Source organism: Micromonospora sp. NPDC050397 (assembly GCF_044901685.1).
Taxonomy (GTDB): Bacteria; Actinomycetota; Actinomycetes; order Mycobacteriales; family Micromonosporaceae; genus Micromonospora_G.
The window spans coordinates 615,518-671,915 of record NZ_JBJDPS010000001.1; the positions used below are offsets into that span (position 1 = coordinate 615,518).

General features: G+C 70.3%; 52 protein-coding genes (1 of these 52 only partly in view). 31 read left to right on the plus strand and 21 right to left on the minus strand.

Translation table 11 applies throughout. The features are described 5' to 3' along the window. Positions 1-8 precede the first annotated feature (8 nt). From ACI2K4_RS02375 to ACI2K4_RS02415, 9 genes are all read left to right on the plus strand, one after another. Positions 9-503 carry a GNAT family N-acetyltransferase gene (locus ACI2K4_RS02375; protein WP_404508100.1) on the plus strand — a complete coding sequence of 165 codons (495 nt, stop codon included), beginning with the start codon at positions 9-11 and terminating at the stop codon, positions 501-503. A 135-nt stretch (positions 504-638) separates the two neighbouring features. Next, positions 639-1,412: an SDR family NAD(P)-dependent oxidoreductase gene (locus ACI2K4_RS02380; protein ID WP_404508101.1), complete on the plus strand. Its 774-nt coding sequence runs from the start codon at positions 639-641 to the stop codon at positions 1,410-1,412. 318 nt (positions 1,413-1,730) lie between these two features. Beyond that, positions 1,731-3,788 (plus strand): type IIA DNA topoisomerase subunit B, encoded by a 2,058-nt coding sequence (locus tag ACI2K4_RS02385; protein WP_404508102.1) that lies wholly within the window; start codon positions 1,731-1,733, stop codon positions 3,786-3,788. A gap of 97 nt (positions 3,789-3,885) precedes the next feature. Continuing rightward, on the plus strand, positions 3,886-6,411 hold the full coding sequence (locus tag ACI2K4_RS02390) for a DNA topoisomerase (ATP-hydrolyzing) subunit A (protein ID WP_404508103.1): 2,526 nt from the start codon (positions 3,886-3,888) through the stop codon (positions 6,409-6,411). 829 nt (positions 6,412-7,240) lie between these two features. Then, a complete protein-coding gene (locus ACI2K4_RS02395; protein WP_404508104.1) occupies positions 7,241-8,545 on the plus strand; it encodes a sugar transferase in 1,305 nt (434 codons plus the stop codon). A gap of 306 nt (positions 8,546-8,851) precedes the next feature. Then, positions 8,852-9,865 carry an ABC transporter substrate-binding protein gene (locus ACI2K4_RS02400; protein WP_404508105.1) on the plus strand — a complete coding sequence of 338 codons (1,014 nt, stop codon included), beginning with the start codon at positions 8,852-8,854 and terminating at the stop codon, positions 9,863-9,865. A gap of 42 nt (positions 9,866-9,907) precedes the next feature. Next, positions 9,908-10,672 (plus strand): class I SAM-dependent methyltransferase, encoded by a 765-nt coding sequence (locus ACI2K4_RS02405; protein ID WP_404508107.1) that lies wholly within the window; start codon positions 9,908-9,910, stop codon positions 10,670-10,672. After that, positions 10,669-11,778 carry a FecCD family ABC transporter permease gene (locus tag ACI2K4_RS02410; protein ID WP_404508108.1) on the plus strand — a complete coding sequence of 370 codons (1,110 nt, stop codon included), beginning with the start codon at positions 10,669-10,671 and terminating at the stop codon, positions 11,776-11,778. Before ACI2K4_RS02405 ends, ACI2K4_RS02410 begins: the two co-directional genes overlap by 4 nt. Continuing rightward, positions 11,775-12,569 carry an ABC transporter ATP-binding protein gene (locus ACI2K4_RS02415; RefSeq protein WP_404508110.1) on the plus strand — a complete coding sequence of 265 codons (795 nt, stop codon included), beginning with the start codon at positions 11,775-11,777 and terminating at the stop codon, positions 12,567-12,569. Before ACI2K4_RS02410 ends, ACI2K4_RS02415 begins: the two co-directional genes overlap by 4 nt. Here the strand turns inward: ACI2K4_RS02415 and ACI2K4_RS02420 are convergent. Beyond that, positions 12,562-13,869: an asparaginase gene (locus ACI2K4_RS02420; protein ID WP_404508111.1), complete on the minus strand. Its 1,308-nt coding sequence runs from the start codon at positions 13,867-13,869 to the stop codon at positions 12,562-12,564. The two genes, ACI2K4_RS02415 and ACI2K4_RS02420, sit on opposite strands and share 8 nt — an antisense overlap. A 157-nt stretch (positions 13,870-14,026) precedes the next feature. Between ACI2K4_RS02420 and ACI2K4_RS02425 the strand changes: the two genes are divergently transcribed. Further along, positions 14,027-15,232: a hypothetical protein gene (locus ACI2K4_RS02425; protein WP_404508112.1), complete on the plus strand. Its 1,206-nt coding sequence runs from the start codon at positions 14,027-14,029 to the stop codon at positions 15,230-15,232. A gap of 79 nt (positions 15,233-15,311) precedes the next feature. Further along, a complete protein-coding gene (locus ACI2K4_RS02430; RefSeq protein ID WP_404508113.1) occupies positions 15,312-16,271 on the plus strand; it encodes a MerR family transcriptional regulator in 960 nt (319 codons plus the stop codon). A 27-nt stretch (positions 16,272-16,298) separates the two neighbouring features. On the opposite strand, the gene ACI2K4_RS02435 is transcribed toward ACI2K4_RS02430, so the two are convergent. From ACI2K4_RS02435 to ACI2K4_RS02445, 3 genes are read right to left on the minus strand one after another with little or no spacing between them, the layout of a single operon-like run. Then, entirely contained in the window at positions 16,299-16,586 is a 288-nt protein-coding gene (locus ACI2K4_RS02435) for a hypothetical protein (protein ID WP_404508115.1), read from the minus strand. 15 nt (positions 16,587-16,601) lie between these two features. Next, positions 16,602-16,856 (minus strand): hypothetical protein, encoded by a 255-nt coding sequence (locus ACI2K4_RS02440; RefSeq protein ID WP_404508116.1) that lies wholly within the window; start codon positions 16,854-16,856, stop codon positions 16,602-16,604. After that, positions 16,853-18,073, minus strand: coding sequence for a helix-turn-helix domain-containing protein (locus ACI2K4_RS02445; protein ID WP_404508118.1), 1,221 nt, complete (start codon positions 18,071-18,073; stop codon positions 16,853-16,855). Before ACI2K4_RS02445 ends, ACI2K4_RS02440 begins: the two co-directional genes overlap by 4 nt. A 361-nt stretch (positions 18,074-18,434) precedes the next feature. On the opposite strand from ACI2K4_RS02445, the gene ACI2K4_RS02450 reads away from it, so the two are divergent. The 3 genes from ACI2K4_RS02450 (at position 18,435) to ACI2K4_RS02460 (ending at position 20,358) form a co-directional block, all read left to right on the plus strand. After that, positions 18,435-19,499, plus strand: a complete 1,065-nt coding sequence (locus ACI2K4_RS02450) for a helix-turn-helix domain-containing protein (protein ID WP_404508120.1) — start codon at positions 18,435-18,437, stop codon at positions 19,497-19,499. A gap of 120 nt (positions 19,500-19,619) precedes the next feature. Further along, complete coding sequence (locus ACI2K4_RS02455) at positions 19,620-19,727, plus strand: hypothetical protein (protein WP_404509158.1); 108 nt, start codon at positions 19,620-19,622, stop codon at positions 19,725-19,727. Positions 19,728-20,004: 277 nt separating this feature from the next. Next, a complete protein-coding gene (locus tag ACI2K4_RS02460; protein WP_404508122.1) occupies positions 20,005-20,358 on the plus strand; it encodes a nuclear transport factor 2 family protein in 354 nt (117 codons plus the stop codon). 18 nt (positions 20,359-20,376) lie between these two features. Here ACI2K4_RS02460 and ACI2K4_RS02465 read toward each other — a convergent pair whose 3' ends face one another. Then, positions 20,377-21,429, minus strand: coding sequence for a LacI family DNA-binding transcriptional regulator (locus ACI2K4_RS02465; RefSeq protein WP_404508124.1), 1,053 nt, complete (start codon positions 21,427-21,429; stop codon positions 20,377-20,379). A 119-nt stretch (positions 21,430-21,548) separates the two neighbouring features. Here ACI2K4_RS02465 and ACI2K4_RS02470 point away from each other — a divergent pair, with 119 nt between their 5' ends. The 7 genes from ACI2K4_RS02470 to ACI2K4_RS02500 all read left to right on the plus strand — a co-directional run bounded on the left by ACI2K4_RS02470 (position 21,549) and on the right by ACI2K4_RS02500 (position 28,545). Beyond that, complete coding sequence (locus ACI2K4_RS02470) at positions 21,549-22,874, plus strand: ABC transporter substrate-binding protein (RefSeq protein WP_404508126.1); 1,326 nt, start codon at positions 21,549-21,551, stop codon at positions 22,872-22,874. Then, positions 22,871-23,764, plus strand: coding sequence for a carbohydrate ABC transporter permease (locus ACI2K4_RS02475; RefSeq protein WP_404508127.1), 894 nt, complete (start codon positions 22,871-22,873; stop codon positions 23,762-23,764). Before ACI2K4_RS02470 ends, ACI2K4_RS02475 begins: the two co-directional genes overlap by 4 nt. Continuing rightward, entirely contained in the window at positions 23,761-24,681 is a 921-nt protein-coding gene (locus tag ACI2K4_RS02480) for a carbohydrate ABC transporter permease (RefSeq protein ID WP_404508129.1), read from the plus strand. The genes ACI2K4_RS02475 and ACI2K4_RS02480 overlap by 4 nt, the downstream gene beginning before the upstream one ends. A 44-nt stretch (positions 24,682-24,725) precedes the next feature. Beyond that, positions 24,726-25,940, plus strand: coding sequence for a Gfo/Idh/MocA family protein (locus ACI2K4_RS02485; RefSeq protein WP_404508130.1), 1,215 nt, complete (start codon positions 24,726-24,728; stop codon positions 25,938-25,940). Continuing rightward, complete coding sequence (locus ACI2K4_RS02490) at positions 25,937-26,803, plus strand: sugar phosphate isomerase/epimerase family protein (protein ID WP_404508131.1); 867 nt, start codon at positions 25,937-25,939, stop codon at positions 26,801-26,803. The genes ACI2K4_RS02485 and ACI2K4_RS02490 overlap by 4 nt, the downstream gene beginning before the upstream one ends. A gap of 71 nt (positions 26,804-26,874) precedes the next feature. Further along, positions 26,875-27,873 carry a transporter gene (locus ACI2K4_RS02495; RefSeq protein WP_404508132.1) on the plus strand — a complete coding sequence of 333 codons (999 nt, stop codon included), beginning with the start codon at positions 26,875-26,877 and terminating at the stop codon, positions 27,871-27,873. Between the two features lie 159 nt (positions 27,874-28,032). Further along, positions 28,033-28,545, plus strand: coding sequence for a phenolic acid decarboxylase (locus ACI2K4_RS02500; RefSeq protein ID WP_404508134.1), 513 nt, complete (start codon positions 28,033-28,035; stop codon positions 28,543-28,545). Between the two features lie 99 nt (positions 28,546-28,644). Here the strand turns inward: ACI2K4_RS02500 and ACI2K4_RS02505 are convergent, their stop codons facing one another. Further along, complete coding sequence (locus tag ACI2K4_RS02505; protein WP_404508136.1) at positions 28,645-29,463, minus strand: enoyl-CoA hydratase/isomerase family protein; 819 nt, start codon at positions 29,461-29,463, stop codon at positions 28,645-28,647. A gap of 79 nt (positions 29,464-29,542) precedes the next feature. Here ACI2K4_RS02505 and ACI2K4_RS02510 point away from each other — a divergent pair, with 79 nt between their 5' ends. After that, complete coding sequence (locus tag ACI2K4_RS02510; RefSeq protein WP_404508137.1) at positions 29,543-30,118, plus strand: winged helix-turn-helix transcriptional regulator; 576 nt, start codon at positions 29,543-29,545, stop codon at positions 30,116-30,118. On the opposite strand, the gene ACI2K4_RS02515 is transcribed toward ACI2K4_RS02510, so the two are convergent. Then, on the minus strand, positions 30,115-31,701 hold the full coding sequence (locus ACI2K4_RS02515) for a glycosyltransferase 87 family protein (protein ID WP_404508138.1): 1,587 nt from the start codon (positions 31,699-31,701) through the stop codon (positions 30,115-30,117). The genes ACI2K4_RS02510 and ACI2K4_RS02515 overlap by 4 nt on opposite strands. A gap of 227 nt (positions 31,702-31,928) precedes the next feature. On the opposite strand from ACI2K4_RS02515, the gene ACI2K4_RS02520 reads away from it, so the two are divergent. After that, entirely contained in the window at positions 31,929-32,753 is an 825-nt protein-coding gene (locus ACI2K4_RS02520; protein WP_404508139.1) for an SAM-dependent methyltransferase, read from the plus strand. A 113-nt stretch (positions 32,754-32,866) separates the two neighbouring features. Here the strand turns inward: ACI2K4_RS02520 and ACI2K4_RS02525 are convergent, their stop codons facing one another. Further along, entirely contained in the window at positions 32,867-33,832 is a 966-nt protein-coding gene (locus ACI2K4_RS02525) for a helix-turn-helix domain-containing protein (RefSeq protein WP_404508140.1), read from the minus strand. A gap of 102 nt (positions 33,833-33,934) precedes the next feature. Next, complete coding sequence (locus ACI2K4_RS02530; protein WP_404508141.1) at positions 33,935-34,270, minus strand: hypothetical protein; 336 nt, start codon at positions 34,268-34,270, stop codon at positions 33,935-33,937. A gap of 128 nt (positions 34,271-34,398) precedes the next feature. Between ACI2K4_RS02530 and ACI2K4_RS02535 the strand changes: the two genes are divergently transcribed. Beyond that, complete coding sequence (locus tag ACI2K4_RS02535; protein ID WP_404508143.1) at positions 34,399-34,620, plus strand: DUF2188 domain-containing protein; 222 nt, start codon at positions 34,399-34,401, stop codon at positions 34,618-34,620. Positions 34,621-34,794: 174 nt separating this feature from the next. Here ACI2K4_RS02535 and ACI2K4_RS02540 read toward each other — a convergent pair whose 3' ends face one another. The 3 genes from ACI2K4_RS02540 to ACI2K4_RS02550 all read right to left on the minus strand — a co-directional run bounded on the left by ACI2K4_RS02540 (position 34,795) and on the right by ACI2K4_RS02550 (position 36,677). Continuing rightward, positions 34,795-35,574 (minus strand): RNA ligase family protein, encoded by a 780-nt coding sequence (locus ACI2K4_RS02540; protein WP_404508144.1) that lies wholly within the window; start codon positions 35,572-35,574, stop codon positions 34,795-34,797. 241 nt (positions 35,575-35,815) lie between these two features. After that, entirely contained in the window at positions 35,816-36,088 is a 273-nt protein-coding gene (locus ACI2K4_RS02545) for a DUF4235 domain-containing protein (protein WP_404508145.1), read from the minus strand. 88 nt (positions 36,089-36,176) lie between these two features. Continuing rightward, a complete protein-coding gene (locus ACI2K4_RS02550) occupies positions 36,177-36,677 on the minus strand; it encodes a hemerythrin domain-containing protein (protein ID WP_404508146.1) in 501 nt (166 codons plus the stop codon). A 225-nt stretch (positions 36,678-36,902) separates the two neighbouring features. Between ACI2K4_RS02550 and ACI2K4_RS02555 the strand changes: the two genes are divergently transcribed. Beyond that, complete coding sequence (locus ACI2K4_RS02555) at positions 36,903-37,760, plus strand: hypothetical protein (RefSeq protein ID WP_404508147.1); 858 nt, start codon at positions 36,903-36,905, stop codon at positions 37,758-37,760. Between the two features lie 55 nt (positions 37,761-37,815). On the opposite strand, the gene ACI2K4_RS02560 is transcribed toward ACI2K4_RS02555, so the two are convergent. Further along, positions 37,816-38,214 (minus strand): NUDIX domain-containing protein, encoded by a 399-nt coding sequence (locus tag ACI2K4_RS02560; protein WP_404508148.1) that lies wholly within the window; start codon positions 38,212-38,214, stop codon positions 37,816-37,818. Further along, positions 38,201-38,860: a TetR/AcrR family transcriptional regulator C-terminal domain-containing protein gene (locus ACI2K4_RS02565; protein ID WP_404508149.1), complete on the minus strand. Its 660-nt coding sequence runs from the start codon at positions 38,858-38,860 to the stop codon at positions 38,201-38,203. Before ACI2K4_RS02565 ends, ACI2K4_RS02560 begins: the two co-directional genes overlap by 14 nt. A gap of 69 nt (positions 38,861-38,929) precedes the next feature. Here ACI2K4_RS02565 and ACI2K4_RS02570 point away from each other — a divergent pair, with 69 nt between their 5' ends. The 4 genes from ACI2K4_RS02570 (at position 38,930) to aroQ (ending at position 43,820) form a co-directional block, all read left to right on the plus strand. Next, positions 38,930-40,165: a beta-ketoacyl-[acyl-carrier-protein] synthase family protein gene (locus ACI2K4_RS02570; protein WP_404508150.1), complete on the plus strand. Its 1,236-nt coding sequence runs from the start codon at positions 38,930-38,932 to the stop codon at positions 40,163-40,165. A 334-nt stretch (positions 40,166-40,499) separates the two neighbouring features. Further along, positions 40,500-41,195, plus strand: a complete 696-nt coding sequence (locus ACI2K4_RS02575; protein WP_404508151.1) for a TetR/AcrR family transcriptional regulator — start codon at positions 40,500-40,502, stop codon at positions 41,193-41,195. Positions 41,196-41,320: 125 nt separating this feature from the next. Beyond that, entirely contained in the window at positions 41,321-42,826 is a 1,506-nt protein-coding gene (locus ACI2K4_RS02580) for an MFS transporter (RefSeq protein WP_404508153.1), read from the plus strand. A 391-nt stretch (positions 42,827-43,217) separates the two neighbouring features. Beyond that, the gene (gene aroQ, locus ACI2K4_RS02585; protein ID WP_404508155.1) at positions 43,218-43,820 is read left to right on the plus strand and encodes a gamma subclass chorismate mutase AroQ; all 603 of its coding nucleotides are present in this window, start codon (positions 43,218-43,220) and stop codon (positions 43,818-43,820) included. Here aroQ and ACI2K4_RS02590 read toward each other — a convergent pair. The 5 genes from ACI2K4_RS02590 to ACI2K4_RS02610 all read right to left on the minus strand — a co-directional run bounded on the left by ACI2K4_RS02590 (position 43,817) and on the right by ACI2K4_RS02610 (position 51,313). Further along, the gene (locus tag ACI2K4_RS02590) at positions 43,817-44,671 is read right to left on the minus strand and encodes an ABC transporter permease (protein ID WP_404508156.1); all 855 of its coding nucleotides are present in this window, start codon (positions 44,669-44,671) and stop codon (positions 43,817-43,819) included. The two genes, aroQ and ACI2K4_RS02590, sit on opposite strands and share 4 nt — an antisense overlap. Positions 44,672-44,712: 41 nt before the next feature. Beyond that, positions 44,713-45,627 (minus strand): ABC transporter permease, encoded by a 915-nt coding sequence (locus ACI2K4_RS02595; RefSeq protein WP_404508158.1) that lies wholly within the window; start codon positions 45,625-45,627, stop codon positions 44,713-44,715. Continuing rightward, positions 45,624-46,769: an ABC transporter ATP-binding protein gene (locus ACI2K4_RS02600; protein WP_404508159.1), complete on the minus strand. Its 1,146-nt coding sequence runs from the start codon at positions 46,767-46,769 to the stop codon at positions 45,624-45,626. Before ACI2K4_RS02600 ends, ACI2K4_RS02595 begins: the two co-directional genes overlap by 4 nt. Continuing rightward, a complete protein-coding gene (locus ACI2K4_RS02605) occupies positions 46,766-47,974 on the minus strand; it encodes an ABC transporter substrate-binding protein (protein WP_404508160.1) in 1,209 nt (402 codons plus the stop codon). The genes ACI2K4_RS02600 and ACI2K4_RS02605 overlap by 4 nt, the downstream gene beginning before the upstream one ends. A 129-nt stretch (positions 47,975-48,103) precedes the next feature. Then, positions 48,104-51,313: a glycosyl hydrolase 115 family protein gene (locus ACI2K4_RS02610; protein ID WP_404508161.1), complete on the minus strand. Its 3,210-nt coding sequence runs from the start codon at positions 51,311-51,313 to the stop codon at positions 48,104-48,106. 376 nt (positions 51,314-51,689) lie between these two features. On the opposite strand from ACI2K4_RS02610, the gene ACI2K4_RS02615 reads away from it, so the two are divergent. Both ACI2K4_RS02615 and ACI2K4_RS02620 read left to right on the plus strand, forming a co-directional pair. Then, positions 51,690-52,055, plus strand: coding sequence for an ArsR/SmtB family transcription factor (locus tag ACI2K4_RS02615; RefSeq protein ID WP_404508162.1), 366 nt, complete (start codon positions 51,690-51,692; stop codon positions 52,053-52,055). Next, a complete protein-coding gene (locus ACI2K4_RS02620) occupies positions 52,052-53,734 on the plus strand; it encodes a SulP family inorganic anion transporter (RefSeq protein ID WP_404508163.1) in 1,683 nt (560 codons plus the stop codon). Before ACI2K4_RS02615 ends, ACI2K4_RS02620 begins: the two co-directional genes overlap by 4 nt. A 22-nt stretch (positions 53,735-53,756) precedes the next feature. On the opposite strand, the gene ACI2K4_RS02625 is transcribed toward ACI2K4_RS02620, so the two are convergent. After that, entirely contained in the window at positions 53,757-54,962 is a 1,206-nt protein-coding gene (locus ACI2K4_RS02625) for a cytochrome P450 (protein ID WP_404508165.1), read from the minus strand. A 105-nt stretch (positions 54,963-55,067) separates the two neighbouring features. Further along, positions 55,068-56,398, minus strand: the 3' portion of a protein-coding gene (ligA, locus tag ACI2K4_RS02630; protein WP_404508166.1) for an NAD-dependent DNA ligase LigA. It continues 847 nt past the right edge of the window; the window shows 1,331 of its 2,178 coding nt (coding positions 848-2,178); the start codon falls outside the window, past its right edge; the stop codon is at positions 55,068-55,070.

Here is a 56,398-nt window from a genome sequence, read left to right on the forward strand (position 1 = left end):
ATGACCCGGTGCCGCAGCGACCGACCGCCATCTCGATCAGCCCGGCCCGCCCCGACTCGGCGGCCGGTCGCGCGATCCTGCGCGCCTACTTCGACGACATCGTGGGCCGTTACCACGGCCGTCCGGCCACCGCCGACGAGATCGACCGAGTGCTGATCGACGAGCCCAGCGACGACCTGGTGCCGCCCGTCGGCCTGTTCTGGGTGGCCACCGACGGCGCGACGCCGGTCGGCTGCGCCGGCCTGCGTCTGCTGCCGGAGAACCTGGGTGAGGTCACCAGGGTCTTCGTCGCCCACGGTGCCCGCCGGCGAGGAGTCGGCTCACGGTTGCTGACCGGGTTGGAGGAGATTGCCCGGACCCGGGGGCTGTCCCGGCTCCGGCTCGACACGCGACACGATCTGGTCGAGGCACGCCGGCTCTACACCGGACACGGGTACGTCGAGGTCGAGCCCTTCAACGACAGTCCGTACGCCGCCCACTGGTTCGTGAAGCCGCTCGCCTGACGGGCACCTTCGTCATCCCCCGTTGTCGAGCACGTCCGCTGGCGAGCACGTCCGTTGTCGAGCACGCCCGCTGGCGAGCACGTCGGCTGGCGAGCGGCGGACCGGGATGTTCGGATGGTCGGGCGAGGAGGTGCCATGCGTCGGTCGTACGTGGTCACCGGTGGTGGTCGGGGTGTCGGTCGGGCCATCGTCGAACGTCTGCTCGGGGACGGTCACGCGGTGCTGGTGATCGAACTCGATCCGGCGGCCGTGGCCTGGACGGCGGAGCATCCGGCCGGTCCGCGACTCGTCACGGTGCTCGGCAGCGCCGCCGACGAGGAGGTGACCGAAGCGGCCGCACGACGAGCCTCGACGGCGGGAGCATTTGCCGGCTGGGTCAACAACGCCGCCGTGTTCCGGGACGCGGCACTGCACTCCGGGCCGGTCCGCGAGGTCGTCGACCTGATCAATCTCAATCTCGGACCCGTCGTGGTCGGTTGCGCGACCGCGATCCGCTCGTTTCTCGCGGCTGGTACGCCGGGGTCGATCGTCAACGTCTCCTCCCACCAGGCTCAACGCCCGGTACGCGGGGCACTGCCGTACGCCACCGCCAAGGCCGCGATCGAGGGCCTCACCCGCGCGGCGGCCGTCGACTACGGGCCGTACGGCATCCGGGTCAACGCCGTCGCGCTCGGCACCGTCACGACCGAGCGCTACCGGGCGTTCCTTGCCGGGCGGCCCCCCGAGGCAGCGGCCCGGGTGCACGAGGAGATGGCACGGCTGCATCCGCTGGGCCGGGTGGGTCGGCCGGACGAGGTGGCCGCCACCGTCGCCTACCTGCTCTCCGACGATGCCACCTTCGTCAACGGCGCGATCCTGCCGGTGGACGGCGGTCGATCGGTGATCGGACTGGACCCCGAGGCGACCTGACGGTGATCGGCAAGCCACGGTGCCCCCACCGCACCAGGTGGCCGATGGGCCGGACCGGGATCTTTACGGTGGCAAGATAGTGTCGCGGAATAGAACCTGGCAATGGCGAGTTTCACCGCTGGTGGTCGCGCCACGAGTCGTCTTGTCATACTCGCGCGGCATCATCCGGTGATGTCGGTCCCTGCTCCGCCGTCTCGACCCGGACAGTCCCGTCAGAGCGGACAGGGCAGTAGGTAGGCTCGCGGGCAGCGCCGGCCGGGCCGACGACGATCATGCCGTGCCACGGCGTGGAGAACGCACTTCTGGGAGTTCAGCTCGTTGACTGCACAGCCTGAGATTCTGTATGGGGCCGATGACCTCACCCACCTGGAAGGCCTCGATGCCGTCCGGAAGCGACCCGGCATGTACATCGGGTCGACCGACAGCCGTGGCGTGGGTCACCTGCTCAACGAGATCCTGGACAACTCCACGGACGAGGGCGTCGCGGGCCACGCCACCCGGGTCGAGGTGACCCTGCACGCCGACGGCTCGGTGCAGGTGGACGACGACGGGCGCGGCATCCCGACCGACGTGCACGCCCGGTCCGGGCTCTCCGGCGTCGAACTCGTGCTGACCCGGTTGCACGCCGGTGGCAAGTTCGGCGGCTCCGGCTACAAGACCTCCGGCGGCCTGCACGGCGTCGGTGCCTCGGCGGTCAACGCGCTTTCCCGCCGGTTCGACGTCACCGTGCAGCGCGGCGGCCAGATCCACCAGATGTCGTTCCAGCACGGCGTACCCGGGATCTTCGACGGGGCGGGGCCGGAGGCCACCTTCACCCGGCAGCCCGGCCTTCAGTCGGTCGGTCGGATGAAGCGGGGCGCCTCCACCGGCACCTCCATCCGGTACTGGTACGACTCCCGTTACTTCGAGACCGGCGCGAGGCTCGACGTCGACGCCGTCCGCAGCAAACTGCGCAACACCGCGTTCCTGGTCCCAGGCGTCACCTACGTGCTGCGGGACAACACCGCCGACGAGCCCACGCTGGAGACGTTCCATTTTCCCAGCGGTCTCACCGACATGGTGGACTTCCTCACCCCGGCCGGTGACAAGCCGGTCTCCGGCACGCTCCTGATCGACGGCGAGGGCACCTACCGGGAGAACGCGGCCGACGAGCACGGCGTCATGCAGAGCAACGTCGAACGTCGGGCCGAGGTCGAGGTCGCGCTCCAGTGGGGGACCGGCTACGAGCGGACGGTGGAGTGTTTCACCAACACCATTCGTAACGTGCACGGCGGCACCCACCGCAAGGGTTTCGAGCGCGGTGCCGTACGCGCGCTGACGGCCGCGATCCGCAACACCCGGGGCCTGCTCAAGCCGAAGGAGGACGCCCCGATCCTGGACGACGTCCTGGAAGGCATGACGGTCGTCGTGCACGTCCGCATCCCCGAGCCGCAGTTCACCTCGCAGACCAAGGACGAACTCTCCACCGCGCCGGTGACCAAAGTGGTCCAGAACGTGGTCGAGCAGCACCTCAAGACCTGGTTGGAGGACCGCCGGACCAAGGCCGAGGCGCGTACGGTCCTGCAGAAGATCGTCGACGCGGCCCGGGTCCGGCTGACCCAGAAACAGCAGAAGGACGCCGCCCGCCGCAAGACCGCCCTCGAGGGCGCCTCGATGCCGCCGAAGCTGGTCGACTGCCGTTCCACCGGGGTCGCCCGCAGTGAGCTGTTCATCGTCGAGGGGGACAGCGCGCTCGGCACCGCCCGGCTGGCCCGCTCCTCGGAGTACCAGGCGCTGCTGCCGATCCGGGGCAAGATCCTGAACGTGCAGAAGGCCAGCCTGCAACAGGTGCTGGACAACGCGGAGTGCTCGGCGATCGTGCAGGTGCTCGGTGCCGGCTCCGGGCGTACCTTCGACCTGGAAGCCCTCCGGTACGGCCGCATCATGATCATGGCCGACGCCGACGTGGACGGCTCGCACATCCGTACGCTGCTGATCACGCTCTTCGCGAAGTACATGCGCCCGGTGATCGAGGCGGGTCGGCTCTACGCCGCGGTGCCGCCGTTGCACAAGGTCAGCACCAAGGGCCGCAACCCGGAGACCGTCTACACCTACACCCAGACGGAGATGACCAGCACGGTCGCCCGACTGGAAAAGGCCGGCAAGCAGGTCGTCACCCCGATTCCCAGGTTCAAGGGACTCGGCGAGATGGACGCCGACGAGCTCTGGGACACGACGATGAACCCGGCCAGCCGGGCCGTGCGCCGGATCACCCTCGACGACGCCGCAGCCGCCGAGGACGTGCTGGAGCTGCTGATGGGGGAGAAGGTCGAGCCCCGCAAGAACTGGCTCATCGAGTCCGCCAGCCGGGTCGACCAGGAGACGATCGACACGTGAGCGCGGGAGCCGGTCGTCCTCGGCCGGCTCCTGACCCGGGTCGAAATCGTGACAGTGGCCGGTGGACCGGCCGACGGATGGAAGTGAGCAGGCAGTCATGGCACGCCGTACCGGCAAACCGCAGCGGGTCGACCTCTCCGCCTTCGACCAGGCGGGCGCGCGGGTGATGGACAACCCGCTCGCCACCGAGGTCGAGGACTCCTACCTGGAGTACGCGTTCTCGGTGATCCATTCCCGGGCGCTGCCGGACGCGCGCGACGGCCTCAAGCCGGTGCACCGCCGGATCCTCTTCTCCATGAGCGAGCAGGGCTACCGGCCGGACCGTGGCCACGTGAAGTCGGCCCGGGTCGTCGGTGACGTGATGGGTAAGTACCACCCGCACGGCGACACCGCGATCTACGACGCGATGGTCCGGCTGGCACAGCACTTCTCCCTCAACGCGCCCCTGATCGACGGCCACGGCAACTTCGGCTCACCGGACGACGGCCCGGCCGCCGCCCGCTACACCGAGGCACGGATGTCCCGCGAGGCGATGCTGCTGGTCGGAGAGCTGGGCGAGGGTACGGTCGACTTCCGCCCCAACTACGACGGGTCGCTGTCCGAGCCGAGCGTGCTGCCGGCGGCGTTCCCGAACCTGCTGGTCAACGGCACCTCCGGGATCGCGGTCGGGATGGCCACGAACATGATCCCGCACAACCTCGGCGAGGTGGTCGCGGCGGCCCGGTGGCTGATCCGGCACCCGGACGCCTCGCTGGACAAGCTGATGGAGTTCGTGCCCGGACCGGACCTGCCGACCGGAGGGCTGCTGCTCGGCCTGGACGAGGTGCGCAAGGCGTACGAGACCGGGCGCGGCGTGGTCCGGATGCGGGGACGGGTGACGATCGGCCCGCTGGAGGGCAGCCGGGGCCGGCAGGCCATCACGGTCACCGAACTGCCCTACGGGGTCGGGTCGGAGAAGGTGATCGAGGCGATCACGGACGAGGTCCGGGGCAAGGCGATCACCTCGGGCCCGCGCAAGGGGCAGCGGCAGCCGGCCCGGTTGCAGGGCATCGCCGACGTCAAGGACCTCACCGACCGGGAGAACGGCACCCGCCTGGTCATCGAGTGCAAGGTCGGGGTGAACCCACAGGCGCTGCTCGCCGACCTCTACCGGCTCACCCCGCTGGAGCAGTCGTTCGGGGTGAACAACCTGGTCCTGGTGGACGGGCAGCCGCAGACCCTCGGCCTCAAGGCGCTGCTGGAGGTCTTCCTCGCCCACCGCTACCAGGTGGTCACCCGCCGCACCACCTACCGGCGCCGCAAGCGGCAGGACCGGCTGCACCTGGTCGACGGACTGCTGATCGCGTTGCTCGACATCGACGAGGTGGTCCGGCTGATCCGGGGCAGCGACAACGCCCAGGCCGCCCGGGACGCGCTGATGGCGCGCTTCCAGCTCTCCGAGATCCAGGCCACCTACATCCTCGACACGCCGCTGCGGCGGCTGACCCGGTTCGACCGGATCGAGCTCGAAGCCGAGCGGGACCAGTTGCGCACCGAGATCGCCGAGCTGTCGGCGATCCTGGACGACGAGAGCGTCCTGCGCCGGGTGGTCTCGGACGAGCTGGCCGCGGTGGTCAAGGACTTCGCCACCGAGCGCCGCACGACGCTGGTCGACGGGGACCTCAAGGAGGTGCTCGCCGCGTCCGCGCCGGCCGGGCCGCTGGAGGTCGCCGACGACCCGTGCCAGGTGATCCTGTCGGCGACCGGCCTGGTCGCCCGGACCGCCGCCGAGTCCGAGGAGACCTCCGAGGGGCGTCGCCGCAACGGCCGTACAAAACACGACGCCGTACGGGCGGTTGTCCGTACCACCGCCCGTGGTCAGGTGCTCCTGGTCACGAGCGCGGGTCGGGCCTTCAAGGTCGACGTCCTGCCACTGCCGGTGCTGCCGGAGCAGGCCGGCACCGTGTCGGTCAGCGGCGGCATGTCCGTCTCGGAACTGGTGTCCCTGAACCCGGGGGAGACCGTGGTCGGCCTCTCCCCACTCGGCGAGCAGGGCGGTGCATCACCCGGTCTGGCACTGGGCACCCGTCAGGGAGTGGTGAAGGTCTGCGCGCCGGAATGGCCGGTACGCGCGGACGAGTTCGAGGTCATCGGCCTGCGCGAGGGTGACGCGGTGGTTGGCGCGACCTGGCTCACCGACGGCTCGGAGACGCTGGCGTTTGTCACCTCGGACGCCTCGCTGCTGCGCTTCGCCGCGTCGCTCGTACGCCCACAGGGGCTCAAGGGCGGCGGGATGGCCGGGGTGAACCTCGCCGCCGACGCGCAGGTCCTGTTCTTCGGCGCGATCCGCACCGACGACCCGGAGCAGGGTGAGCCGATGGTGGTGACCAGCACCGGCAGTGGCGTCAAGGTCACGCCGTTCGCGCTCTACCCGGCGAAGGGGCGGGCCACCGGCGGCGTCCGGGCCCAGCGCTTCCTGAAGGGCGAGACCCACCTCGTGGTGGCCTGGGTCGGGCCGCGCCCGGTCGGTATGGGCAAGCGGGGGGAGCCGCTCGCACTGCCAGAGCCCGACCAGCGCCGCGACGGATCCGGAGCCGCCGTCTTCGGTCCGGATCTGATTGGTCACCTGATCGAACGGGGATGACCGCGCGGGGATGACCATCCGAGGAGTGCGACCCGAGGAGTGCGACCGCCGGTCGCACTCCTCGATCCATGGTGGAAAACCGACGGATTCGGACCTTGACGGCATCGCCGGGCAGCCCTCGGTGTGCCGGTGTCGGTCGGCGGGACCCGGGCGACCGCGCCGGTCGATCGGCCGGCGACACGAGCACGTGCTTCCGGGATGGTCACCGAAGGGGTTACCTCGTCCGACGGCAATGTCGGCCTTATGGGTAAGTAAGGCAAAGAGGCTGATTATCGTCTGGTGCTAGCCGCCCCTCCCGGGGCGTGCTCGGCTATCCCGGTCGGCCTGGTTCGTCATGGCTTCGTACCCGAGCCGGCGGCCGGCCGAATCGTCGTATCGTCTGGTCAGATCACCTGATCCGACCATCTTGGACTCGGCCGGACGGGAACTGCTGTGGCACATTACGGGCATCTACTTCCGCGTCCGTACTTCTTCCACTACCGGACGACAAACTCTGCCGGATACCCCTCTGGTGAAACGGGTATGCCAGCCGTATCCTGCTCCCGGCGCGCTACGTGTTGCGCCAACGGGGAGGAAGAAAAAGATGTCGAGCTGGCCGGCAATGGGCCAGGATACGGTGGGGCCGCCCGTCGACGACGTGCCCGGCCAACCGATCCCAGCGCCTGGTTACCAGGCTTCCGCCGAAGACTTCGGTGACGAACAGAGAATTCCCGGGCCGCGTGCGTCGCACGAGCAGGAGACGCCGCCGGACCATCCAAATGCCTCGACGGCGGTGCTCCCCTATGTCAGTTCGCGCGCCTCGAAGAGTACCCGAGGGTTGCGGGCCTGGATGCTCACCGGACCGGCCGACCTGGCGGCCCTGCTCGCGCCACTGCTGCTGACCGACCGGTTCTGGCGCGGAACCCTTTGCATGGCCGCGTTGACCATCGTCGTCTTCGCGACCGGAGGGCTCTACCGGGCCCGTCGGCACGTGAGCATTCTCGACGAGTTGCCCAGCATCTGCGGGCGGCTGCTGGCCGCGGCGGGAATCGTCGCGGTTGTCGCCGCCTCCCGTCACGACTCGCTGGAGTACCTGGTTGATTTCATGCACGGCGTGGCCCTTTCCGCCGTGCTGGTCATCGTCGGTCGTGCGATCACCCGCAAACTCGCCATCGTCGCCCGGAAACGGCGCTGGGCCGAGCACAACGCCATCATCATCGGTGGTGGCCCGATCGCATTCGAACTGGCCAGGTTGTTGCGTCGTTACCCGCAGTACGGTCTGCGTTACGTGGGTTGTGTCGATGTCGAACTGCCCACCGATCCGAGTGCGCCACCTCTGATCGGCACGCTGAAGGATCTCGAGAAGCTGATCGACATGATCGAGACGGACGTGCTCATCATCGCCGACCCGGGCACTTCCGAGGCCAGTGTGATGGAGTTCCTGCGTCAGCCCGGGGCGGCAAGTTGTGACCTTTGGGCCGTCCCCCGGTTGTGGGGCTCCCGCTCGTACGCCGGACTGCCCGACCACATCGGCGCGATTCCGGTCGTGCAGATCCGGCACACCACGCTCTCCGGCCCACGGTGGGCGATCAAGCGGGCCTCGGATATCCTCTTCGCGTCCCTCGCGATCATCGTCCTGAGTCCGATCCTGCTGCTCTGCGCGACTGTCACCTTCCTCGACGGCGGTCGCGGGATCTTCTTCTACCAGGAGCGGATCGGTCGATACGGAAAGCCGTTCAAGGTAATCAAGTTTCGCTCCATGCGGCCGGTGAACGAGCAGGAATCACAGACCAACTGGTCGATCGCGGACGACCGCCGGGTCAGCCCGATCGGTCGTTTCATGCGCCGTACGTCACTGGACGAGTTGCCGCAGCTCTGGAACATCCTCCGGGGCGACATGACCGTCGTCGGCCCACGACCGGAGCGCCCGTTCTTCGTTGAGAAGTTCTCCGCCGAGCACCCCGATTACGCGATGCGCCACCGGGTTCCGGTGGGGTTGACCGGTCTTGCCCAGGTGAGCGGGTTGCGAGGTGACACTCCGATCTCCGACCGGGCGCGGTTCGACAACTACTACATCGAGAACTGGTCGCTCTGGCTGGACATCAAGGTGGTGTTGCGTACGGTCGCCGAGGTTTTCCGGGGTGGGGGTCGGTAGTTTCTCCGCTCGGGTTGGGGTTGGGTCCGTGGTCGGGGTTGGGGCGGCGGCTGTGGTCGGGGTTGGGGCGGCGGCTGTGGTCGGGGTTGGGGCGGCGGCTGTGGTCGGGGTTGGGCCCGCTCGGCGGGTGCAGTTGAAGCGGTTGTGTGTCGATGGTTGTGTGCAGAACGCCGGGTCGCGATGGTGGCCCGGCGTTCTGCGTTGGGGGGCGGGGTATCGGTGGGTCTGATCATTAGCGTGACGACATCTGTCTCTCCGTGATGGCCGGTCGGGCGAGGCCGCGCTGACCTGGTAATCTCCGGCTTCATGAAAACGACTTTCATTTCGTTTGTGGCGGCGCTGGCCCTCGCGGGGACCGTCGCCGGCTGTGGCGCCACGACCGGTGACCCGGTGGAGAAGGCCGCTACAGCGGGCGGCGGTTCGACCTCGCTGACCAGTTGCGGCCTGCCGCTGACCGTGCCGGCGCCGCCCAGTCGCGCGATCGCCCTGGAGCAGAACGCCACCGAGATCATGCTCAGCCTCGGGCTCGGTGACCGCATGATCGGCACCAGCTACCAGACCGACCCGGTGCTGCCCGAACTCCGGGCCGGGTACGAGAAGGTCCCGGTGCTGGCCAAGCTCTACCCGTCACGGGAGGCCGTCCGCGCCGCCAACCCGGACTTCGTCTACTCCACGTACTCGTCGGCGTACGCGCCGGACGCGGCCGGGGAGCGCAAGGAACTGGGCGGACTCGGCGTGCCCGCGTACCTTTCGGCGTTCGCCTGCGAGGACCCGGCCGTGGCCCGGGACGAGGTCACGTTCGACGGCATCTTCGCCGAGGTCAGGGACATCGCCACCATCTTCGGCGTGGCGGCCAAGGGCGACCAGGTCGTGGCGGCCCAGCAGGGCCGGCTCGAGGCGGCGAAGCAGACCGGCGCCGTCGCGCCCGACACGTCGCTGCTCTGGTACTACTCCGGCACCAGCACCCCGTACGTGGCCGGTCACGGTGGCCTGCCCGACGCCATCAGCGCGACTCTCGGGGTGAAGAACGCCTTCGCCGACGCCAAGCAGAAGTGGCCGGCCGGCAACTGGGAGGAGATCGCCCAGCGCAACCCGGACGTGATCGTGCTGGCCGACCTGACCCGTGGCGGCGACGGCGACAGTGCCCAGTCGAAAATCGACTTCCTGCGGGCCAACCCGGTCACCGCCAAGCTCGACGCGGTGGTCAACGGGCGCTTCATCACGGTCTCCGGCTCGTCGATGGACCCCTCCATCCGCAGTGTCAGCGCACTGGAGCAGGTCAGCGCGGGACTCCGCGCGACCCTCCCGGCCACCCGCTGAATCTCCACCCCTAAATCATCGCGACCCCTTCGGAGTAACCCCGTGTCCACCAGCATCAGCAACCATTCCGCCCGTCGACTGCTCCAGCTCTGGGACGAGCAGCAGGCCGCGTACGTCGCGGACCGCGAGCAGCGGTTCGCCGCCATGCTCGACGTCCTGTCACTGCTGTTCCCCGACGAGCTGACCGTGCTCGACCTGGCCTGCGGCCCCGGCGCGATCGCCGACCGGGTCCTCACCGCGCTTCCCCGAGCCCGGGTCGTCGCCGTCGACTACGACCCGATCCTGCTGCACGTCGCCCGGGGCGTGCTGGCCGACCACGGCGACCGCGCGGACGTACGTGAAGTCGACCTGGTGGCCCCGGACTGGCCCCGGGTCCTCGACGGGCAGCGGGTCGACGCCGTCCTCAGCTCCACCGCGCTGCACTGGCTGTCGCCGGAGCAACTGCTCCGGGTCTACCGGGCGACCGCTGAACTCCTGCCGCCCGGCGGCATCCTGCTCAACGCCGACCACCTGCGATTCGCGCCGTCGACCACGCTGCACACACTCGCCCAGCGGCACGAGACGCGGGTACGCGAGGCGGGCTTCGCCAACGGCGCGCTCACCTACCAGCAGTGGTACGACGAGGCGCTCACCGACCCGGAGATCGCCGCACTGGCGCCGGAGCGGGAACGGCGCTTCGCCGACCGGCCACCGCAGCCGCTCGCCCCGCTGGAGTTCCACCTGGCCGCGCTGCGTACCGCCGGGTTTTCCGAGGTCGGGACGGCCTGGCAGCTTCTCGACGACTACGTGGTGTTCGCCCGCCGATGAGCGTCCACCTGCACACCCCCGCCACGGGTGGGTCGGCCCCCGCCGCCGACCCACCCCGCGCGATCCGGGCGACCGCCGGGAAGGCCGGGGCCGGACGGCGGTTCGGCAGTACGGTGCTCGTCGGCGGGATGGTGCTGCTCGCCCTGAGCGTGGCGGCGGCGGTCACCATCGGCACCGCCGACCTCTCCGTCGCCGACGTCGGTCGGGCCGTGGCCGCCCACCTGGGCCTGCCGGCCCGGCCACTGCCCCGACTCGCCGACAGCATCGTCTGGGACCTGCGGATGCCCAGGGTGCTCCTCGCCGGCCTGGTCGGCAGCGGCCTGGCGCTCTGCGGCGCGGTGCTCCAGGCGCTGACCCGCAACCCGCTGGCCGACCCGTTCCTGCTCGGCATCTCCTCCGGCGCCAGCACCGGGGCGGTCGCGGTGCTCGTGCTCGGCCTCGGCGTCGGCTCGGTGTCGCTCTCCACCGGGGCCTTCCTGGGCAGCGCGGCCGCGTTCGGGGCGGTGCTGCTCTTCGCCGGCCGGCACTGGACCGAGTCGACCCGGATCGTGCTCTCCGGGGTGGCGGTCTCCCAGCTCTTCGGCGCGGTCACCAGTCTGATCGTGATCTCGGACGCCAGCGTGCAGAACACCCGAAGTGTCACCTTCTGGCTGCTCGGCTCGCTCACCGCCGCCTCCTGGTCGTCGGTCACCCTGGCCTCGGCGGTCGCCGCCGCCGGCTTCGCCGTCTGCTGGTGGTACGCGCCCGCGCTGGACGCCTTCGCCTTCGGCGTCGACACCGCCGAGTCGCTCGGGTTCGCCGCCGGTCGTACCCGACTCGTACTCTTCACCACGACCGCGTTGACCGCGGCGGTGCTGGTGGCCGCGAGCGGCGCGATCGGCTTCGTCGGGCTGACCATCCCGCACGCCGCCCGTCTCCTGGTCGGTACGCGGCACCGGGTGCTGCTGCCCACCTGCGTGGTCGCCGGGGCGGTCTTTCTGATCTGGGCCGACACCGCCGCCCGTACCGTGTTCACCCCGCAGGAACTGCCGGTCGGTGTGCTCACCGCGCTGATCGGTGTGCCGGTCTTCGCGGTCGTGATGCGGCGACGGAGCCGGACCCGATGAGGCTCGACGCGTACGACGTCGACTGGGGCGTCCGAGGCAGCCGGATCCTCACCGAGGTGGCGCTCACCGCCGACCCCGGCGCCACCGTCGGACTGCTCGGCCCGAACGGGTCCGGCAAGTCCAGCCTGCTCCGGCTCCTCGCCGGCCTGGGGCGACCCGACGCCGGCCGGGTGCTGCTCGACGGCGAGCCGCTGGCCGACCTGCCCCGCCGACGGCTGGCCCGGCGGATCGCCGTGGTGCACCAGCAGGTCAGCCCGGACGTGGACATGTCGACGCTGGACGTACTCCTGCTCGGCCGGATTCCGCACCGGCCCCGGCTGGCGGCGCTGCGCGCGACCGACCTCGACCTGGCCCGCCGGGCGCTGGCCGACGCGGGACTGGCCGGTTTCGAGACACGTCGCTGGTCGGCCCTGTCCGGCGGGGAGCGGCAGCGCATCGACATCGCCCGTGCCCTGCTCCAGGAACCCGACCTGCTGCTGCTCGACGAACCGACCAACCACCTCGACGTACGGCACCAGCTCGAACTGCTGGAGTTCCTGGCCGGGTCGGCGATAACGGTGGTGGTGACCCTGCACGACCTGGACCTGGCGGCGCAGTACTGCGACAAGATCGTGCTGCTGCACCAGGGGCGGGTCGTTGCCGCCGGCACCCCGGTCGAGGTGCTGACCCCCGAGCGGGTGCGCCAGGTCTACCAGGCCGACGCCGACATCACGGTGGAGGCCGACGGGCGGCCCCGGGTACGTTTCCGCCGTACCCGGACACCGCCCGCCGGTCCCCGGTCCGTTACCTGACCGGTGCGGTCTCCCACTCCGGGTTGCCGAGCGTGGTCACCCACTCCCGGACCTTCTCCACGTTTCTCGGCTGGAACGCGAGGCTGAGCAGGAGCAGCAGCCGGGCCTTCTGTGGCAGCAGGTCGTCACCGGCGATGACCGGGCCGGTGTTGCTGCCGTACACCGAACCGGAACCGGTCCGGGTGGTGCTGACGAAGACGACACCCTGCGCGGCGGCGGCGCCGCGGGCGCTGCCCTGCGCGGACGACAGACCGCCGGCACCGGTGCCGGCGGTCACGATGCCCTTCACCCCGGCGGCGGCGAACGCGGTGATCGCCTCCCCACCGGCCTGCTGGTAACTGGTCACCACCTCGACCCGGGGCAACGCCGTCGGCTCGACCCGGGACAGGTCGAACGGGGTGAGCCAGTCCCGGGCCCGGTCGCAGTCGTCCACCCGGGCCGGAGCCCGCCCGACCTTGATGTTCGGCCCGTCGACCCAGCCGAGTACGCCGAACTCCCGGCTCTGGAAGGTGTCCATCCGGCTCGAATTGGTCTTGGTCACGTCCCGGGCGGCGTGGAACTCGTCGCCGAGCAGCAGCACGGTGCCGTAGCAGAAGGTGGTCTGGCTGGCCGCGAGCACGATCGAGTTGTAGAGGTTCGCCGGCCCGTCCGCCCCGATCACCTGCGGCCCGTCCGGGGTGACCGCCGCCCACGGCCGCATCGCCCCGGTGATGACCACCGGCTTGCGGCTCTGCACGGTGAGGTCGAGCCAGTAGGCGAACTCCTCCATGGTGTCGGTGCCACTGGTGACCACCACCGCGTCCGCCGACTTCATCGCCGCCTCGACGGCCAGGGTGAGCGCGTGGAACTCGGCCATCGTGTAGCCGCCGGAGCCCTTGTTGCCGAACTGTACGGTGCTCACGTCGGCAACCTGCCCGATCTCGGGCTGAAGCTGGCCGACCATGCTGGCGATCGCGATCTGGCCGGAGCGGTAGTCGGTGAAGCTGCTGCGGGAGGTGGCGACGCCGGAGATGGTGCCACCGGTCCCGATCACGGTCACCCTCGGCTTGCGGGTCTTCGCCGTGCTGAGAGCCTCGGTGTAGGCGACACTGCGGATGCCGGCCGGGGCGGTGACCCCGGTGACCGTGCCGGACGGCGCACCCGCGTCCTCGGTACGGGTGGCATCGGCACCGACCGTGAGGGCGAGCACCAGGGCAGCACCGAGGGTGGCCCCGAGCAGCGGGGTCAGTACGGCACCGGGGCGCCACCGCACGGGTCGCGGTCGGGGCGTGGGTTCGGACGGGACGTTCGGGGCGGACATGTCTACCTCCGCGACTGGGACGGTTGAAGAGGAAACCGTATCGTCGGAGTTAGAATTTTCGATCTTGTTAAGCCTCGATTTCGCCTTGACCCGGGTCGACTTCGCCTCGACCCGGCCCGCCGGGCGGTTTCCCCGGCCGGGCTTCTACCATCGGCGGGTGCGCGTCAAGCCTGGAACGTTTCCGCTCGTCATCGCCGTGATCGCGGTACTGCTCGCCGGCTGTGGCGGCTCGCCCGACCCCGACGCGCCGGTCTCCCCGCCGGTTTCGCCGGGCGCCTCTTCGGCCGGAGCCGAGCCCGGCACGACCGACGGCCTCGGCGCCGCACCGTCGGCCAAGGCGTCACCTACGCCGAGTAAGCCGGCGGCGACACTGGCGCGGGCGGGCAACCCAAACGGCGGAGCGTCGGTCCCGGCCGAGGGACGCGCGGTCGACACCGGCCGACCGACCCGGGTCGTCGGCACCGGCACCCCGGCGAGCTGCACCGGCAAGGCCGTGGTGACGGCGGTCGCGGCCGGCGGGCTGATCACGTTCGACTGTGGACCGGATCCGGTGACGATCACCATGACCGAGACGGCGAAGGTCCGGAACGCCAACGGTCCACGGGTCGTGCTCGACGGCGGCGGCAAGGTCACGCTCAGCGGCGGCGGCAAGCGCCGCATCCTCTACATGAACACCTGTGACCAGGCCCAGGGCTGGACCACCTCGCACTGCGACAACCAGGACCACCCGCAGTTGACCCTACAGAACCTGACCTTCGCCGACGGCAACTCCACCGGCGAGAAGGCCGAGGGCGGTGGCGGCGGTGCGATCTTCGTGCGCGGCGGACAGTTCAAGGTGGTCAACTCACGCTTCGTCCGCAACCGGTGCGACCGTACCGGGCCGGACCTGGGCGGGGCCGCGATCCGGGTGCTGAGCCAGTACCAGGGCAAACCGGTGTACGTCGTGGACAGCACCTTCGGCGGTGCGGCCGGGCAGGGCGGCTCCTGCTCCAACGGTGGCGCGTTGAGCAGTATCGGGGTCTCCTGGGTGGTGCTGAACAGCGTGCTCAGCCACAACGAGGCAATCGGGCAGGGCGCGAACCCGGCCCGTGGCGGCACCCCGGGCGGCGGCAGCGGTGGTGCCATCTACTGCGACGGCAACAAGTTCACCGTACGGATCGCGGGCAGCATCATCGAGAACAACCACGCCAAGGAGGGTGGCGGGGCGGTCTTCTTCGTCAGCAACGACCGTACCGGCAGCATGCGGATCGAGAACTCGACCCTGCGACGCAACCCCAGCGACGGCTTCGAGACCCAGGGCCTGCCCGGAATCTTCTTCCTCGGCGTGAGTCGCCCGACGACGACCGGATCGAAGCTGAGCTGAGCCCGAGCAAGCGCCCCGTTACCTGCCGGGGCTGGGTGGGACTTGTGTCTCCGCCAGGGGGAGACGTCAGGGTGGGGGCATGGACGGCGACGGGCTCTACTCGATCGGTGACCTGGCCCGGCGTACCGGGCTGACGGTCAAGGCGATCCGGTTCTATGCCGATCGCGAGATCGTGCCGCCGACAGAGCGCGGCCCGAATGGCTACCGCCGCTACGACCACGATGCCGCCGTACGCCTGGACCTGGTCAGAACGCTGCGTGCCCTGGACATCGACCTCCCGACGATCCGCCGGGTGGTGGACCGCACGCTCACGCTCGCCGAGGTCGCTCGGGCGCACGCCGAGGCGTTGCAGGCGCAGATTCGGCTGCTGCGCCTGCGACGCGCGGTGCTGGTGGTGGCGGCCAGGCGCGGGTCCGACCCCGAGGAGATGGATCTCTTGCACAAGCTCGCCACGCTCTCCGAGAACGAACGTCGTCGTCTGATCGGCGACTTCCTCGACAGCGTCTTCACAATCCCGAAGGACGCGCCCGGTGGCCCGGCGGCGTCCCCCGACCTTGCCGGGATCGCCCGCTCGCTCACCCCCGAACTGCCCGACGATCCTGGCGTCGAACAGGTCGAGGCATGGGTCGAGTTGGCCGAGTTGTCCCAGGACCCGGACTTCCGTGCCCTGGTCCGGCGGATGGTCGAGCAGCACCGGGCCGACGCTGCCCGGCCGGCGTCAGCCGTGCCGCGCCGCGACCCGGTGGCGGCGGTCCGTGACCTGGTCGGCCCGGTCCTGACGGCCGGCATCGACCCGACCTCGCCCCGGGCCGCCCCGGTGGTCGCGGCCGTGATGACCGAGTACGCCCACACCTGCGACCGTTCCGACGACGCTGATCTGCGACGTCGGCTGCTGGTCCGACTGGAGACCGTGGCCGACCCCCGCTGGGAGCGGTACCTGAGGTTGTTGTCGCTGGTCAACGGCTGGTCGGCGCCGGAGCGGCTGCGACCCGCGCTCGACTGGTTCGTCACGGCCACCCGCGCCCGGCTGGCCTGTTGACATCGCCGGGCGGGCCGGCTTGTGACGTCAGATCGAACGCGGTCGGCGGCGTACCGGTCGGTCGTCGACCCAGCCGAGGAACCTGGTCTCGGCCTGTTCGCGGGTGAGTTCGGGCATGCTGGCCAGGGCCTTGTCCCGGAAGCCGGCCATGACCCAGGCCAGGCGGCGTCGGTCGGTCTGGTACCAGGTCCACATCCGACGTTTGAAGATCTGGCAGGGCCATTCCTCGCCGTCGTCGGTGCAGTGCCATTCGGCGCCGGGCCGGTGCGGCACGCCCTGCGGTGCGTCAGCGTCCTGCTCGTCGTGCTCTGTCACGCTGTTCGGCTCCGTTCAGACGAGGTAGACCTCGATGGGTGTGCCGCCGTGCGGGGTGATCGAAAATCGGTGACCCGGGGCGAGATCGAGCAGCATCGCGGAGACGAGGACGGCGCGGTTGAGGGTGTCGGTCTTGCTCATCCGTTGGGCGGCGGCGAGCCTGACCAGCGCTTCGTTGGCCGCCGGGGTGAGGTTGACGGTGACCTTGACCAGCGGCACCCGTTCCGGGTCGGTGGTCGGCGCCGGCTCGCCGTCCGGTGTTCCGCTCATACCCGGGCTCCCATCCGGTGGGCAAGGTCGGTCACCAGTGCGGGCGGGCTGCCCGGGGTACGGCGCAGGATTTCGGCCATCACGTCGCTCGCGATCGGTCGGGTGCGGATTTCGGCCGGGGCGATCTGGTCGGCTTCGACCAGGCATTGCCCGGCGTTGCTGAGGTTGCCTTCGATGACGTGACCCCGGGCGATGTCGAGCAGGTGCTGTGCCCTGCGTTCGGGCATCAGCGCATCGAATCGGCGCTGGTTGAGGCCTTCGTGGATTCTCACTGCCCGCCCGCCGTCGCCCAGTTCGACCGCTGCCGCGGCGGCGTGCAGTTGCAGGTTCGTCGGGCCGAAGCACGTACGCAAGCGGTTGTCGTCCTTGCCGGGGCTGTCGGCCGCGACTTTCGCCTCGCGCAGCAGTTCCCGCACGCTCGCGGGGTCGCCCAGGTGCGCCGCCGCCATCGCGGCCTGGAGCAGCAGTGATCCGTACACCGACACCCGGTCGGGGTCGGCCCAGGTGGCGCCGTCGGGGGAGAGGCGGTGGGCGGTGACGATGTTGGCCTCGAACGCCTGACGGACGTGACCAGCGGCAAGCAACGCGTTGGCGAACCGGGTGGTGCCGGTCCCGGCCCGCAGCGCGTCGCCGGTCCGGACCGCGATCGAGATCGCTCGTTCGGCGGTCAGCCTGGCCAGGTCGTACGCACCCAGCTTGCGTAGTACGGAGGAGGTGACCTGGTACACCTGCCCGAGCAGGCTCGCGGCCCGGTCACCGTTACTTCCGCTGTGGTAGGCGTCGGCGGCCTGGACCTGGCCGAGTAGTCCTGGTAGGTCGCGGACGAGGGTGTCGTACCGGGCGTGTTGGAGTGTCAGCCACGCGTGCGTGACGGCCTTGTCCAGGTCGGTGAGCGGCAGCGGTGGTGCCGGGTTGCCGAGGTACGCGGCCGGTGCGAAACGCGTCAGCGCGAGCCGGAGCCGGTCGAGGTCGACGTGGTCGGTGGTGACCACGGTCTGGGTGTTCTCGGCCTGTCCGATGAGCGTGTCGACGCTGATCTGGAGGACGCCGGCCATGTCGAGCAGGACGCTGAACTTGTCCAACCGCCGTTCACCACGCTCGACCTTGTCCACCCAGCTTTTCGACTTCCCGAGCCGGTCGGCGAACACCTGTTGGGACAACTTCCGCCGTCCCCGCCAGTACGCCACCCGCCGCCCGATCGGCAGTTCCTCACCCACCGGCTCAGCCCGCGGAGTCACGTCGTACGCGTCCGGACACCCCGACCGCGAAGAACTCCAACGGCAGAGGCTTACTCCCGGCATCGAACCGGCCCCGGTTCGGCTGCCGACGACGAGTGCCAGGAGCCGGAGGGAAGTCGGGCATTCTCTCGTGCGGGGACATAGCAGCAGGGCTGATGGACTGGTCGTCGCTGGGCACGGACATGCGGGCTGCCTCTCATCATTGGAAAGCACTGCCAGTCCCTGCCGGGCTCTCGGGCGAGGCGGTACAAGACGGCGGCGCTGCGTTCAGTTTCGTGATGACGGGACTACTCTCGGAAGGCGGACGATGCTTTCAGGACCTTTCAAGAAGGGGCACCCGGTGAGTGATCTAGGCGCCCAGCTACGGCAGGCTCGGACCGAGGCCGGCGTGACGCTGGCCTATGTCGCGGCCAGGTCGTGCTACTCGGCAACCCACCTCAGTAACGTCGAGACCGGGCGCCGGACCGCGACGGACGACGTCGTGCTCGCCTATGCGCGAGCGTTGGGAGGTGCGGACGTGAATCGTAGGCAACTGCTCGCCGCTGGCGTCGTCGGTCCCGTGGCGGCCTCGGAACTCATCCGGACCGGCTTCAGCGCAGCCCTGCACGGGCGGGGTGCTGAAGAGGACTGGCGCGAGCGGGTTGCCCAGTACGGCCGGGACTACATGGAAATCGGGGCGGACGCGCTCCAAGGCCGGCTCGCCGGTGACTTGGTGATCATGCAACAGCATCTCGACACGCCGCCCATGTGGGCGAGTGCGGCACGGGCACTCGCGGTCTACGGCAAGACCACTAAGGACCCGGGCGAGGCGATCAGTTGGTACGACCTTGCAGCGACGGCGGCCGACCGGTCTGGGGAACTCGATGTGCGCGTATGGGTCCGGGGTCGGGCCGCCATCGCTCTCGCGTACGAGGGTGCGGCCTTGAATGTCGCGAAGCGGTACTCGGACGAGGCCATCGCCCTGTCCGACCGGCCCTCGCTTGGACGCCTCAACGCGCTGATGGCGAGGGCTCACGTGGCCGCTGGGCGCGGGGACCTGACCGGCGCGGTCGCGTCGGACGAGGACGCCCGCCGGGTCTTCGACCGGGTCGCGTCCGACGAACTGGTCTCGGACTTCGCCGTCCCTGCGTGGCGGATGGCAACGTTCCGATCGATGCTCTACGCGCGGCTCGGGATCGTTGGGCCGGGCGGCGAAGCGCAGGAAGAGGCCGACCGGCTGCGCCCGGCATCGTTGACCCGGTTCGCGACCCACATCGAACTCCACCGGGGCCTCATGATGGCAAAGTCCGGAGACAGCGCCGGAGGGGTGGCCTACGCCCGGCGGGCCTGGACGGGATTGCCGGCCGACCGGCGATCACAGACACTCGGTCTTGTACTAAGAGAGGTCGAGCGGGCGGCCCGCTGACGTTAGCCTTTCTGTCTACTTTCCTGTGTAAATCCCGCGATGAGAGCCAGTCGAGAGGGCGTCATGATCCTTGTTGCCGTACAGCCTGGTCAGGAGGTCATGGCGACTCTCACCGAGGAGATGCGGAAGCGGGGGATCACCAACGCGGCGGTCGTTTCCCTGATCGGGGCGGTCGAAGGCTGCTGTATCTCCACCATGGCGGCCGATGACCATAGAAAGACATCCTGACGGAGTACGTCGAGCCGCTTGAGTTGTCGGGCACGGGTGAGGTCAGGGATGGGACCGTGCACCTGCACGTCGTACTCGGACGCGAGGGTGACATCGCAAAGACCGGGCACCTCCACTGGGCGAACGTCGAGCACTTCTTCGTGAACGCGTACGTGGTGCCGCTTGATCAGTGAGCCCTTTCCATCCTGGTGGTGCTGGTCGGGAGAGACTGACGTCGCCGTTCTGCCGCGAGCGAACCCCGCTTGTGTTGTCGCGACGTGCTGCGGAGGATCGGTGGATGGATCTCCTCACCGCGGAACGGCAACTCCAAGCCGCCCAGCGCGCCGCCGACGTCGAGTCCCTCGACGCGCTGCTGCACCCGCAGGTCGTGGGTGCCGGACCGGACGGCACGGTCTTTACGAAGGAAGACGACCTGGATAGCTACCGTTCCGGTGCACTGCGAATCACCAGCCTGGTGGAGGAGTCGCTCGACGTCCAGGAAGACGGTCAGACTGGGGTGACTCGCATGGTCGCTGCGGTGGATGCCGTTCAGGGCGGTGCCGCTGTGTCCGCGCGGTTGCGCTACACCCGACTTTGGGTGCGTGAGGACGGCAACTGGCGGGTGTTGGCCGCCACCTTCGTCCCGGTCTAGTGGGCCTCTTGAAAAGGTTCAATCGGCACCGTACTCCGGTTGAGGTGCTGCGCTGGTCGGTGCTGGGCCGGTTGACTCGCGTACGGTCAGGGTCGCGGGCAGGATGACCGCCGGTCGGGTCTGCTCCGTCGTCGGGTGTTCGAGGCGGGCGAGCAGCATCGACACCGCGACCTCGCCGGCCTGTTGGATCGGGGCGGCGAGGGTGGTCAGCGGCGGGTGGCTGAAGTCGGCGCCGAAGATGTCGTCGCAGCCGACCACGCTCAGGTCCTCCGGCACCCGCACGCCGCGTTGGCGTAGCCGGGGGAGCATGCCGATGGCGAACAGGTCGTTGAAGCAGACGCAGGCGGTGGCGCCGGAGGTGAGCACCGCGTCGGCCACCGCCGCGCCGGAGCCGCGTCCACGGGGGAACGGTCCGACCCGCCGGAAGCGCCGGCCGCGCCGCAGCCCGGCTGTGCACATCGCCCGCCACCGGGCGTGGTTGGACCAGGAGTTGTCCGGCCCGGCGACGTACACGATGTCGCGGTGGCCGAGGCCGACCAGGTGCTCCACGGCCAGCCCGATGCCGGTCGGGGTGTCGATCACGACGCTCTGCACCCCGCGTACGTTGCGGTTGACCGTGACCAGCGGGATCTGTCCGGCGAGGGTGGCCAGCTCCCGTTCCGGCAGTCGGGAGGCGGTCAGGATGGCGCCGTCGAGGGAACGGCGCATCTTGTGCAGCATCTCGGCCTCGTGCGCGCCGGAGTCCTCGGTGTCGATCAGGAGCTGCGCATAGCCGGCCGCCTTGAGTCGCTGCTGGGCACCCCGGATCAGGCCGAAGTAGAACGGGTTTGTCACGTCGGAGACCAGGACCGCGATGGTCCCGGTCCGACCGGAGATCAGCGCCCGCGCCTGGGAGTTCGGTACGTAGTTCAGCTCCCGCGCGGCGGCCTGGATGCGTGCCCTGGTGGCGGCGCTCACCCGACCGGGTTTGTTCAACGCACGGGAGACCGTCGACGGCACCACGCCGGTGACCCGGGCGATGTCGGTGATGGTGACCGGGCGGGTGCGACCGGCGCCGTCGGTGCTGGTCATCTCGACACGCAACCACGCTTTGGCAAACGTTGGCAAACGATTGCCGTCGATCGTCGTCGATTGTTACGGTCCCGTGAAATCCGAGGGTGATGCTCCCTCCCGCGAAGGAGTTGAGCTAGATGACGACGCGACGAACCCTGGCCGGTCTGGCCGGTCTGGTCCTGGTGGGTCTGAGCCTGACCGCCTGCGGCGACGACGCCGGTTCGGGTGGCGCCGGGACCAGCCTCCAGGTGCTGGTCCAGGCCAACTCGATCTATCCCGAGCAGCAGCGGCAGTGGTTCTCCGACGTCTCCGCCCGGTTCGCCGCCGAGACCGGGGTGACCGTACGGTTCGAGACGTTCGCGACCCCGAACGACGAGCTGACCAAGATCCAGACCTCGGTCCTCTCCGGTCAGGGGCCGGACGTCTACTCCCTCGGCACCACCTTCACCCCGACCGCGTACGCCACCGGCGCCTTTGTCGAACTCACCGCCGACGACTGGGCGAAGATCGGTGGACGGGAGAAGTTCCTCCCCGCCACGCTCGGCATCTCCGGACCGGAGGCGGGCAAGGAGGTCGGCGTACCGTTCGCCAGCCGGCCGTTTGTCATGGCGTACAACAAGGAGTTGCTGGCCTCGGCCGGGATCGACCGTCCGGCCGAGAGTTGGGACGGCCTGCGTGAGCAGGCCCGGCGGCTCACCACCGGCGGCCGGTACGGGCTCGCCGTCGCCTACGCCGACTCCTTCGACCCGTGGAAGTTCATCTGGGCGATGGCCGTGCAGGCGGGCAACCCGCTGGTCAGCGGCGCGACGCTGCGGCTGGACGACCCGACCACGCTCGCGGCCTACCGCACCTACCTGGGCTGGCTGGCGACCGACAAGGTGGTCGACCCGGCCGCCGTCGGTTGGAAGAACGCCCAGGCCATCGCGGCGTTCGCGGCCGGCAAGGCGGCCTTCCTGCCGATGGTCTCGGCCACCTCCAAGGTGACCCTGGACAAGTCGCCGGTCGCCGGCAAGTACGGCTACGCGATCATGCCGACCGTCCCGCCCGGCGCCTCCGCCCCGCCCGCCGACGGTCGCCCGGCGACGAGCATCCTCTCCGGCGACAACCTGGTGGTGGCGAAGTACAGCAAGAACAAGGATGCCGCGCTCAGGCTGGTCAAACTGCTCACCGACCCGGAGACGCAGGGCGCCTACTACCGGACCTTCGGCGAGCTGCCGACCAACGCCGAGGCCGCCGCCGCCCTGGCCAGCGACCCGGCCCTCGCCGCCGTGGTCGACTCCTCCTCGAAGTCGGTCGGCACACCGTTCACCGGGGCCTGGAGTCAGATCCAGCTCGCCCTGGTCAACGTGGTGGTCCAGTCCGTCCCGGCGCTGGCCGCCGGTCGGATCGACGAGGCGAAGCTGCGGTCGTTGCTCGCCGAGGCGCAGACCACCGGCCAGGCCGCGCTGGACAAGGCCAAGTGAGCGGTACGCGGCAGCGCCAGCGTCCGCTCTGGATGCTGATCCCCGGCGGGCTGCTGACCCTCGTGGTGATCGTCGTCCCGCTGCTCACCGCGCTCTACATCTCCCTGCTCGACCTGGACCAGTACTCGATCCGGCAGTGGGTCGGGGCGCCCTTCGTGGCGCTGGAGAACTACGTCGAGGCGGTACGCGCCTCGCACCTGCCGCACGCCGTCGCCGTCAGCCTCGGGTACGCGCTGCTCGCCACCGTGTTCACGCTGCCGCTGGGGGTCGCCGCCGCGCTCGCCACCCACGACCGGTTCCGGGGACGGGCGTTCGTACGCTCGATCTTCCTGGTGCCGTACGTGCTGCCGGCCTTTGTGGTCGGCACCGTCTGGCGGATCATCCTGCAACCCGACGGGGTGGCGGATTCGGTGCTCGGGCAGCTCGGGGTAGCGCCCGGACTCTGGCTCAACGGGCCGCGCAGCTTCTGGGCACTGGTCATCGTGCAGGTCTGGACCGCCTGGCCGCTGGTGTACCTGCTGGCGGTCTCGGGGCTGCACACCGTCGACCCGATGGTGCACGAGGCCGCCGCGCTCGACGGTGCCGGCTGGTGGGCCAAGCTGCGCCACGTGGTCGCGCCCTACCTGCGTGGCCCGGTCTCGCTGGCACTGGTCATCTCGTTCCTGCACCACGTCAACAACTTCACCCTCCCGTTCGTGCTGTTCGGGGTGCCGAGCCCGCGCGACGTGGAGGTGCTGCCGGTGCTGACGTACGTGGAGAGTTTCCAGAACTTCCGGTTCGGGCTGAGCGCCGCGATGGCGGTCTTCTCGCTGGTGCTGGTCGCCATCCCGATCGCGGTCTACCTGCGGGCGGTCCGACTCGACACCGGAGACGAGGGCCGTACGCCATGACCCGCCTGACCGAAGCCCCGACCCGCCGTTCGCGCATCACCACCACGGCCCGGTCCGGCCGGGCAGCGGAGATCAACCGGCTGCTGCCCACCCCGCTGCGGGCACTGGTCCTCGCGATCCTGCTGCTGGTGGTCGGCGCGCCGCTGCTCTACATGTTCCTCGCCTCGATCAACTCCGATCTCGCGGTGGCCGCCGGGGAGTTCCTGCCGCGCGACCCCGACCTCGGCAACTACAGCCGGATCTGGTCCACCACCGACCTCGGCCCCGGACTGCTCAACAGCGTGCTGGTGGCCGGCGTCGTCGCGGTGGTCTGCGCGCTGGTCTCGGTGGTCACCGCGTACGTCCTGGTCCGGGTCGCCTTCCGGGGCCGGGTCGCGATCCTGCGCGGGCTGCTGGCGTTGCAGACCATCCCCGGCACCCTGATGCTGCTGCCGGTCTTCGTGCTCTTCGCCAGTGCCTCGACGCTGCTCGGGGTGCCGGTCATCGGCACCAGGTGGGCCCTGTTCCTCACCTATCTGACCTTCGGCCTGCCCTTCTCCACCTGGGTCATGGTCACCTACCTGCGTGGCCTGCCCCGCGAGCTGGACGAGGCCGCCCGGGTCGACGGCGCGTCGTCCTGGCACGTGCTGACCCGGATCATCGTGCCGCTGAGCTGGCCCGGTCTCACCGTGTCGGCCATCTTCGCCTTCCTGCTCGGCTGGAACGACGTGCTCTTCGCCTCCGTACTGACCAACCCGGAGACCCGTACCGCGGCGGTGTCGTTGCAGATCTTCGGCGCCACCCAGGAGGGCGGCGCCATCCCGGTGTACGGCCAGCTCATGGCGGCGGCGCTGGTCTGCGCCGTACCGGTGGTCACGCTCTATCTCTTCTTCCAGCGTTACCTGGTCAGTGGCCTCACCACGGGCGGGGTCAAATGACCGGCGCCCCGATCCCCGCGTTCGACGATCGGAGAACGGACCGTATGAACTCCGGCAGCACCGACGCCCCCGCCCCGATCGAGGTCGCCATCGTCGGTGCCGGCATCATCGGCGCCAACCACGCCGAGGCCGTGCACCGCCATCCCCGACTGCGGGTCGCCGCGCTGGTCGACCCGGTCGAGGCGGCCACCGCCGACCTGGCCGACCGGATCGCCTCGGCCACCGGCACCCCGGCGCCGCACCGCTACCCGACGCTGGAATCCGCACTAGCCGACCACCCGGTCGGCCTGGTGGCCATCTGTACGCCGAGCGGGCTGCACGCCCCGCTCGCCGAACAGGCCCTGGCCGCCGGTGCCCACGTCGTCATCGAGAAACCGTTGGAGGTCAGCCTCCGCCGGGCCCGCAAACTCGCCGAACTCGCCGCCGGTGCGCGGGCGCGGGGACTGGTCGTCTCCGTGGTCAGTCAGCACCGCTTCGACCCGGCCAGCGTGGCCGTGGCGCAGGCCGTCGCCAACGGCCAACTCGGGCCGATCACCTCGGCGGTGGCGTCCGTCCCGTGGTGGCGCGAGCAGGACTACTACGACTCGGCCGGTTGGCGCGGCACCTGGGCGTACGACGGCGGCGGCGCGCTGATGAACCAGGGCGTGCACACCGTCGACCTGCTGCTCTGGCTGCTCGGTCGACCGGTGGAGGTCTCCGCCCAGACCGCGCGACTGGCCCATCACGGCATCGAGGTCGAGGACGTGGCGGTGGCGACCGTCCGGTTCCGGTCCGGCGCGCTGGCGGTGCTGCACGCGACGACGGCCGCGTACCCGGGTCTCGGGGTCCGGCTCCAGGTGCACGGCTCCCGGGGCAGCGCGGTCATCCACGACGACCAGCTCGAGTACTTCCACGTCGCGGACGACGCCGAGCCGGGCGGGGCGGTCCGTTCGGTCGCCGCCACCCGTACGCCGAACCAGGCCGCCGCGCGGGTGCCGGCGGCCGACCTGCGTGGGCACCCCAGGGCGGCGGAGGGCTTTGTCCTCGGCCACCTGCGCCAGTACGACGACGTGGTCGACGCGATCGAGCGGAAGCGGCCACCGGGCGTCCGGGTCGAGGACGGCCTGCTCGCGCTCGCCCTGGTCGAGGCGGTCTACCGGTCCGCCGCCCTGGCCCGACCGGTCTCCTTCGACGAGGTTCTGGGCGGCCGTTACGACGACGTGCCCGGCGCGGTGGGTCCGGTCGCGGCGGCGACCGGGGAACGGGAGTGGCCGGCATGAGGTTCTCGGTGTTCACCGCGTCCACCCCCGAGTGGAGCCCGGCCCAGGCGGCGAACGCGCTGGCGGCGCAGGGCTGGGACGGCATCGAATGGCGGGTCACCGACCAGGAGCCGGCGGCCGAGCCGGGGTTCTGGGCCGGCAACCGGGCGACCTGGCCGCTGCGTGGGCTGGAGGAGCGGTTGACCGAGATCGCCCGGATCACCCGGGCCGCCGGGCTGGCCTTCTCCGGTCTCGGCGGATACGTCCCCAGCCGGGACCGGCGCAACGTGGAGCGGCTGCTCAACGCCACCGCCGTGCTCGGCGCCGGCCGGGTCAGGGTGACGATGCCGCCGCTCGGTGGCGGCCGGTACCCGGAGCTGTTCGACGCCACCCGTCGTGACCTGGAGTGGGCCGCCGAGCGGGCCGCCACGTACGGGGTGAGCGTGCTGGTCGAACTGCACCACCGCACCATCGTGGCGTCGGCGTCGGCCGCGATCCGGCTGGTCGACGGGCTGGACCCGGACCGGGTCGGGGTGATCCACGACATCGGCAACCTGGTCATCGAGGGGTACGAGGACTACCTCGCGGCGTTCGAGATGCTCGGCCCGTACCTGGCCCACGTGCACGTGAAGAACGTGGCGTGGCGGCCGGTGGGCCGGCGCCCGGACGGTTCGACCGCCTGGGCCGAGCAGTGGTCGCCGCTGCCGGACGGGCAGGCGGACCTGGGCGCGTACTTCGACGCGCTGGCCGGGGTCGGTTACGACGGCTGGGTCACGGTCGAGGACTTCTCCACCGTGCAGCCGCTCGCCGAACGTACCCGGGACAACCTGGCGTACCTGCGCGGCCTGGTCGACCGGCGTCGCTCGGCCGGGCCGCCCGGGTAGCGTACCGTCGGCGCGCTTCCCCCGGGCCGGCTCACCGATGTCAATACGACCGGTCGTTTTATACTCGACCCGTGACAGTCGTGTCTGAAGCGAAGAGTCCCGCCCCGGTCGGCGGCCCTTCTCCCCGGCAGTTCCCCCTCAACCAGTTCGGCATCGCCTTCGGCCTCTCCGGGCTCGCCGGCACCTGGACCGCCGCGTCGACCGCGCTCGGCCTGGACCGGGCGGCGGCGAACCTGCTCTGGATCGTGGCGGCGCTCACCTGGGTGATCAGCATCGTCCACTACCTGATCGCGGCCCGCACCTTCCGGCGCGTGATCGACGACATGGCCCATCCGGTGCTGGGACCGTTCGCCGCCCTGGTGCCGACCACCGGCATGCTGCTCGGCGCCAGCCTCGACCACTCCGCGCCAACGGCCGCCCGTACGGTCGTGGTCGTCATGTTCGTCGGAGCCACCCTCGTCGCGGCCCTGTTCGTGACCGGACTGCTCACCCACACCCGGGACATCGACCGGCTGCACGCCGGATACCTGCTGCCGACCGTCGCGGCCGGGCTGATCGGCGCGCAGTCACTGGCCACCGTCGGCCTGCACCGGGCGGCCGTCGGGTCGTTCGCGGTCGGCATCCTGATGTGGCTGCTGATCGGCGCGGCGATCCTGGCCCGGCTGGCCTTCCGGCCGGCGCTGCCCGACGCGCTGGTGCCCACCCTGGCGATCCTCTCGGCCCCGCCGGCGGTGGCCGGCAACGCCTGGTTCGCGATCAACGGTGGTCGGGTCGACCTGTTCCAGGAGGCCCTGTTCGGCACCTTCGTGCTGCTCCTGCTGGTGCAGTTCGCGCTGGTCAGGACGTACGCCCGACTGCCGTTCACGCTCGGCTTCTGGGCGCTGACCTTCACCACCGCGGCCAGCGCGACCTACGGCATCCACTGGCTCGCCGAGACGGACGTCCCCGCGGCGGGTGGCTGGGAGGCCGTGGTCCTCGGCGCCGCCACGCTGCTCATCGGTTGGGTGGCCGCCCGTTCGATCATCTTCGTACGCGGCAACCGCCGGGCGGCCCGCCCGAGTCACGCCTAGCGCCGCCGCGACGGCGACCGGGTCGGAAGTCGTGGTGCCCGGCCGCCCGTGACGGCTCGGAGCTGCCCGCGAATTGACGTGACCCCGGTCACGTACAAATTGTGCCCGGCGATGTCACGCCTTGGAGATGAAGCGAGCTCCAAGAAAGGTGCAGAGCCCATGTCCTATGCCGACACTCCCGCCACCGGCCCGGTCCCCCCACAGGATCTCTCCGGAATTGTCGGACGGCGGCTGATCTACACGTACGCCAACGGCTGGCAGTACGAGATGTACGTGAAGAACGACCACACCATCGACTACCGCATCCATTCCGGTCCCGTCGGTGGCCGCTGGGTGAAGGGCCAGAACGTCGATCTGGTCATGTTGACGCCGGGCGTCTACAAGGTGTCCTGGAACGAACCCACCGGCACCTCCGTGGTGGTCAACATCATTCCCGAGCAGCGTGTCGTCCACGGGGTCATCTTCTTCCCGGACTGGGTGAAGAACAACGGCGCGCGCACGGTGGTGTTCCAGAACGACCACCTCGACGAGATGCGCGCCTACCGTGACGCCGGTCCCACGTACCCGATCCACGTGGTCGCGGAGTTCGCCACGATCACGTTCGTCGAACACGTCGGCGAGGACAACGAGCAGGTCATCTCCGTCGCGCCCGCGAAGCAGCCGGTGGAATGATCCGATCGCGACGACCGGTGCGACGCACTCCGTAGCGAATCGGACCGCTCACCGTTCCGGTGTGATCCGAACGATCACACCGGAACGGATGTCGCGGTCCTAGAACTCGACGGCACGGGTGCCGAGCCGCTCCTCCAGGTCGCCCGGCTGTTGCAGGCCGGCACCGAAGGCGCCCTTCGCCCAGTCCCGGTACCGTGGCCCGGCGAGCCGGGTGGCGAAGGCCGCGGACTGGGGTGGGAATTCGCTCTCGTCGGGCAGGGTGAGGGCGTCCACCCACCCCTTCAACTCGCCCAGCGTCGCGCGGTCGAGCTTGGCGACCCGGTTGGCGAACGCGGTGACGAAGGCGTCGAGTTCCGCGTCCGGGACCGCGCGGTTGACGTAGCCGTACCGCTCGGCGAGGTCGCCGTCGAAGTCCTCGGCCCCGGCGAGGATCTCCAGGGCCCGGCCTCGGCCGACCAGGCGGGGCAGGCGGGCCGGGGCGCCGCCGCCCGGCGGGACGCTGCCGGCGCCCATCTCGAACTGACCGATCAGGGTACGTTCCCGGCTGGCGAAACGGACGTCGGTGGCGAGCAGGAACTCACTGCCGGCCCCGCGTGCCCGGCCACGGATCTTGCTGACGCTGAGCACGGGCAGCCTGCTCAGGCGTACCAGGATGTCGACGAAGGGCTGCTGTCCGGTGACCGGCGCCGGTTGGTCGGCCAGGACCGACAGGTCGTCGGCGAGGTCCCAGTGGGCGATGAAGTAGTCGGGGTTCGCGCTCTCGAACACGATGACGGTCAGGTCGGGATCTTTCTCGGCGGCGTCGAGCAGCGCGCGCATCTCGATGATCATCTGCCCGCCGAAGACGTTGACGGGCGGGTTGTCGAACGAGACGCGCCAGAACGACGGCGACTCCTTGGTGATGTTGAGCTGGGTCATGGGGCGAGCATATACCCTGGGTTGCAAATCGGTAGTCAGATGGATAAGCTTCGTTTGGGCAGGTCAACGGGAGGTTCGAATGGCGGGCGGGATCGAGTTGTCGAGCGACGAGGCGGGACGGGCGCCCAGCGGTGCCCCGGTCAGCACTCCATCCGACGACGCCTTCTGCTCCATCGAGCGCACCGTCGGGATCGTCGGTGACCGCTGGGTCCTGCTCATCCTCCGGCAGGTGCTCGCCGGCGGCATGACCCGCTTCACCGACCTGGTCAAGAGCCTCGGTGTGGCACCCAACATCCTCACCAACCGGCTGGAGATGCTGACCAGGTCGGGCGTGCTCGAACGTCGCGAGTACCGGGAACCCGGATCCCGACCCCGGATGTCCTACCACCCCACCGCCGCCGGCCGGGAGCTCCTCGTCGTGCTCGCCGCGCTCGGCCAGTGGGGCGACGACCACATCCCGCCCGTCGGGGGAGTGGGCCAGACCCGCGAGACGACGCGCGACGGCGAACCGGTCCGGGTCGGCTTTGTCACCGACGCCGCACTGCTGCTGCCCGCCGAGGAGATCTCGTTCGTCTACACCGAGGTGGGCCGCGACCGCATCCGGGCGGCAGCGGCCGAGGCCGAGGGCCGACCCCAGGGCCAGGGCCGACCCTAGGGGTCGAGCTCGTCGGTGTAGCTCGCCACGATCCGCCCGTCGGAGGCGTACGCGACCAGCTCGCCGGCGGCCATGTTCGCGCTCCGGAACGAGAACGTACGCTGCGTCGGGTAGACCTCCAGCAGCGGAATGACCCGTGCGGCGCCACCGGGCGCGGACCGGTACTCCAACCGGGCCACGCTGCCGTCGACCACGCCGTTGACCCGTACCTTGGTCTTCTCCCGGACGACCCCGAACCGCACCGGTACGCCGGACGCCAGTCGGGCGCACTCCGCCTGCTCCCGGCAGAAGTAGAAGTAGCGCGGGTTGTCGACATCGGCCAGCCGGTACGCCTTGAACGTCGGGTCCGCACCGGCCGGCAGCGGCAACACCGCGAAGCAGGCCAGCGCGGCGGTGACCGTGGTGACCGCCCGCAGCCAGCCACGCCGGCCGTCGGCCCGCCGGGCGCTGCCCACCGCCGCCACGGCCAGCCCGCCGAGCCCGGCCAGGCAGACGGCGGTCACGCCGACGGCGCGGGCGTTCTCCAGCAGGAACTGCAGGCCGGGAAAGGTCGACACGTCGCTGAGCACCGCACCCAGGGAGACCGTCATGACGACCAGCAGCAGCACCCCGGCGATCCGGCGGTACAGCCCCCGCGTCGCCACCATCAGCATCGCCGCCAGCACGGTCCAGACCTGGTGGTGCGTCCAGGACACCGGCGACGCGACCACCGTGGCGCAGCCGACCAGCACCGCCGCGCGTACCGGCTCGTCGGCCGCCTGGACCTGACGGGCCCGCAGCAGCGCGACGCCACAGACCAGCGCGACCAGCCCGGCCCAGAGCGGCGGCAACGCCTCCGGGCCCACCCCGACCCGCATCAGCATGCCGTGCACCGACTGGTTGCCGAGCGAGGCGAGGTTGCCGATCCTGGACGTCTCCAGCATCGTCCCGGTCCAGTACGCCCAACTGTCGGCCGGCAGCACCAGCATCGCCACCACGGCACAGCCGACGAAGGCGGCAACCGCCCGACCGGCGTCCCGGTACCGCCCGGACAACAGGAAGAAGACCACGAAGAGCAGCGGGGTCAGCTTGATCGCGGCGGCCACGCCGACCAGCACGCCCCGGTACCGGGCCGGGGTCAAACCGCCCGCGTCGACCAGGGCGAGCAGCACGATGAAGACGCTGACCTGCCCGAAGCGGAGATTGCTCTGCACGGGCGCGGAGAGCAACACCGCACCCGCGACCGCCGCAGCGACAACACGCCGCTGACCGCGCCCACTCGCCATCCCCCGGGCCAGCACCACGGCGATGGCGGCGACCGCCGCACAGACCCCGACCAGCCAGATCACCCGCAGCACCGACTCCGGCACGGAGCCGATCGGGCGCAGCAGCAACGCGGCGAACGGGGGATAGGTGAACGGGCCGCCGTTCGCCGCCGCGTACTCGTACAGCGGGCGGCCGGCGTCGACGGTCTGCACGGCCCCGTAATAGATGTGCAGGTCGGAGAGGCGGTCCCAGACCGGTCGGCGCAGCACCAGCGCCGAAGAGACCACGGCGATCACGCCGAAGAGCAACCACAGCAGACCGGCCCGACGCGCCACCATCACCCCAACCTACCGTCGGCCGGCGCCCGACCCGAACGGATCGCGGTGTCGGTTTGCGGCGATCAGCCCGGGTACGGCATTGACGATCCGGTGACCACGCCCCCCGACCGGCCGGCTCCCCGCCCACCCGGTCGACCGCGTCCTCACCATCCACACAGGAGTCCGGTACGGCGCGCAATCGGTGTAGGGTCGCCCTGCACGAGTGACGACATCGTTTTACGGAGGCCTTGGTGGAACGTCGTGGCGAAGCTGCTCGCGCGGTCGATCTGCGGACCGACCGGGCGCACGGCGCACGGATCTACGACTACATCCTGGGCGGCAAGGACAACTTCGCCGCCGACCGCGAGGCCGGCGAGAACTCGTTGCGGATCTGGCCCGCGTTGCGGGTGCACATGGAGGCCAACCGCTCCTTCATGCACCGGGTGGCACGGTTCCTGGCCACCGACTGCGGCATCCGGCAGTTCCTCGACATCGGCACCGGACTGCCGACGTCGCCGAATCTCCACGAGATCGTGCAGTCGGTCGACTCGACCGCACGGGTGGTCTACACCGACAACGATCCGCTCGTGCTCGCGCACGCCCGTGCGCTGATGGTCGGGACCGCACAGGGACGCACGGCCTACGTGGCGGCGGACATGCGCGACCCCCAGACGATCATCTCCGCACCGGAGTTCGTCCGGACCCTCGAACTGGACCAGCCGGTCGGACTGCTGCTGATCGCGATCGTGCACTTCATCGAGGACGACGACGAGGCCCTGCGGGTCGTCCGGCAGGTGCTGGACGTGCTGCCCGCCGGAAGCTACCTGGCGATGTCCATCGCGACCGACGAATTCGACCCGATCCCGCTGGCCCAGGTCCAGCGGGAGTACAACAGGCTCGGCGAGACCCTCATCTTCCGCGACCGCGCGAGGGCGCTGAGGTTCTTCGACGGCCTGGAGATGGTCGAGCCAGGGCTGGTCCAGGTGCACAAGTGGCGCCCGGACGGGTCCGAGGCTCCGGGGGTCGCCGACAAGGACATCGCCATGTACGGGGCGGTCGCCCGCAAGCCCTGACTCTTCGTCGTCGGCGACGCCTGGCCCTTGGTCGTCGGCGGCCTGGCGACCTACCGGCCTGGCGGTTGCCGTTGCCGTTGCCGTTGCCGGGGGACAATCTCACCGGTCACCGGCTACCGCTCGTCCACCGGGTCCTGCCACCGGTCGCGCGGCGTCGGCCCGTCCACCTCCTCGTTCATGTCCCCGGTCGAGCCTTCGGTCGAGTCCCCGGTCACCACGGCCCCGGCGATGTCCCCGGAAGCGTCCTCGGAAGCGTCTTCGGTCGCGGCGAGGCTGGCGAGCAGGGCCAACGACTCGGCGCTGCGACTGCCGGGCTCTGCCTGGAAGACCACCAGCATCAGGTTGTCGCTTCCGGCGATGCTCAGCTTCTCGCCGTACAGTTCGAGCGGTCCGACCTGGGGATGGTCGAGCAGGCTCAGCCGCCCGCGCTTCGGCTGCACGTCGTGGCGCGCCCAGAGCTGCCGGAACCACTCGCTGCGTACGGAGAGTTCGCCGACGAGTTCGATCAACCGGGGATTGTCGACGTCGGGCCCGACCAGGCCGCGTAGCGTGGCGACCCCCTCCTCGGTCGCCTGTTCCCAGTCGCGCCGCAGTCGTCGGTCGGACGGGTCCAGAAACGCCGCCCGCAGCAGGTTGACCCCGGGGGAGTAGTTCGGCGACAGTGCCTGCGCCAACCTGTTCACCGCCAGGATGTCGGTGAACGCGTTCTGGACGTACGCCGGGGTGGTTGTCCAGCTCGCGATGAGCTGCAGGATGGTCGCCGGCACCCGGGCCGGCCTCGACGGCGTCCGGCGTCGCGACACCGGCCCGGCGAGCTGGTGCAGGTAGGCGGTGGCGTCGGCGTCGAGTCGCAGGGCCCGCCCGATCGCGTTCAGGACCTGGGCCGACGGGTGCAGGTCACGGCCCTGTTCCAGGCGCAGGTAATAGTCGCTGCTGATCCCCGCCAGCATCGCCAGCTCCTCGCGGCGCAGCCCCGGGACCCGGCGACGGCCCCCGCTCGGCAGCCCGACATCCTCCGGCTTGACCAGCTCGCGGCGGGCCCGCAGGTAGTCGCCCAGTCGGTTCCCGGAGCTCTCCATGGCTCCCACTGTAAGCAGGGAAAATGCCGCGAACCTGGTCTTGTCGCCCCCAGGATAAACGGTGCGTTGACCCCAATCCGACCGAGCCGTCCAGCGGCACCGTCAACCGGCGAACCTCTTTGCCATGTCCCGGAGCCGCCGTGCGGCCTCAGCCCCCTGGTCGGAACCGATCTGCGAGCCGGGCATCCGGGTGAGCTGCTCCACCCGGTCGGCGAAGCGCAGAAACTCCCGGTGGGCGTGTTCCCGGCAGGCGAGGCAGGTGACGCTCTCCGGGCGGGCGGAGGTCATCGCGTACGGCACCTCGAGGTCGCAGCCGGTCGTCACGACGCTCGGTGTGTCGGTCACCAGGCCCCAGGTCGACGCCATCATGTCGCGGACGGCGGCTCTGGCCCGCACCACGGTGCGTTCGACGTGAATGTGTGGGTCAATCTCGCTCATCTGCGTCCGTTCCTCCGTCCCGTGGTGCCGGAATCAGGCCGGGGCGTCCCGGCTGCCTGTTTGAGTCAAGCACACCGGGGTACGGAAGAAGGGATCGATGATCTCGAAATCCCTGGTGAGGAGACGCGATGAGCCGCAGTGAGTTCCACGTCGTACCGGACGGCGGTCGTTGGAAGGTGGAGCGGGGGTCGAGTGCGTTCGGCACGTACGGCACCAAGCAGGAAGCCGTCGACAAGGGCCGTGAGGCCGCCCGCGCGAACCAGCCGAGCCAGTTGGTGCTGCACACCGCCGACGGGCAGATCGAGACCGAGTACACCTACCAGGACGATCCCTACCCGCCCAAGGGCTGATCGTGGTGGCCGGCGGCGGTCGGACCCGCCGTACCCGGGCACGCCCGGACGTACGACAGGGACCGACCGCCGCCGGCCTCGACCCTCCTGCTGAGCGCGCGTGGGTCAGCGTCTGCCGCCCTCCTGCTGAACGTGCCTCGGTCAGCGTCTGCCGCCTGCCTGAGCGTGCCTCGGTCAGCGTCCGCCGGATCGGCGCCGCAGAGTGCGCTCGTAGTCCTGGAACCGGGCCTTCGCGATCACCGACCGGGACCCGGACCGCAGCACGATGCCCTCCGGGCGACCCGGCGTGCCGTCCAGCGCCACGGTGGTGCGGGGCAGGCGGTCGACCAGGAACTGGTGGGTCTTGTCGATGTCCGTCGGCAGTTCGGCCGCGTCCAGCACGTCGAGCCGGGGTACGGTGGCCAGGCCGTTGCCGGCCGCCACCCGGAGCAGTTCGTCCTCGTCGAGGAATCGCTGGCCGCCGTGGTCGCGCCAGGACGAGACCCGCTCCGTCGGCCAGTCGAGCATCGTGGCGTAGTCGTCGATGACGCAGATGTCGAACACGCGATGACCGACCCGCCTGCTGCCGGTGTAGTGCTTCGACGCGGCGGTGACCTTTCCGCCGTACACCTCGAAGTAGTAGGTGACGATGCCGGTGCCGTACGGTGCCATCGCGCTGGCCACGTCGAGCAGGGCGTCCACGATCCCGAGGGCCGGGTTACCGATCAGATCACCTTCGGCGTACAGCAGCTCCTCGCGGCTGCCGATCAGGTACGTGCGGTCCGGCAGCACCACGATCCGCGAGTTCGTCCCGTCGACCTTCTCGGTCAGGTGGACCCGGCCGACGAATTCGACCACCTTGTCGGTCAGACCGCCGTTGCCCGGGTCGAGTGCGTGATAGGTCGGGATCGACGGGTACTTCGTCAGCGAGTTGAGGGCACGCAGGTTCGCGGTACGGACGTCGAAGTCGGTCATGGCCGCGGTCCCTTCCGTCGAGCAGGCAGCATCCGTGGTCGGCCTACCGTCCTCCACGACCGGTCACCGCACAACTCGATTTCGCCCCCCCGCCCCACGGACCCCCCGAAACCCTCCCGCCCCCGCACCCCCCCGCACCCCCCCGCGCGCCCCCGCACCCCGCGCTCCGCCACGCCTCCCGGACGTTAGGAAGGGCCCCTTCCTATACAAAAAGCGATAACAAGGGGCCCTTCCTTTCACGTCAGGTGGGCCAGGTGCCGGTGACGCGCCGTACGCCTACCGCGCCGCCCCGGTCGACGGCGGCCTTCACCACGGCGAAGATGGCTCCCTGGATCGCGGCGGCGGCCAGGATCTCGCCCCAGCCACGGTCCTCGTCGGTCGCGTTCGGCGCGTCGTCGTCACCGGCGGCCGTCTTCCACACCTGTTTGAAGACCATTCCGGCGATCGCGCCGGCCGCGACGCCGAGCAGGATGCCGACCGGTTTGTACGCCACCTTGTTGATGCCCTTGCCCATGCTCGTCGCCTCCGTGGTTCCGGCACCGGCGCTCGTTCGGCGGCGCCGGTGGTACCTGCCCACCAGTTTCCTGAATTGTCGCCGCCGATCAGGCTGTCACCGCGTCCGCCGCCTTCTTCAACGCCTTCGGGTCGGTCGGCTTCCGTGGCGCCTTCTCGCGTAGCTCGATCATGCGCTCGCCGATCTCCTGCAACTTTTTCCGACCGAGCCCGTCACGTACCTTCGGGAACCATTCTTCTTCCTCTTCCTCGATGTGGTGCGTCACGTTCTCGATCAGCACCGTCGTCTTGGCGTCGAACCGCTCGTCTTCCGGTTTCATGGCGGCCAACTCCAGGCAGAGCATGTCGGCGACGTGGTGTTCCTCGTACGATTCGAGCACGTCGTCCTCAAGGTCCGGCAGCAGCTCACGGGTCTCCGGATACATGCACTCGTTCTCGATGTACGTGTGCACGGTCAGCGCCTCGAGAATGCGCTCGACGATCGCGCCCTTCTTCTTCGTCGCGTTCTCCCCGGCCTGCTCGAACTCCCTGAAAAGGGCGCGGATCTCCTTGTGGTCCTGCTTCAGGATGACAATGGCGTCGGTCGACATGAGACTTCCCTCCGGCTCGGTGTCGTTCCTGCTACCCCCCGCCCTACCTGGGGAAACCACCGGTCCGGCGGTGTATCGGGGCCGGGTTGTCGCCCGGCGGGTGCGCCGGCCGGTGCGGGGCCGGAGCCGGGACGGCCGGAATCCGGGTGAGGAGTGTCGGTGGGGTGGGTTAGAGTTCGCCCCCTGTCTACGTCACCACCCACTCATACCGGGGGAAGTTTTCTCGTGGCACGTTGGAAGAACAGCGCCGTCCTGACCGTCTCCGCGTTCGCGGTGCTCGGCCTCGCGGCGTGCGGCTCGAAGGACGCCGGGTCCACCACCGAGGAGAAGCCGAGCGCGCTGGCGCTGATGGCGAGCGACGCCAAGGGGTCGATCCAGAAGGCGTCCGCCGCCCTCGGTGGGGCCACCACCACCGTCAGCTTCACGATGACGGGCAAGGCCGAGGGCGAGGCGGTCAAGGGCACCGGCGTCGCGGCGCTGGGCACCGAGCGCAAGGCGGAGATGACCCTGGAGGACCCGAAGGAGGGTCCGACCACCGCTCGCATCATCGGCACCGCGATGTACATCTCCGTCTCGCCGTCGGAGCAGGCGGAGTTCGACGGCAAGAAGTGGCTCAAGATGGACCTCGCGATGGCTGGCGAGGCGGGCAACGAGGCGATGTCCAGCATGCTGGACGAGATCGACCCGGCCCAGACGTTGAAGCGGATGCTGGCCGCCGAAAGCATCACGGTGGTTGGTGAGGAGGCCGTGGCCGGCGTGCAGACCGTTCACTACGCGGCCACCATCCCGGTCGCCGCCTACCTGGGCGCCGTCTCCGACGCCAAGGCCCGCGAGGCGCTCGAGAAGGAGTTCACCAAGCTGGGCGTCAAGGAGGTCAAGGCAGACCTCTGGGCGGACGAGCAGTACCAGCTCCGTCGTTTCCGTGGCTACCTGAACGACGCGAACGACGTCACCGTCGACTACACCGACTACGGCAAGCCGGTCACCATCGAGCTGCCGCCGGCAGCCGAGACGGCCGACTTCGTCGACATGCTCAAGGAGCTCGGGGACGCCCTCAAGGACCTGGAGAATCTCGAGGGCTGACGGTAACCCGCACCACGCGTACGGCCCCGGGGCTCGCCCCGGGGCCGTACGCGTCTCAGCGGAGCTGGCCGTCCTGGTGGAGCCGGTCGAAGATGATCTGGTCGACCGGGGACACCCGGTGCCGGTCGGCATAGCCGAGCCAGGTGACCTCGGCGATCTCGGCGCTGGCGGTGAGCGTCCCCTGGTAGTCGGCGGCGTAGCAGGTCATCCGGACGGTCGTGCCCTTGTGACGACCGTGGGCCTGTGCCTCGAAGGTGCCGGCCGGGGTGACGCTCTCCGGCCGGATCGCCACGGCGAGTTCCTCGTCGATCTCGCGTACCAGGGTGGCCAGGTCGTCCTCGCCGGGCTCGCGCTTGCCACCAGGCAGGTAGTAGACGTCCTTGCCGTGACTGCGGGTGCTCAGGATGGCACCGTTCTCGATCCGGATCCAGGCGATCTTGTCAATGACGGTCACGGTCGGCATCGTAGGGGGTGTCGCGGCGCCGGATGGTGAGCACCCCGGCGAGGTCGATGTCGCTGGACCGGCCGCCGAACCCGGACTCCGAGATCAGTCGCGCACCGAGCACCGCGCTCCAGAACGTACGCGTCTCGACGTCGGCCGGTCGGTCGATCACCCAGCCGTGGCGTTCCAGGATCGCGGTGAGATAGCGCCGGGCCTGGTGGAACAGGCGGGTGAGGTGCTGTTCGGCCAGCGGGCGGAGTTCGGGTCGCTGCCGGGTGACGGACATCGCCTGGACCGCGATCGGCACCGCCGGAAGTGCCAGCGCGGTGCGCGCCATCGCCGCCCGGAACCCCTCCGGCGTGCGTTGCCGGCGTCCCACCGGCTCCAGTCGCTCGGCGTCGCGCAGCAGCAGCAAAAAGGCCGCGTTCACGAACAGCGCGTCCTTGGAGCCGAAGTAGTAGGTGATCTGGTTCGGGTGGGCCCCGGCCGAGGTGGCGATCTCGGCCACGCTGACGGTGTCGAAGCCGCGTTCGGCGAACAGCGCCGCCGCCCGTTCGAGGATCACCCCACGGGTACGCCGACCCCGGTCACGAACCGGTTCGGAGTGACCCGTCCGGGGCTCGGGGTCGCTGCGCTGCGACGACTGTACGGTGGACATCCTCTAGTTGTATGCGATACAACTACGGCGCGGCAAGCCCCCGTACCCCGGTGCCATCAGGAGGCCAACATGAACGCCCAGGACGTCGTCGTCACCGGGCTCGGCGCGACCACACCGCTCGGCGGGGACGTCGACTCGCTGTGGCAGGGTCTGCTGGCCGGACGTTCCGGCGTACGCCGCATCGACGACCTGGTGACCTCGTTCGCGTACGCCGACGACCTGCCGGCGAAGATCGCCGCTCCGATGGCGGTCAGCCCGGCCGAGGCACTGCCCCGGGTGCAGGCGCGCCGGATGGACCGGTGCCAGCAGGCCGCGCTGGTCGCCGCCCAGCAGGCGTGGGCCGACGCGGGCGCACCCGAGGTCGACCCGATCCGGCTCGCGGTGGTGGTCGGCACCGGCATCGGCGGCATCACCACCCTGCTCGACCAGGACGACCTGCTGGAGGAGAAGGGGCCGAGCCGGATCTCCCCGCTCACCGTGCCGATGCTGATGCCGAACGGACCCGCCGCCTGGGTCAGCCTGGAGTTCGGTGCCCGCGCCGGTGTCTACACCCCGGTCTCCGCCTGCGCCTCCGGTGCCGAGGCACTCGCCCTCGCCGCCCGGCTGATCCGGTCCGGCGAGGCCGACGTGGTCATCGCGGGCGGTGCCGAGGCGGCCATCGCCCCACTGACCATCGCCGGGTTCGCCCAGGCCCGTACGCTCTCCAAGCGCAACGACGACCCGGAGCGCGCCTCCCGTCCGTTCGACGTCGACCGGGACGGGTTTGTGCTCGGCGAGGGTGCCGGCGTCATGATCCTGGAGCGGGCCGACTTCGCCTCGGCGCGCGGCGCCCGGGTGATCGGCCGGTTGGCCGGTTTCGGCGTCACCTCGGACGCCCACCACATCACCGGCCCGGACCCGGCCGGCGCCGGACAGATCCGGGCGATCCGCACCGCGGTCGCCGACGCCGGGCTCGAGCCCTCGGACGTGCGGCACGTCAACTGCCATGCCACGTCGACCGTGGTCGGCGACGTGGGCGAGGCGGCGGCGATCGCCCAGGCGCTCGGCGAGGACGTGGTCCTCACCGCCCCCAAGTCCAGCCTGGGCCACCTCGTCGGCGCAGCCGGTGCGGTCGAGGGCATCGTCACCCTGCTCTCGGTCGTCAACGGGGTCATCCCGCCGACCCTCAACCTCGATCGGCAGGCACCCGAGGTCAAGCTCGACGTGGTCACCGGTGCTCCCCGGGAGCAGCGCCTGGAAGCCGCCGTCTGCAACTCGTTCGGCTTCGGTGGCCAGAACGTCTCCCTCCTCTTCACCTCCGCCTAGGCTGCCCGGTCGCCTCCGTCGGGTCACCGGGCGGTGGCGCCGCCGTCGACCGCGTGGTTCGCCCCGGTGACGTACGCCGCCCGGTCGGAGGCGAGGAGACCACCAGTTCGACGGTCTCCTCGGGCCGGGCGAACCGCTTGACCAGCGTCTTGCTGGTCACCGCGTCCCGGGCGGCCCGGTCGTCACCGAGGTCGCGGTCACTCGCCGGGGTCAGGACCCGGTCAATGTCGGGACGCAGGTCACAGGGGGCGGCGAAATAACCGGGGAGGATCTCCCCGTTTCACTCTTCGGGTAAGCGGGGAAGATCTCCCCGGTTCCGGTGAGGAGCGTCGACGTGGCTGGTACCGCCGTACAGCAGCGGTTGCCCCGGCAGCGGGCGGACGCGTCGCGTAACTACGACCGGATCGTCGCGGCGGCCGGAGAACTCTTTGTCGAGCGCGGCGCCGAGGTGCCGCTGGACGAGATCGCCCAGCGGGCCGGGGTCGGCAACGCGACGCTCTACCGACACTTCACCAGCCGGCAGGCGCTCATCCGGGTGGTGGTCCTGACCCTGATGTCCGGTCTGACCGAGTTGGCGGAGCGGGTCGCGGTAGAGGAGTCGGACCCGTTCGAGGCGTTGCGGCGGTTCGTGCACGCCTCCGCCGACTCCCACATCGGCGGACTCTGCTCGGTCCTCTCGGACTGGTTGGACCTGGGGGACGCGGACCTCTGCGTGGCCCAGGACCGGATGGAGCGGGCGTTCGAGAGCCTGCTCGGCCGGGCGCGGGAGTCCGGCCAGGTGCGTTCCGACGTGGCGATCGGCGACCTGATCGTCCCGATTGTCCAGCTCACCCGCCCGTTGCCCGGTACGGCGCGGGCCCTGCTCGACCCGTTCGCCCACCGCCATCTGGAACTCCTACTCGACGGGCTGCGCGCGCCGCAGCGGTCCGTCCTTCCGGGGAGCACCGTGACCCTGGAAGCCCTGCGGCGATCCACCCAGCGGCTCAACGGCGAGTCGTGCGTCCCACCCCGCGGCGAGGCCGCCGCCTGACCCACCGCGCCCGGTCGCGTGACCGGACCGGCTCCGCCGAAACAACCACCATCGCCAGATCCGGGTGACCTGCGTCCACAGGCTGCCGTTTCCATCCATATTTGCGAAAAATGCGGGGACCTTTCATGTCCACAGAAGTAGAAGCCAATCCGAGGCGCTGGACAGCGCTGATATTCATCTCCCTGGCCCAGTTGATGGTCGTACTGGATGCGACCGTGGTGAACATCGCCCTGCCGGCCGCGCAGCACGACCTCGGCATCTCCGACGGCAACCGGCAGTGGGTGATCACCGCCTACACGCTCGCCTTCGGCGGGCTGCTGCTCTTCGGTGGCCGGATCGCCGACATCGCCGGTCGGAAGCGGATCTTCACCATCGGCCTGCTCGGCTTCGCCGCCGCGTCCGCGATCGGCGGCCTGGCGGCCAACACCAGCATGCTGCTCGGCGCCCGCGCCCTCCAGGGTGTGTTCGGCGCGCTGCTCGCCCCGGCCGCGCTGTCGCTGCTGGCGGTCACCTTCACCGAGGCCAAGGAACGGGCCAAGGCGTTCGGCGTCTTCGGCGCCATCGCCGGTGGTGGCGGTGCCATCGGTCTGATCCTCGGCGGGGTGCTCACCGAGTACCTGAACTGGCGCTGGGCGCTCTACGTCAACATCCCGTTCGCGCTGATCGCCGCCGTCGGGGCGTACCTGGTGGTCCGGGACGTGCCGGGCGCGCGTAACCGCAACAAGCTCGACATCCCCGGCGTGGTGCTCGCCACCACCGGCCTGGTCTCCCTGGTCTACGGCTTCACCCGCGCCGAGAGCGACGGTTGGACCGCGGCCTGGACGCTGGGCTCGTTTGTCGCGGCGGTCGTGCTGCTGGCCGCGTTCGTGCTGGTCGAGTCGAGGGTCGCGCACCCGCTGCTGCCGCTGCGGGTACTGACCGAGCGCAACCGGGCCGGCGTCTACTCGGCGCTGGGCATCGCGATCATCGGCATGTTCGGTCTGTTCCTCTTCCTCACCTACTACCTACAGGTGGTCAAGGGATGGTCACCGGTCGTCACCGGCCTGGCCTTTCTGCCGATGATCGCCGGCATGATCACCGGTTCGACCCAGATCGGCGCCCGGCTGATGAACCGGGTCGCACCCCGACTGCTGATGGGACCCGGGTTCCTGGTCGCCGCGCTCGGCATGCTGATCCTGACCCAGCTCAAGGTGGACAGCTCGTACGCGGGCCTGATCCTGCCCGGCATGATCCTGCTCGGGCTCGGCATGGGTACCGCGTTCATGCCGGCCATGGCCCTGGGCACCTACGGTGTCGAGGCACGCGACTCCGGGGTGGCCTCCGCGATGATCAACACGTCGCAGCAGGTCGGCGGCTCGATCGGTACGGCACTGCTGAACACGGTCGCGGCCAGCGCCACCACGGCGTACCTGCTCGACCACGGCGGCAGCCCGAGCCTGGTCAACGAGGCGGCGGTGCACGGTTACGCCGTCGCGATCTGGTGGGCCGTCGGCGTTCTGGTGCTCGCCGCGGTGATCACCTTCGTGATGGTCAACGCCGGACGTCAGGACGGTGGTGCGGTCGCCAACCCGTCGGGCGCGACCGACGACGAGAACGCCGGGGACATCCCCGTACCGGTGATGATGCACTGACCGGAGGGCGTCGATCGGCGCTCCCGGCGGTGTGGCCGGTCCCGGGCACTCCGGGAACCGGAACGACAGGTGGCTGGCGGCCCTGCCCACGAGGCGGGGCCGCCAGCCTGCGTTCCGGGCCTGGAAGGCGGGCGTGACCCGTTCCACAGCCGTCTCCGCGCCACGCGTCGAACCCGGGAACCCGCTGTCTCGTGTTCACTCTGGCCGGTCGGTACGGAGTCCAGGAAATGGGAAGAATGGTTGGCTACAGTGGCTCCGGTTAGGCTGGCCGGAGGACGGACAGGGCTCCGATAAGGGGCAGGAGAATCCATCGAACAATGGGTGCGGCCGTTGCGGCTCGCCCCGTGGAAGAGCCACCATGCTCGTTCATCTCGCAATGAGTCGTCTGCCGGTGATTTCCTTGTTCCTGCTCGGCGGGTCGACGGTCGCCGCCGGCGTGCCGAAGGTCGTCGAGTTTGCCCGGCGAGCCACCGCCACCCCCGCCACCAGCGGATTCTGCGGCAGTCGTCATCCGGTGCTGGCCGACCTCGCGGTCCGCCGCCTGCTCCTCGCCGACCAGGTCGCCGCCGCGAAGTTCCTGACCGGCCAACCCGTCGACGACCCCGTACGGGAGCGAGAGATTCTCGACGAGGTGGTTGCCGCCGCCCGCGATATCGGACTTGACCCCACCGTCGGAATGCGATTCTTCAGGGACCAGATCGAGGCGAACAAAGTGGTCCAGCGTGGGCTGCACGCCCGGTGGCGCGCCCAGCCGAGTTACGGTCCGCACGAGCAACCGGACCTGGCCCGGGACGTGCGTCCCGAACTCGACCGCATCACCGCCTCGATGCTGCGCGAGCTGCTGGCGACCACCACGGGCGGTGGGCCGGACGGTGTCGACCGGCCTACCGGCTCGGGGCCGGAGGCGTTGCGACACCTGGACGCCCTGCACCGCGGCGCACTCGCGGTGGCCCTACGCTCGGTGCCGCTCCCGACCACGGGCCGGCACGGCTAGTCGACGTCGTCGCGTACCCGGGCCACCAGGTGGGTGGGGTTGACGAAGCGCAGCGCCACCACCAGGAGCACCAGCATCATCGAGGTGTAGATCACCGCCATCGCGTCCACCGACTGCTGTGCCCTGATCCCGGCCGCCGACATCGAGTAGTACAGCGCCACGACCAGGGTCTGCGAGTCGGGGCCGGCGGTGAGGAAGGTCAGCTCGAACATGCCCACCGTGCGGACCAGGACCAGGATCGACGCGGCGAGGATGCCGGGGGTCAGCAGCGGCGCCAGGACCCGGACGAAGACCTGACCGGTACGCGCGCCGCACATCCGCGCCGCGCGCTCGATCGCCGGGTCGATCTGCTCGATGAACGGGGTCATGGTCAGGATGACGAACGGCACCGACGGCACCAGGTTCGCCAGCACCACACCGGAGAGGTGACCGGCGAAGCCGTACTTGTAGAGCACGGTGGCCAGCGGGATGCCGTACGTGATCGGTGGCATCAGGATCGGCAGCAGGAACAGCAGGTACAGCAGCCGCCGACCGGGAAACGACCGGCGGGCGAGGGTGTACGCCGCCGGCACCCCGATCAGCACCGAGATGCCGACCACCAGCAGGGAGACCTGGAGCGTCACCACCAGCACGGGCAGCAGCCCGAACTCCCGCCACGCGGCGCCGTACCAGTTGGTGGTGAAGCCCTGCGGCAGCCAGGTGTCGAACCAGCGGGTGCCGAACGAGTTGACCAGCACCGAGCCGATCACACCGGCCAGGTTGACGAAGAAGAACGCCACCACGCCCCAGACCAGCCAGGCCCCCGGACTGGCGACCCAGCGCCGACGCGGTCGGCTTCCGGTTTCCGCCATCAGCCCTCGCCTCCCGCTATCAGCCCCCTTGACTCCCGCCATCAGCCCTTGCCTCCCGCCGTCGAGCCGGTGTAGAGCAGCGACCGCCAGCCGAGCACGGCCGCGATGACCAGCAGCTCGACCAGCCCCATCAGCACCGCGATCGTCGCCGCCATCGGGTAGTCGTAACGCAGGTAGGCCGCCTCGTACGCGGCGATCGAGATGACCCGGGTCTCGCCGGCCGGGTCCCCGACCAGCACCGCCGACGGGAAGACGCTGAACGCGAGCACGAAGGTGAGGCAGAACGTGGTCGCCAGCCCCGGCGCCAGCAGCGGCAGGGTGATCCGGCGGAACCGCTGTACCCGGTTGGCGCCGAGGGTGGCCGCGGCCCGTTCCAGGGCCGGGTCGATTCCGGACAGGTACGAGAGCACCAGCAGGAACGCGAACGGGAAACCGGTGATGACGATGGAGAAGAAGACACCCCAGTAGTTGTAGGTCAGCCGGGCCGGCTCGTCGAGCAGGCCGGTGCCGAGCAGGACCCGGTTGAACCAGCCGGTGGGACCGAGGAAGTTGAGCAGTCCCTGGGCGGTGAGCACCGTACCGAGGGTGATCGGCACGACCAGGATCGTGGTCAGCAGACGCTTGCCCCGGAACCGCCCCCGCATCCGGTACGCGATCGGCACCGACGCCACCACGTTGAGCAGTGCGGCCGGCAGTGACAGCCGAAGCGTGGTCCAGATCGTGTCCCGCTGGTACGGGTCGGCGAAGAACTCGCGGTACGCCCCGAACGGCCCGCCCTCGACCGGCTGGAACGAGAGCCCGACGCCGTAGAGGAACGGGTAGACGAAGAGCACCACGACAAAGAGCGCCGCCGGGGCGAGCAGCAGCAGGTGCCGGTCCACGCCCCGCTCGGCGAGACGGTGGCGCAGGGCCACCCGTACCGTCCGGGGCGCCTCGGTGGTCGGGGGAGCGGTCACGCCGGCACCTCCCGGTCGGTGCGAGGACTGCCGGTGGCGGAACTGTCGGTCGCGGCCCGGTCGGTCGCCCGGCCGGTCGTGGAACTGTCGTCGGGAAAGACCAGCAGGCGGGCCGGGGCGACAACGAGTTCCACCCAGTCACCGAGAGCGGGACGTTGGGTGGTGCGCAGGTTCAGCAGCAGCCCGCTCTCGGTTCGCGCCTCGACCGCCACCTCGCGGCCCTGGTACTCGACCACCTCGACGGTGGCCAGCAGCCCGGTGCCCTGCACCTCGGCGATCCGCAGGTCCTCCGGGCGTACGGCGGCGATCACGTCGGTGCCCGGCGCGACCGGACCTACCGGGCTGCCGATCAGCCGCAGCCCCTCGCCCTCGACCACCATCTGGGTGCTGCCGTGCCGTCTGGTCGCCCGCATCGGCAGCAGGTTGCGGTAGCCCATGAAGTCGGCGACGTGCCGGTTGACCGGGCGGGTGTGCAACTCCTCCGGCGAACCGATCTGCTGCACCCGGCCGTCGCGCAGCACCACCAGCCGGTCGGCCAGCGACAGCGCCTCCTCCTGGTCGTGCGTGACGTAGACGGTGGTCAGACCGAGCGACTGGTGCAGCCGGCGGATCTCGGTCCGCATCTCCAGGCGCAGTTTGGCGTCCAGGTTGGACAGCGGCTCGTCCATCAGCACCAGGGCCGGTTCCAACACCACGGCACGGGCGATCGCCACCCGTTGCTGCTGGCCACCGGAGAGCTGACCGGGCAGCTTGCCGGCGTGCTCCTCCAGGCGTACCAGGCGGATCGCCTCGTCGGTGCGGCGGCGTACCTCGGCCCGGGGCAGCCGGCGCATCTGCAACCCGAAGGCGATGTTGCGGCGGACGGAGAGATGGGGGAAGAGGGCGTAACTCTGGAACACCATGCCGAAGCCACGCCGTTCCGGTGGCAGCGTGTCCAGCCGGGTGTCGTCGGACCAGATGCTGCCCCGGGTCAGCGGCAGCAGGCCGGCGAGGCAGTTCAGCGCGGTCGACTTGCCGCAGCCGGACGGGCCGAGCAGGGCGATGAACTCGCCCCGTTCGATGGTCAGGTCCAAGCCTTCGAGGGCCGGGTGCCCTCCGAAACTGCGCGAGACGTCGTCGAGCCGCAGCCGGGTGAAGCTCACTTGCCCACCTTCGCGCCACCGATCTCGCGGTCCCACCGGCTGAACGCCTCGACCAGTTCCTTCGCCCCGAGCGGGACCTCGACCGGGTGGTTGGCGATGAGGGCGTCGTACTCCGGGCGGCCGTACTGCTCGATCGCCTTGCGGCTGGCCTCCGGGGCCATCGACAGGGTCACGTCGCGGACCGCCGGTCCGGGGTAGAAGTAGCCGTTGTCGTACGCCTTCGCCTGCTGCTGCGGGGTGAGCATCCAGTCGAGCAGCGCGAGCACGGCCGCCTGCTTGTCGGTCGACACCCCCTTCGGTACGACCGCGTAGTGCGCGTCGGCGACCCAGTGGAAGCCCTCCAGGGTGCCGATCCTCGCCTCGGCCGGTACGGTGCCGAGCACCCGTGGGTTGATGTCCCAGCCGGTGGTGCTGACGATGATCTTCGCGGAGCCGTTGGCCAGGTTCTTCATCGTCTCGCTGGTGCCGGACGGGTAGAGGGTGACGTGCCGGTTCAGCTCGGCGAGGTAGGCCCAGGTCTTGTCCCAGCCGCGTACCGGGTCCTTGGGGTCGGTGTCGCCGAGCAGGTACGGCAGCCCCATCAGGAAGGTCCGGCCCGGTCCGGAGTTGGACGGCCGGGCGTACTGCACCGCGCCCGGGTTCGCCTGGGCGTACGCCAGCAGTTCGGCGGCGGTCTTCGGCGGGTTCGGCACCTTCGCCGGCAGGTACTCGATCAGCGGTCCGGACGGGTAGTAGGTCACCGCCACCCCGAAGTCCCCCGCGAGTTGCTGCATCGCCGCCGCTCCGGGCAGGTAGTTCGCCATCCCGGGCAGCCGGCCGGCGTGTACCGGCAGCAGCGGGGTCCAGAGTTGCTGGTCGATACCGGCTGCCAGGCCGTCCACCCCGGTCAGCACCAGGTCGATGTCGACCCGGTTCGCGCCCTGCTGGGCCTTGATTTTGCCGACCAGTTCCGGCGAGGGCGACTTCGAGTACGTCACCTTCGACACCACGTCCGGGTTCTTCGCCACGAACTCGTCGATCATGCCCTGGGTGAGCTGGAGGTTGCCGGCGACGTCCAGCACGTTCAGGACGACCGGGGAGGCGGGCTTGTCGGGCACCGTACCGCCGGTGTTCGCGGGCGCCGACGCCTCCGGCGCCCCACAGCCGGTGAGCAAACAGGCGGTGGCCACTGCGGCAACGACAAAACGTCGTCGAGCAACTCGCATGAACGTCCTTCCTCCGGGGTGAAAGGAAGGGCCCCTTGTTATCGGATTTTGTAGAGGAAGGGGCCCTTCCTAACAGGTGTCGGGTGGTGGGCCGCCCCGGTCGGGGGACCGGGGCGGACCGTCGCGGGTTCAGCGGCCGGAGCGGAAGCTCTCCGGCGGTCCCAGGTAGCTCTCCTGTACGCCGCCGGTGTCGACGACCAGCCGTTGCAGGACCACGGTCGGGTCGACCATCCAGAACTTCAGTACGTGGGTTCCCGGTCGGTCGATCGTGTGGGTGGTGGTGGTGACGTTGACATTATTCGATGTGTTCCGTTCCCACTGCTTGTTCATCCGGGTGTCGTCGGCACCGGTGGCCGTGGTCACGTTGACGACCTGCGGCGCGCCGCCGTCGATCGACACCGCGTAGCGGAGGCCCTCGGTGTAGAGGACGTTGTTACGGGGTGACAGGTACGCCGACACCTTCACCGGGCCGGTGCTGGTCAGCGTCATCTCGTACTCCAGTCGGGGGCTGGCGCCGCCCGGGGTCCGGCTGGCCGAGGTGACCGGCCACGGGGTCATGCCGTTGCCGGTCCGTCCGATGTCCGGTACGAGCTGCCAACCGGTTCCGCCGCCGGTGACCGCCCGGGTGTAGTGGTCGGCGTCGACCGCGACGTACCCGTTCGCCTCGACCGAGCCCCGTAGTTGCCGGGGCGACAGGTCCGGGTGCCGGACCACCGCCTTCACCTGCACGGTGCTGCCGCCGGGACCGGAGACGGTGATCGGCACCTCGGTGGTCCCCTTCGGCGCCCTCGACCAGTCGACCCGTACGGTCGCCCGGACCTGCTGGTCGACCCGGCCCCGCTCCGGCTGCACGCTCAGCCAGGGCGCCGCCGACCGGATCCGGTAGTCGAAGTCGGTGCTGCCCCGGTTGAACACCTCGATGTACTGCGTCGGCTGGGTCTGGTACGGGCTGAACTCCGGCAGCACCGCCGGGCTCTGCGCCTGTGGCCACCAGTCGTCCGAACCGTCGATCGCCACGCCCATCGAGGCCGCCTGTCCCACCTCGATCCGCCGCAGCGCCGGGTAGATCTCGTCCGGCAGCGCCACGTGGTTCAGTTCGGGCTGCTGCCAGGGCGCGTTCGGTCCGTACCGGGCGATGTCGCCGTACCCGATCTTGGGTTGGAGCTGGAAGCCGTTCCACTTTCCGTCCGCCAACTCGTGGTTGTAGTAGTCGTTCATCGCCTGGTCCTCGGCGAACCGGGCCTGCGCCAGGTCGGCCTGGGTGTTGGTCGCGGCCCGCCCCTGCTCGGCGTAGAGCAGGTTGGTGAACTGCGCCCGGCGCAGCTCGTACAGGTTCGCCGTCGCCTTCACCTGGTAGTAGACGAGCTGGTAGTAGGCGTCCTGGTACGCCGCCGGCAGGCCGCGCCGGATCGTCTCCGCCTTCGCCGCCAGCGCCTGCCACTCCGCCGTGACCCGGTCCATCTCCCGGTAACTCGACAGGCTGTACGGGTTGCCCTGGTCGTTGTAGACCACGGCCGAGGAGTCGGTGGCGAGGTCCTTGGTCGGGTCGAGCGAGATGTGCCGGTTCAACAGCTCCGGCTTGCGCCGGGCCTGGAGGTGCCCGTACGTGCTCAGCACGTCGGCGACCGCCCCGGCCCGCTCCGGCCCGAAGTTCTGCGCCGCGTACTGCCGCTCCCAGTCGTCGAGCCGGTCGAGCGGCCACCGGTCCGGGTCCCAGGCGTAGTCGAGGAAGAACTGCAACGGCAGTTCCTGGTTCTTCATGTCGCCGACGTTGACCACCCAGAGCCGGTCCACGCCGTATTTGTAGGTGAGGTTCAACTGCTCCCAGGTGTTGGCGAGGTTGATCGTGTCGACCCACTTGTAGTTGCGCCCGCCGCCGACGTAGTCGAAGTGGTAGTACATGCCGTACCCGCCACCCCGCGCGGGCAGGCTCTGGTCCGGCAACTTGCGCATGTTGCCCCAGTTGTCGTCGCAGAACACCACGGTCACGTCGTCCGGCGGTCGGTAGCCCTGGTCCCAGTAGCGCTGGACCTCCTTGTAGAGCGTCTGGACCTGCGGGATATCGGTCAGCTCGCGGTCGCTGGCCTGGTCGAGGATCTGCCGCTGGGTGTCGATGATGTTGCTCATCAGGTCGATGCCGTCACCGTCGGGCAGGCTGACATCGCCGTTGCCGCGCATGCCGAGCGTGACCACACCCTCGAAGTCCTGCTCCTCCATCCGCTCGATGCCGTCGCTCCAGTACTGCTTGAGCGCCTCGGCGTTGCGGCGGAAGCTCCACTCGCCGTTGCCGCCGTACGGGTCGCGCCCGGGCGTCGGTTGGCCGGTGACGGGATCGGTGCCCGGCGCCACGGCGTGCCGGTTCCACTCCTCGATGCCACGCATCATCGGCGCCTCGTGCGAGGTGCCCATCACCACGCCGTACTCCTTGGCGGTGGCGTGGTTGGCCGGGTCGTCCTCGGCGAAGGCCCGGCCCCAGACCGCCGGCCAGAGGTAGTTCGCCTTGAGCCGGAGCATGGTCTCGAAGACCTTGGCGAAGAAGTGCCGGTTGAAGCCGCCGGGATAGCCGGGGGCCAGGCCGGGGCCGAAGAAGTTCGGCGCCCAGGTGCCGAGCGCCGGGTTCTCGTCGTTGATGAAGAAGCCCCGGTACTTCACCGCGGGCGTGCCCTGGCTGTGTCGGCCGGGCAGCACGTGCAGCGCGTCGTGCTGGCGTGCCGGCACGTCGTCCCACCAGTACCAGGGCGAGACGCCGATCTGCTTCGAGGTCTCGTAGACGCCGAAGATGGTGCCGCGCTGGTCGCTGCCGGCGATGACAAACGCCCGGCGTACGCCCGGCAGCGGGTCCCGGACCACCTGTTGCACCGAGGTCTCCCACTTGCCGGCGAGCCCGGTGACGTCGAGCTTGCCGTTGGCCACCAGCCGATCGATCAACGGGCTGCGGCCCAGCGTGCCGACCAGCACCACCTCGCCCGTACGCGGAACCGTGTCGACCGAGACGCCCGGCCGTACGTCGGTGACCCGTTGGATGTCGGCCTGCAGGTCGTTCACGACCCGCACCACACCCGGGAAGTCGCTGGCGCTGACCACCAGCGGGGCCGCCCGCCCGCCGGAGACCAGCGGGAAGCTGCCCGGCCTGGCGCTGGTCGAGATGAACGGGGCCGGGTCCAGGCCGGTGCCGCCGGACGGGGATCCGGCCTGGCCGGTGGCGCCGGCCGACGAGGCGCCGATCACGGGAACGGTGGTGATGGCGACGGTCAGGGACAGCAGCACCCGCCAGACCCGTTTCCGGGGGGAGCTGCGAGGGACGGGGGCCGGTGCTCCGGCGAAGGTGGACCTTCTCATTTCGCGCTCTCCATGCCGTGGAAGGTGGTGGGCAGGGTTCAGCCGGGGCGAAACTTATCGGAAGTGTTCCGGAAAAGAAATCTAAACACTTCAACTTCTGTGGTCAAGCCCGACTTTGCGACGATGCCGCGTATTCGCAGGTGGCGGGTGTTTCGTGGGGCATGCTGGAGCGTTGTCGTGAACGCAGTGTCGAACGTGAATGGACGCCCGTCCGGTCGCTGCGGTGTTCCGGCGGGAGTGACCGAAAGTTTCGGAATCGACGGCCGCCGGGCCGATCCGGGTGATCCGTCCGTGGCGCGGATCACCCGGATCGGTTGTGGACTCGACGGCTTGAAGAGGTCTTCAATTGCGAAGGTGGTCGAATCGAGGAGGACCAGTGCCGGTTCCGCTGTACCAACGAAAGGCGGAGTTCTTCCGTACGCTCGGCCATCCCGTGCGCATCCGGGTGCTGGAGCTGCTCGGCGACGGCCCGATGGCCGTACGTGACCTGCTCGCCGACGTCGAGATCGAGGCGTCCAGCCTCTCCCAGCAACTGTCGGTGCTGCGCCGGGCCGGGATCGTCACCTCCCGACGCGAGGGTTCGGCCGTCATCTACGAACTGGCCGGACCGGACGTCGCCGACCTGATGCGGGCGGCCCGCCGCTTCCTCACCGACATGCTGACCCACCAGGCCGAACTCCTGGACTCACTCCGCGAGGCGCCGGACAGCGCCGACGATGACCCGGTGGCGGCGGCTCGGTGAGCGTCACCACCGTCGCCGGCCGGGCCTGGCACCGGATCGGTGACCTGCTCCCCACCAGGGCGGACCTCGCCCTCATGCGCCGACAACCGCGCCGGGACCTGGTCGCCGGACTCACCGTCGCCGTGGTCGCCCTGCCGCTGGCCCTCGGGTTCGGCGTCTCGTCCGGCGTCGGTGCCGCCGCCGGCCTGGTCACGGCGATCGTGGCCGGGATCCTCGCCGCCCTGTTCGGCGGCTCCAACCTCCAGGTCTCCGGACCCACCGGCGCGATGACCGTGGTGCTCGTGCCGATCGTGGCCGAGCACGGCCCCGGGGGAGTGCTCACCGTCGGCCTGCTCGCCGGTCTCGTCCTGGTGACCCTGGCCCTGCTCCGCGCCGGCCGGTACGTGCGACACGTACCGGCGCCGGTGGTGGAGGGCTTCACCGTCGGTATCGCCGCGGTCATCTTCCTACAGCAGGTACCCGCCGCACTGGGGGTCCCGGCCACGGCGGGGGAGAGCGTCGTCACCGTCGCCTGGCACGCGCTGCGCGACTTCGCGGCCCAACCACACTGGCCCGCGCTCGGGCTGGCCGCCGGGGTGGCGGCGGCGATGCTGGTCGGATCCCACCTGCGACCGACGTGGCCGTTCTCGCTGCTCGCGGTCGGGGCGGCCACCGTGATCGCGCAGACGGCACCCCTCGGGGTCGCCCGGGTGGGCGCTCTGCCGGCCACCCTGCCCACCCCGTCCTGGAGTTTCCTCGACCTGGCCGCCGTCCCGTCGCTGCTCACCGCGGCGCTGGCGGTGGCCGCACTGGCCGCGCTGGAGAGCCTGATGTCGGCGACGGTCGCCGACGGCATGACCGTCAACCAGCGCCACGACCCGGACCGGGAACTCTTCGGCCAGGGCGTCGCGAACCTGGTGACCCCACTGTTCGGCGGGGTCCCGGCCACCGCCGCGATGGCCCGCACCGCCGTCAACGTCCGCTCCGGAGCACAATCACGGCTGGCCGCCCTCTCCCACGCGATCGTGCTGGCACTGATCCTGCTCGCCGCCGCCCCGCTGGTCGCCGACATACCGCTCGCCGCGCTGGCCGGCGTACTGCTGGCCACCGCCGTACGGATGGTCGAGGTCGGCGCGCTGGCCGTCCTGGCCCGGTCGACCCGCTCCGACGCGCTCGTCATGGCCCTGACCGCGGTCGCCACGCTCGCCCTGGACCTGGTCGCCGCCGTCGGAATCGGGCTCGTGGTCGCCGGGGCGCTGGCGCTGCGCCAGATCGCGGGCGCGGCCCGACTGGAGGAGGTGCCGCTCGATCTCGCCGACCATCACCTGGAGGAGCAGGCCCTGCTGCGCGAACACATCGTGGCCTACCGGATGGACGGGCCGCTGTTCTTCGTGGCCGCGCACCGGTTCCTGCTCGAACTCTCCGAGGTGTCCGACGTACGCGTGATCATCCTGCGCATGTCGCGGGTGTCCACGATCGACGGCACCGGCGCGCTCGTCCTGCGGGACGCGATCGAACGACTGGAGGTTCGGGGGATCACCATGTTCGTCTCCGGTCTGGCTCCGGCGCACGAGCGGGTGCTCGCGGCCGTCGGCGCGCTCGACCCGCTGCGCGCCACCGGGCGGGTCCTCCCGGACACCCGGGAGGCGATCGCCGCCGCGCACGCCCACCTGAACCGGGTCGGCGTCCGGACCGCCTGACCCCGCGGCTCGACGAGGTCTATCACGCGCCGAGCGCCACCACCAGGCCGCGCAACTCGTAACCGGAGATCTCCTTCCTCATGGTTACCCGGGGCGGCGTGACCAGACGCAGGCCGTCCAGCGCCAGGAGGCGGCTCAGGAAGACGTCCGCCTCCTGGATCGCGATGTACGCGCCGGGACACCTGTGTGGGCCGTCCCCGAAGGAGAGCCCGGCCGGACCCGTCCCGTCGGCGAGCGGCCGGGCCGGACGGACCTCCAACGGCGCGTCCCCGACCGCGTCGTGGTCCACGTTGGCCGCGCTGACCGCGACGTCCACGAGTTCACCGGCCGGGATGGTGACCACACCGTCCGCGCTCGGCACCTCGACCGGCGCGGTGGTACGCCGCTTCAGGTTCCCCACCACCGGCTCCAGCCGCAGCAACTCGTGCAGCACGGCGGTCCGGTCCGCCTCCCCGGCGGTGCGGTAGCGCGTCAGCAACGTGTTGTCGGTGAGCAGGTGCCAGGCGGCGAGGTTGATGAACTCCCTGGTGGTGACCATGCCGGCGGCGGCGAAGGTCAGGCACTCGCCGAGCACCTCGCCGTCGGTGCAGCCCTCGTCGATCAGGTGGGAGATCAGGTCGTCCCGGCGGGCACGTCGTCTCGCCCGCACCGCCGGCCGTACGTCACCCAGGTAGACGGCGAGCCAGGCGGTGTTCTGCCGGACGATCCCGGCGATCCCCTTCAGGCTGGTCCAGCCGGGCTTGGCGAACTCCTCGGGGAAGAACCGTTCCAGCCGCCGGTCCATACCCGGACGACTCTCGGTCAGCCCCACCACCGCCGCCGCCACCTCGATCGCCAGCCGGAAGCTGAGCTGGGACAACTCCGCCCGGCCGTCCCGGCGCAACCGGGCGATCTGCGCCTCGCTGATGCGTACCATCAGCTCCCGGTAGTGCTCGGTGACCCGGCGTGGGGTGAAGAAGCGCGCGGTCTGCCGGCGGTGCTCTCGGTGCTCCGGGCCGTCCCGGTAGAGCACCGGACGGCGGATCTTCGGGCTCAGCTTCTCGACCGTCTCGACACCGAGTCCCGCCTGCCGGGTCTCCGTGCTGCGTAGCACCGCCCGGCCGGCCTGGTAGCCCCGGATCTGCCAGACCCCGTGCTCGTCGCGCCGCACCGGGCAGCCGGTCCCGGGATCACCCCGGTCGATCTTGCGCGCGCCGCCACCCGGATCGGCCATCGGCAGGTTCGACATCAGGACCTCCGCCCGCTGACCCAGGTTGCCCCGGTCCCGTCCAGCGTACCGGCGGTGCCCGGTCCACAGGGGACGCGCGTGGGCGCCGAGGCCCTCGGGACGGGGTCAGGCGAGCAGCCGGGCGGCGTCCTCGGCGCGACCGTCGTCGTGTGCCGCGAGCGCCTCGGCGAAGACGTCGGCCGGCAGGACGCGTACGCCCAGCTCCTCGGCCTTGGTCGCCTTGGAGCCGGCGCCCTCGCCGACCACCACCAGGTCGGTGCGCTTCGAGACCGAACCCGAGGACTTGCCGCCGAGCCGTTCGACCGCCTCGTTGCCCTCGTTGCGGGACAGGCCGGGCACCGAACCGGTGACCACCACGGTCATCGGCGTGCCGTCGGGCCGCCGCAACGGCAGGGCCGGTCCCACCGGGTCGGCGCCGGTGGTGGCGGCGCCTTCGGCGTCCTCCTCGACCGGGGCGACCCTGGCCGGCCGACCCGGCTCGGTCATGTTGACCCCCCGGGCGGCCAGCTTGTCGATCACCGGTGCCAGCTCGACCAGCTCGGCGGCGATGGTCACCGCCCGTTCCGGGCCGACCCCCTCGACCTCCTGGAGCGCCTCGACGTCCGCCTGGCGCAGCGCCGCCATCTCACCGAAGTGCCGGGCCAGCCGCCGGGACATCGACCGGCCGGTCATCCGGACGCCGAGACCGGTCAGCACCCGGGACAGCGGCTGCCGTTTGGACCGCTCGATGTTCGCCACCAGCTTTGTCGCGGAGGTCTCGCCCATCCGGTCCAGCTTCGCCAGGGTCGCCACGTCCAGGTCGTAGAGATCGGCCGGGTCCGTCACCAGACCCGCCGCCACCACCGCGTTGATGATTTTGTCGCCGACGCCCTCGATGTCCATCGAGTCGCGGGCGGCGAAGTAGGCCAGCGACTCGGCGGCACCGCAGGCCCGGCCGAGGGTGCACCGCCACCGCTTCTGGGACCGGTCGATCTCGCCGCCGCACCGGGGGCAGAGCGCCGGAGGCTCGAACGGCACCGAATCCGCCGGCCGTTCGTCGAGCTTGGCCCCGGTCACCTCGGGGATCACCTCGCCGGCCCGCCGGACGAACACCGTGTCGCCGGCCCGTACGTTGCGCCGGACCAGATCGTCGAAGTTGTGCAGCGTCGCCGACGTGACGACCACCCCGCCCACCTGCACCGGTGCCAGCACCGCGACCGGGGTGATCAAGCCGGTGCGGCCGACCTGCACGTCGATCCGGAGCAGCGTCGTGGTGCGAGTGTCGGCCGGGAACTTGTACGCGATGCCCCAGCGCGGCGCCCGGCTGGAGAAGCCGGCCAACTCCCGGTCGGCGGAGGCGTCTGCCTTGATCACCGCCCCGTCGACGGCGAACCCGAGCTGCCCCCGCCGCGCGTTGAGCGCCTCGACCGCCGTGAACGCCTCCTCGACCGTGGCGC

Bases quoted from the DNA above. Each gene is read 5' to 3' on its own strand.
- ACI2K4_RS02380 (WP_404508101.1), top strand. From the start codon at position 639: ATGCGTCGGTCGTACGTGGTCACCGGTGGTGGTCGGGGTGTCGGTCGG.
- ACI2K4_RS02390 (WP_404508103.1), top strand. From the start codon at position 3,886: ATGGCACGCCGTACCGGCAAACCGCAGCGGGTCGACCTCTCCGCCTTC.
- ACI2K4_RS02395 (WP_404508104.1), top strand. From the start codon at position 7,241: ATGCTCACCGGACCGGCCGACCTGGCGGCCCTGCTCGCGCCACTGCTG.
- ACI2K4_RS02400 (WP_404508105.1), top strand. From the start codon at position 8,852: ATGAAAACGACTTTCATTTCGTTTGTGGCGGCGCTGGCCCTCGCGGGG.
- ACI2K4_RS02410 (WP_404508108.1), top strand. From the start codon at position 10,669: ATGAGCGTCCACCTGCACACCCCCGCCACGGGTGGGTCGGCCCCCGCC.
- ACI2K4_RS02415 (WP_404508110.1), top strand. From the start codon at position 11,775: ATGAGGCTCGACGCGTACGACGTCGACTGGGGCGTCCGAGGCAGCCGG.
- ACI2K4_RS02420 (WP_404508111.1), bottom strand. From the start codon at position 13,869: ATGTCCGCCCCGAACGTCCCGTCCGAACCCACGCCCCGACCGCGACCC.
- ACI2K4_RS02430 (WP_404508113.1), top strand. From the start codon at position 15,312: ATGGACGGCGACGGGCTCTACTCGATCGGTGACCTGGCCCGGCGTACC.
- ACI2K4_RS02440 (WP_404508116.1), bottom strand. From the start codon at position 16,856: ATGAGCGGAACACCGGACGGCGAGCCGGCGCCGACCACCGACCCGGAA.
- ACI2K4_RS02455 (WP_404509158.1), top strand. From the start codon at position 19,620: ATGCGGAAGCGGGGGATCACCAACGCGGCGGTCGTTTCCCTGATCGGG.
- ACI2K4_RS02460 (WP_404508122.1), top strand. From the start codon at position 20,005: ATGGATCTCCTCACCGCGGAACGGCAACTCCAAGCCGCCCAGCGCGCC.
- ACI2K4_RS02465 (WP_404508124.1), bottom strand. From the start codon at position 21,429: ATGACCAGCACCGACGGCGCCGGTCGCACCCGCCCGGTCACCATCACC.
- ACI2K4_RS02470 (WP_404508126.1), top strand. From the start codon at position 21,549: ATGACGACGCGACGAACCCTGGCCGGTCTGGCCGGTCTGGTCCTGGTG.
- ACI2K4_RS02480 (WP_404508129.1), top strand. From the start codon at position 23,761: ATGACCCGCCTGACCGAAGCCCCGACCCGCCGTTCGCGCATCACCACC.
- ACI2K4_RS02485 (WP_404508130.1), top strand. From the start codon at position 24,726: ATGAACTCCGGCAGCACCGACGCCCCCGCCCCGATCGAGGTCGCCATC.
- ACI2K4_RS02490 (WP_404508131.1), top strand. From the start codon at position 25,937: ATGAGGTTCTCGGTGTTCACCGCGTCCACCCCCGAGTGGAGCCCGGCC.
- ACI2K4_RS02500 (WP_404508134.1), top strand. From the start codon at position 28,033: ATGTCCTATGCCGACACTCCCGCCACCGGCCCGGTCCCCCCACAGGAT.
- ACI2K4_RS02505 (WP_404508136.1), bottom strand. From the start codon at position 29,463: ATGACCCAGCTCAACATCACCAAGGAGTCGCCGTCGTTCTGGCGCGTC.
- ACI2K4_RS02510 (WP_404508137.1), top strand. From the start codon at position 29,543: ATGGCGGGCGGGATCGAGTTGTCGAGCGACGAGGCGGGACGGGCGCCC.
- ACI2K4_RS02515 (WP_404508138.1), bottom strand. From the start codon at position 31,701: ATGGTGGCGCGTCGGGCCGGTCTGCTGTGGTTGCTCTTCGGCGTGATC.
- ACI2K4_RS02525 (WP_404508140.1), bottom strand. From the start codon at position 33,832: ATGGAGAGCTCCGGGAACCGACTGGGCGACTACCTGCGGGCCCGCCGC.
- ACI2K4_RS02530 (WP_404508141.1), bottom strand. From the start codon at position 34,270: ATGAGCGAGATTGACCCACACATTCACGTCGAACGCACCGTGGTGCGG.
- ACI2K4_RS02535 (WP_404508143.1), top strand. From the start codon at position 34,399: ATGAGCCGCAGTGAGTTCCACGTCGTACCGGACGGCGGTCGTTGGAAG.
- ACI2K4_RS02540 (WP_404508144.1), bottom strand. From the start codon at position 35,574: ATGACCGACTTCGACGTCCGTACCGCGAACCTGCGTGCCCTCAACTCG.
- ACI2K4_RS02545 (WP_404508145.1), bottom strand. From the start codon at position 36,088: ATGGGCAAGGGCATCAACAAGGTGGCGTACAAACCGGTCGGCATCCTG.
- ACI2K4_RS02550 (WP_404508146.1), bottom strand. From the start codon at position 36,677: ATGTCGACCGACGCCATTGTCATCCTGAAGCAGGACCACAAGGAGATC.
- ACI2K4_RS02565 (WP_404508149.1), bottom strand. From the start codon at position 38,860: ATGTCCACCGTACAGTCGTCGCAGCGCAGCGACCCCGAGCCCCGGACG.
- ACI2K4_RS02570 (WP_404508150.1), top strand. From the start codon at position 38,930: ATGAACGCCCAGGACGTCGTCGTCACCGGGCTCGGCGCGACCACACCG.
- ACI2K4_RS02580 (WP_404508153.1), top strand. From the start codon at position 41,321: ATGTCCACAGAAGTAGAAGCCAATCCGAGGCGCTGGACAGCGCTGATA.
- ACI2K4_RS02590 (WP_404508156.1), bottom strand. From the start codon at position 44,671: ATGGCGGAAACCGGAAGCCGACCGCGTCGGCGCTGGGTCGCCAGTCCG.
- ACI2K4_RS02605 (WP_404508160.1), bottom strand. From the start codon at position 47,974: ATGCGAGTTGCTCGACGACGTTTTGTCGTTGCCGCAGTGGCCACCGCC.
- ACI2K4_RS02610 (WP_404508161.1), bottom strand. From the start codon at position 51,313: ATGAGAAGGTCCACCTTCGCCGGAGCACCGGCCCCCGTCCCTCGCAGC.
- ACI2K4_RS02625 (WP_404508165.1), bottom strand. From the start codon at position 54,962: ATGTCGAACCTGCCGATGGCCGATCCGGGTGGCGGCGCGCGCAAGATC.